35 protein-coding genes (1 of these 35 running past the window's edge) are annotated in these 57,671 nt (G+C 47.7%); 23 read left to right on the top strand and 12 right to left on the bottom strand.

Features of this window, described 5'->3' with window-relative positions; genetic code table 11:
- The 3 genes from AAGC78_RS12010 to mltF form a co-directional block, all read right to left on the bottom strand.
- Window positions 1–1,425, bottom strand: the 5' portion of a protein-coding gene (locus AAGC78_RS12010) for a DUF349 domain-containing protein (protein ID WP_435784320.1). It extends 1,155 nt beyond the left edge of the window; the window shows 1,425 of its 2,580 coding nt (coding positions 1–1,425); it begins with the start codon at window positions 1,423–1,425; its stop codon lies off the left edge, out of view.
- 35 nt (window positions 1,426–1,460) lie between these two features.
- On the bottom strand, window positions 1,461–4,514 hold the full coding sequence (gene ydiJ / locus AAGC78_RS12005) for a D-2-hydroxyglutarate dehydrogenase YdiJ (RefSeq protein WP_435784319.1): 3,054 nt from the start codon (window positions 4,512–4,514) through the stop codon (window positions 1,461–1,463).
- A gap of 205 nt (window positions 4,515–4,719) precedes the next feature.
- Window positions 4,720–6,237: a membrane-bound lytic murein transglycosylase MltF gene (gene mltF / locus AAGC78_RS12000; protein WP_435784318.1), complete on the bottom strand. Its 1,518-nt coding sequence runs from the start codon at window positions 6,235–6,237 to the stop codon at window positions 4,720–4,722.
- A 633-nt stretch (window positions 6,238–6,870) separates the two neighbouring features.
- Between mltF and purL the strand changes: the two genes are divergently transcribed.
- Window positions 6,871–10,737 carry a phosphoribosylformylglycinamidine synthase gene (gene purL / locus AAGC78_RS11995; protein WP_435784317.1) on the top strand — a complete coding sequence of 1,289 codons (3,867 nt, stop codon included), beginning with the start codon at window positions 6,871–6,873 and terminating at the stop codon, window positions 10,735–10,737.
- A 213-nt stretch (window positions 10,738–10,950) separates the two neighbouring features.
- Window positions 10,951–11,793 carry a class I SAM-dependent methyltransferase gene (locus AAGC78_RS11990; RefSeq protein ID WP_435784316.1) on the top strand — a complete coding sequence of 281 codons (843 nt, stop codon included), beginning with the start codon at window positions 10,951–10,953 and terminating at the stop codon, window positions 11,791–11,793.
- Window positions 11,794–11,888: 95 nt separating this feature from the next.
- Here AAGC78_RS11990 and AAGC78_RS11985 read toward each other — a convergent pair whose 3' ends face one another.
- A complete protein-coding gene (locus tag AAGC78_RS11985) occupies window positions 11,889–13,475 on the bottom strand; it encodes a winged helix-turn-helix domain-containing tetratricopeptide repeat protein (RefSeq protein WP_435784315.1) in 1,587 nt (528 codons plus the stop codon).
- Window positions 13,476–13,771: 296 nt separating this feature from the next.
- On the opposite strand from AAGC78_RS11985, the gene AAGC78_RS11980 reads away from it, so the two are divergent.
- Window positions 13,772–14,464 (top strand): DUF3313 family protein, encoded by a 693-nt coding sequence (locus AAGC78_RS11980; RefSeq protein WP_435784314.1) that lies wholly within the window; start codon window positions 13,772–13,774, stop codon window positions 14,462–14,464.
- A gap of 99 nt (window positions 14,465–14,563) precedes the next feature.
- On the opposite strand, the gene trxB is transcribed toward AAGC78_RS11980, so the two are convergent.
- The 4 genes from trxB to AAGC78_RS11960 form a co-directional block, all read right to left on the bottom strand.
- On the bottom strand, window positions 14,564–15,514 hold the full coding sequence (trxB, locus tag AAGC78_RS11975; RefSeq protein WP_435784313.1) for a thioredoxin-disulfide reductase: 951 nt from the start codon (window positions 15,512–15,514) through the stop codon (window positions 14,564–14,566).
- Window positions 15,515–15,687: 173 nt separating this feature from the next.
- The gene (locus tag AAGC78_RS11970; protein ID WP_435784312.1) at window positions 15,688–17,442 is read right to left on the bottom strand and encodes a putative bifunctional diguanylate cyclase/phosphodiesterase; all 1,755 of its coding nucleotides are present in this window, start codon (window positions 17,440–17,442) and stop codon (window positions 15,688–15,690) included.
- Between the two features lie 41 nt (window positions 17,443–17,483).
- Complete coding sequence (locus AAGC78_RS11965) at window positions 17,484–17,939, bottom strand: response regulator (RefSeq protein ID WP_435784311.1); 456 nt, start codon at window positions 17,937–17,939, stop codon at window positions 17,484–17,486.
- A complete protein-coding gene (locus AAGC78_RS11960) occupies window positions 17,932–19,998 on the bottom strand; it encodes a sensor histidine kinase (protein WP_435784310.1) in 2,067 nt (688 codons plus the stop codon). The genes AAGC78_RS11965 and AAGC78_RS11960 overlap by 8 nt, the downstream gene beginning before the upstream one ends.
- Window positions 19,999–20,279: 281 nt before the next feature.
- On the opposite strand from AAGC78_RS11960, the gene AAGC78_RS11955 reads away from it, so the two are divergent.
- The 12 genes from AAGC78_RS11955 to cysG all read left to right on the top strand — a co-directional run bounded on the left by AAGC78_RS11955 (window position 20,280) and on the right by cysG (window position 44,866).
- Window positions 20,280–20,477, top strand: coding sequence for a DUF1289 domain-containing protein (locus tag AAGC78_RS11955; protein ID WP_435784309.1), 198 nt, complete (start codon window positions 20,280–20,282; stop codon window positions 20,475–20,477).
- Between the two features lie 272 nt (window positions 20,478–20,749).
- Window positions 20,750–22,549: an efflux RND transporter periplasmic adaptor subunit gene (locus AAGC78_RS11950; RefSeq protein ID WP_435784308.1), complete on the top strand. Its 1,800-nt coding sequence runs from the start codon at window positions 20,750–20,752 to the stop codon at window positions 22,547–22,549.
- A gap of 7 nt (window positions 22,550–22,556) precedes the next feature.
- Window positions 22,557–24,713 carry an efflux RND transporter periplasmic adaptor subunit gene (locus tag AAGC78_RS11945; RefSeq protein ID WP_435784307.1) on the top strand — a complete coding sequence of 719 codons (2,157 nt, stop codon included), beginning with the start codon at window positions 22,557–22,559 and terminating at the stop codon, window positions 24,711–24,713.
- 72 nt (window positions 24,714–24,785) lie between these two features.
- Window positions 24,786–25,634 (top strand): efflux RND transporter periplasmic adaptor subunit, encoded by an 849-nt coding sequence (locus AAGC78_RS11940; protein ID WP_435784306.1) that lies wholly within the window; start codon window positions 24,786–24,788, stop codon window positions 25,632–25,634.
- Between the two features lie 394 nt (window positions 25,635–26,028).
- Window positions 26,029–35,421: a putative Ig domain-containing protein gene (locus AAGC78_RS11935; protein WP_435784305.1), complete on the top strand. Its 9,393-nt coding sequence runs from the start codon at window positions 26,029–26,031 to the stop codon at window positions 35,419–35,421.
- A gap of 58 nt (window positions 35,422–35,479) precedes the next feature.
- Window positions 35,480–36,988: a diguanylate cyclase gene (locus AAGC78_RS11930; protein ID WP_435784304.1), complete on the top strand. Its 1,509-nt coding sequence runs from the start codon at window positions 35,480–35,482 to the stop codon at window positions 36,986–36,988.
- 171 nt (window positions 36,989–37,159) lie between these two features.
- On the top strand, window positions 37,160–39,523 hold the full coding sequence (locus AAGC78_RS11925) for a DNA translocase FtsK (RefSeq protein ID WP_435784303.1): 2,364 nt from the start codon (window positions 37,160–37,162) through the stop codon (window positions 39,521–39,523).
- A gap of 131 nt (window positions 39,524–39,654) precedes the next feature.
- Window positions 39,655–40,284 carry an outer membrane lipoprotein chaperone LolA gene (gene lolA, locus AAGC78_RS11920; protein WP_435784302.1) on the top strand — a complete coding sequence of 210 codons (630 nt, stop codon included), beginning with the start codon at window positions 39,655–39,657 and terminating at the stop codon, window positions 40,282–40,284.
- Window positions 40,285–40,294: 10 nt separating this feature from the next.
- Complete coding sequence (locus tag AAGC78_RS11915) at window positions 40,295–41,647, top strand: replication-associated recombination protein A (protein WP_435784301.1); 1,353 nt, start codon at window positions 40,295–40,297, stop codon at window positions 41,645–41,647.
- 1 nt (window position 41,648) lies between these two features.
- Window positions 41,649–42,023: a fluoride efflux transporter CrcB gene (gene crcB, locus AAGC78_RS11910; RefSeq protein WP_435784300.1), complete on the top strand. Its 375-nt coding sequence runs from the start codon at window positions 41,649–41,651 to the stop codon at window positions 42,021–42,023.
- A gap of 35 nt (window positions 42,024–42,058) precedes the next feature.
- Complete coding sequence (serS, locus tag AAGC78_RS11905) at window positions 42,059–43,345, top strand: serine--tRNA ligase (RefSeq protein ID WP_435784299.1); 1,287 nt, start codon at window positions 42,059–42,061, stop codon at window positions 43,343–43,345.
- 132 nt (window positions 43,346–43,477) lie between these two features.
- The gene (gene cysG / locus AAGC78_RS11900) at window positions 43,478–44,866 is read left to right on the top strand and encodes a siroheme synthase CysG (protein ID WP_435784298.1); all 1,389 of its coding nucleotides are present in this window, start codon (window positions 43,478–43,480) and stop codon (window positions 44,864–44,866) included.
- Window positions 44,867–44,909: 43 nt separating this feature from the next.
- Here cysG and AAGC78_RS11895 read toward each other — a convergent pair whose 3' ends face one another.
- Window positions 44,910–45,959: a TerC family protein gene (locus AAGC78_RS11895; protein WP_435784297.1), complete on the bottom strand. Its 1,050-nt coding sequence runs from the start codon at window positions 45,957–45,959 to the stop codon at window positions 44,910–44,912.
- 385 nt (window positions 45,960–46,344) lie between these two features.
- On the opposite strand from AAGC78_RS11895, the gene AAGC78_RS11890 reads away from it, so the two are divergent.
- Window positions 46,345–46,614 (top strand): hypothetical protein, encoded by a 270-nt coding sequence (locus AAGC78_RS11890; protein ID WP_435784296.1) that lies wholly within the window; start codon window positions 46,345–46,347, stop codon window positions 46,612–46,614.
- Here AAGC78_RS11890 and AAGC78_RS11885 read toward each other — a convergent pair.
- A complete protein-coding gene (locus AAGC78_RS11885) occupies window positions 46,607–48,814 on the bottom strand; it encodes an FdhF/YdeP family oxidoreductase (protein WP_435784295.1) in 2,208 nt (735 codons plus the stop codon). The two genes, AAGC78_RS11890 and AAGC78_RS11885, sit on opposite strands and share 8 nt — an antisense overlap.
- 126 nt (window positions 48,815–48,940) lie before the next feature.
- Here AAGC78_RS11885 and creB point away from each other — a divergent pair, with 126 nt between their 5' ends.
- From creB to AAGC78_RS11860, 5 genes are all read left to right on the top strand, one after another.
- Complete coding sequence (gene creB, locus AAGC78_RS11880; RefSeq protein WP_435784294.1) at window positions 48,941–49,636, top strand: two-component system response regulator CreB; 696 nt, start codon at window positions 48,941–48,943, stop codon at window positions 49,634–49,636.
- A gap of 2 nt (window positions 49,637–49,638) precedes the next feature.
- Window positions 49,639–51,093 carry a two-component system sensor histidine kinase CreC gene (creC, locus tag AAGC78_RS11875; RefSeq protein ID WP_435784293.1) on the top strand — a complete coding sequence of 485 codons (1,455 nt, stop codon included), beginning with the start codon at window positions 49,639–49,641 and terminating at the stop codon, window positions 51,091–51,093.
- Between the two features lie 156 nt (window positions 51,094–51,249).
- Window positions 51,250–51,861, top strand: coding sequence for a hypothetical protein (locus AAGC78_RS11870; protein WP_435784292.1), 612 nt, complete (start codon window positions 51,250–51,252; stop codon window positions 51,859–51,861).
- A 140-nt stretch (window positions 51,862–52,001) separates the two neighbouring features.
- Window positions 52,002–53,363 carry a cell envelope integrity protein CreD gene (gene creD, locus AAGC78_RS11865; RefSeq protein ID WP_435784291.1) on the top strand — a complete coding sequence of 454 codons (1,362 nt, stop codon included), beginning with the start codon at window positions 52,002–52,004 and terminating at the stop codon, window positions 53,361–53,363.
- 100 nt (window positions 53,364–53,463) lie between these two features.
- Window positions 53,464–53,763: a VanZ family protein gene (locus AAGC78_RS11860; RefSeq protein WP_435784290.1), complete on the top strand. Its 300-nt coding sequence runs from the start codon at window positions 53,464–53,466 to the stop codon at window positions 53,761–53,763.
- Between the two features lie 307 nt (window positions 53,764–54,070).
- Here AAGC78_RS11860 and mgrA read toward each other — a convergent pair whose 3' ends face one another.
- Window positions 54,071–55,084, bottom strand: coding sequence for an L-glyceraldehyde 3-phosphate reductase (mgrA, locus tag AAGC78_RS11855; RefSeq protein ID WP_435784289.1), 1,014 nt, complete (start codon window positions 55,082–55,084; stop codon window positions 54,071–54,073).
- 113 nt (window positions 55,085–55,197) lie between these two features.
- Window positions 55,198–55,602 carry an MAPEG family protein gene (locus tag AAGC78_RS11850; RefSeq protein WP_435784288.1) on the bottom strand — a complete coding sequence of 135 codons (405 nt, stop codon included), beginning with the start codon at window positions 55,600–55,602 and terminating at the stop codon, window positions 55,198–55,200.
- A gap of 198 nt (window positions 55,603–55,800) precedes the next feature.
- Here AAGC78_RS11850 and fabV point away from each other — a divergent pair, with 198 nt between their 5' ends.
- Together fabV and AAGC78_RS11840 are read left to right on the top strand one after the other, a co-directional pair.
- Entirely contained in the window at window positions 55,801–56,976 is a 1,176-nt protein-coding gene (gene fabV / locus AAGC78_RS11845; protein ID WP_435784287.1) for an enoyl-ACP reductase FabV, read from the top strand.
- 66 nt (window positions 56,977–57,042) lie between these two features.
- Window positions 57,043–57,573: a 5' nucleotidase, NT5C type gene (locus tag AAGC78_RS11840; protein ID WP_435784286.1), complete on the top strand. Its 531-nt coding sequence runs from the start codon at window positions 57,043–57,045 to the stop codon at window positions 57,571–57,573.
- The last annotated feature ends 98 nt before the right edge of the window (window positions 57,574–57,671 follow it).

Here is a 57,671-nt window from a genome sequence, read left to right as displayed (position 1 = left end):
CGCTTGCGCCTCAAAAAATTCTTTGCAAGGGGCATAAGCGACAGCCGATGCACGCTGGAACTCTTGCCAAAGCTCGTCGTCTTGTTGCTGTACGCCTTTGCTTACTTCTTTCCAACTATCTTGTAGCTCGTGGATTTTGGTGGCGAGAGCATCTGGTGCGATGTTGCTCGTTGCGAGCGCTTGCATTTGCGTAATCAATGCTTCTTTTTTTGGTGTTACTGCAAATTCATGCCAGTCGCCGAGCTTGACCAGCTGAGCTTCAAAATCATCAATTTTGGTTTGTACGCCTTTAGGGATATCCAGCGAGAGTGCGGCGAGCTGCTCGCGTTTTTCTTGCAGCTCTTTTTGGATGGCGCGTGCTTTGCGCACGAAGCCTTGTTCTGCCGCCCACAAACCTTTGCGTGCAAGCTCACTGAAATCGCGCAGGGCATTTTTTGTGGCTTGTTCTGCTTGATGGCGCTGCGCCCAAAGCTGATCCAATTTTTCTTTAGCTTCACTCAAGGTTTCAGGTAGCTCATCGCCGAATTCTTTTGCCGAACGGATAAGTTGTTGTAACTTCTGCTGTGCATTTTTAACCAGATCCGAGTCTTCTACTTGTTCCAGTTTTTCTGCCAGTTCTTTTGCTGTGCCTGATGTTTTTACTTGATCAATAAGGTTCAGCGTTTGTTGCTTGCGATGTTCAAATTCTTTAGTGAGTTTATCGAGCGGCAAATGACGGTTGGCCGCAAGACGAACAGCGTTACTCAGCTCTTGGATTTTTAACTCGTAGTTTGCATTGACCAGATCATCAACATGCGCCGCGCGATAAACATCCCCGGCGATTTGTTTGAGGTTGTTGTAGGCATCCTGTGCTAATTGCAATGCTTGCTGGTCTAGTGAGTTTTTCTCTTCTTCATCGGCAATGGCTTGCGCGCGCGCATTAATTTTTGCTTCACAAGCGGCCACTGCATTTTTGAAGCGCTCTTGGCTTGCTGCCGAAGTTTGAGCCAGTGCTACCCATTCTGTTTGCAATGCGCTTAGTTTGGCTTTGAACAATGCGTCGGCTTCAAGGTAAAGGTGACGCTCGGCTTTTTCGCAGAGGCGTTGTGCGTTGGCTTCAAGCTCGGCGATTTTTATGTCTTCAGCTTTAAATAAATCCAGCTTTGTTTTTACAATCTTGAATACATTCTTATCTTTAGCTTTCGCCAATTTTGCAAGTTGTTCCAGAATTTCACGACTATGGATTTTTTCGGCAGCAGCTTGACGCAATTGGCTGGTTGCACCATCGCTTGCCAGCTTCAGCAATTCAGCTTCATCGTTGGTTTGTTCAACAACGTCGAGGCTGATAACCGGTTTAGGTGCTTTTGGCTCAGCAACGGGAATTGGGGCTGGCTTAATAGGTTCAACCTTGGGTTTTGCACCAAATAGTTTGCGTAATATTTTCATAGTCGTGGCTCGTCAGTCAGTGAGTAAGTGAAGTTTTACAGTGCTTGTTGTAACAAAATTTGTACTGGATGCGGCAGCTTAATGTTGTCGATCCGTTTGGTCTGGCTACGGCAGGAATAACCGGTGGCGGTCAGCTTGCCGTTATTGGCCGGGTTGTTAACGACTTGCGACCAGGAGAGTGAGTAGATTTTTTTGGATGTTTCTACATTGTCGCTCTCGTGGCCGTAGGTTCCCGCCATACCGCAGCAACCTGTCTCGATGACTTTTAATTGCTGGCCGAGCTTAGCGAAAATAGTTTGCCAGTCTTTGACTGAACTCACAGCGTTGGTTTTTTCTGTGCAATGAGCCAGCAAAGAAAATTCCGCCGCTTTGAAATCGCGCACTTTTGTAGCCAATCGCTCGCTGTGCTGTGCAAGCCATTCTTGAATCAACTGTACTTTCGGTGCGTTCTCGCCGAGGACTTTTTTGTATTCGGCACGATAGGCAAGCGTCATTGCCGGTTCAACACCCATTAACGGGATGCCGGATGAAGCAAGTCCATTGAGTTGGGTTGCATTGGTATCAGCCGCTTTGGCAAATGCTTTTAAAAAGCCGTGCACCTGCAAAGGTTTACCGTTGGGGCGAAATGGCGCAAGCAGTGGGACGAAGCCGAGCTTTTGTAACAACTTGAGTGTGTCAATAACCACCGGCGTTTCAAAATAGCTGGTGAATGCATCCTGTACCAAAATAACCGCGTTGGCTTTTTGTTCGGGCGTGAGTTGCGCGATATTTTCCAAAGTCGCGTAATTGACACCAAGTTTTTCAGCAGCTTTGTGCAAGCTGATGCCGGTAAGCAATGGGCTATCGACCATGCCGATAAAGCGCGCCATAAACGTTTGCATAAACTTTGGCTTCATCATCAGGTTGTAAAGCCAAGGCACTTTTGCCAGGGTAGGAATCATAAATTCCAGACCGCCGATAAAATAATCTTTGAGTGGACGCAAATAACGACTGTAGTAAAGTTCCAGGAATTTTGCGCGGAATTCAGGCACATCTACTTTGATTGGGCATTGACCTACGCACGACTTGCACGCGAGGCAGCCGACCATGGATTCATGTACTTCGTGCGAAAAATCATACTCTCCTTTGCGCTTGCCAAGGGTGTTAATAATGCGTGTAGGTAAATTAAAGACGAAGCTCGCACGCTTTAATTTCTTGCTTTCTTCAACCGCATTTACGCCGCGCTCGCTCATTTGTTTGAGCCATTCACGCATTAGCGACGCACGGCCTTTTGGCGAATGCTTGCGCTCGCGTGTACCTTTCCAGCTGGGGCACATGGCATCGTTTGGATTCCAGTTGTAGCACAGGCCATTACCATTGCAATGAACGCCTTCGCTGTAACCTTGCCAAACTTGCACGGGAATTTTTCGATCTTGCTGGCCGCGTGTTGGCACTTCATCGATTTTTAATAATGCGATGTCCGCTGCTGGCGTAGCAATTTTGCCCGGGTTTAATTGGTTGCGTGGATCGAACGCCGCTTTAATCCGTTGGATTTGCGGATATAGCTCACCAAAAAAGGCGAGGGCGTATTCCGAGCGCACACCTTTGCCGTGTTCACCCCACAGAAGACCATTATATTTTTGCGTGAGTGCGACAACTCTATCGGTAATGATGCGCACCATTTTTTCTTGCACGGGATCTTTCATATCCAGCGCCGGGCGAACGTGCAGTACGCCTGCATCGACGTGACCAAACATACCGTAGGTCAGTTTGTATTCGTCGAGCACTGCGCGGAATTCAAAAATAAAATCCGCGAGATTTTCTGGTGGCACGGCTGTGTCTTCCACAAATGGAACCGGGCGAATTTCACCTTCCACATTGCCGAGTAAACCTACCGCTTTTTTGCGCATGCCCCAGATTTTATTTACTGAGTCATTACCCCAGGCGATGGAGTAGCTAATGCGGCCGGTATTGATATCTTGCGCGGCGGCATCTAACAAGTCGGTCAGCTTTTTTACATCGGCTTTTAATTCGTCTTCATTATTTGCCGTGTACTCAACCAGGTTGATACCCTGGATTTTCTCGCCGCTGGCCGGTGCCGGAAAAAACTCTGCCACGCTGTGCCATACGATATCGTTCATTGCCAGATTCAATACTTTTGAATCGACGGTTTCGATAGAAGTGGGCTCGGCTTTCATCAACTGCGTTGCATCGCGCAGGGCGACGTTAAAGTCGCGGTAGTTGACGTTAATCAGCGCACTGTATTTTGGGATGGGTAATAAATTAATTTTGGCCTCGGTGATAAAGCCGAGCGTGCCTTCACTGCCACACAAAATATTGTTGAGATTGAAACGGCCTTGTTCATCGCGGATGTGCGCCAAATCGTAGCCGGTGAGGCAGCGATTTAACTTGGGAAACTTTTCCGCGATCAAGGCGTGATGTTCGCGCTGGATAGCATCGATGATGCGATGCACTTCGCCGACGCGGTCATCGCGCTTCCACAAATTTTCCAATTCTGATTCTTCAATCGCCGCTGAGGTCCATTCGGTGCCGTCGAGCAGGATGGTTTTCAATTCCAGCACGTGGTCGCGGGTTTTACCGTAACGGCAAGAACCTTGGCCTGAAGCATCGGTATTGATCATGCCGCCGATAGTTGCGCGGTTGCTGGTAGACAACTCGGGCGCAAAAAATAATCCGTGCGGTTTGATTGCCGCGTTAAGCTGATCCTTCACTACACCGCATTGCACGCGCACCCAACGCTCTTCGACGTTGATTTCCAAAATCTGGTTCATGTATTTGGAGGTGTCTACCACCAAGCCGTCAGTCAGTGACTGGCCATTGGTGCCGGTACCGCCACCGCGGGGGCTGAGTACGATGCTTTGGAATTTTGGTTGTTGGCTGAGCTGGGCAATTTTGACGAGATCAGCCGTATCGCGCGGGTAGAGCACGCCTTGTGGCAGAACCTGGTAGATAGAGTTGTCTGTCGCCAATACCGTGCGGTTGGCGTAATCCGGGTTCAGGTCGCCGCTAAAGCCATTCTCGCGCAGGGCGTTGATAAAGTTCAGGTACTGGGCTTGGACGGGGGACGTTTGGTCAATGCGTGGAATCATGGATGTATCACAAATCAGCAGCTATTCATGGGGCGGCATTCTACTCCCTTGGCGGGCTAAAGTCCCCGCTTTGACACGGGGTGAATGATAAGTCTGGAGATGTAGCGAGATCACTTGTGACAGCTGCTTTTACGATTGGCAGTGCTGGAAATGAAAACTGCCGCAAGTGCGGCAGTTTCAGTGGGAATGTTGTTACGCTTTGGGTCTAGAGCACAGATATCCGGCTAAGAGCATCTTGTGCGGCATTCCCTGTTCCAGTTTTGGTATCGCTCGTTTGGCGGATATTTGCCGAAAGACGATTGCCGCTGTTGGTGGTGGCTAAACGGAATTCCTGTTGCTGCTGGTGCCAAGCAATGATCTTGTGGTAATTGCGTACGTTATCGACGAATCCAACTGGCTCCCAACCGCGCATATAACCGTGTTTGGCTTGGCTGTAATACTGTTGTTTCGCCAACAATGGCATGTACTTGCGCACATCTTCCCACTTGCTTGGGTTGCCGCCCATACGTTCGGTAAGGACGCGCGCATCTTCAACATGACCCAAGCCTTGGTTGTAGGCGGCCAGTGCCATATTCAGGCGATCTTCGCCTTGAATACGCTTGGGTAAACGTTCCAAGACAATACTCAGGTACTTGGCGCCACCGTAGATACTTTCGCGCGGGTCTTCACGATCCACAACACCCATGGCTTTGGCGGTGTTTTTGGTCAGCATCATCAAGCCACGAACGCCGGTATGGGAACGCGCATCAGCTTGCCAGTGCGACTCTTGATAACCGATTGCCGCGAGCAAGTGCCAGTCCAGATTAAACTCGGCCGCAGCGCTTTTCATGTAATCGATCCACTGTGGCAGGCGCTGCTCCAGCTGGTAGGTGAATGCCATAGCTTCACCTGTTGTTACTTCTTCTATATGGCGATCAAAAAACTCTTCGGTCACTTTTGCGAGAGTGCCATCAGCTTTAATACTGCCCAGATATTTTTGTGCTGCATCAAACAGGCTGCTATCGCGTGAGCTTGGAAATGCCCAGGCAAGTGGTTGCGGATCGCTAACATCAAACGCTAACTGCGCCTTGGGATAGGAGTAGCGGTTAAGGTCATAAGCAGTGGAGTCGATAACGGCGTAATCTGCTTCGCCTTTATTGATCATTTCCAACAGGTCGATCATTTCTGCATTGATCACCGCACGCCACTGTAAGTCAGGGAATTGTGCCTGCAATGCTTTAAAACGCTCGGAATGCGATGCACTGGCAACAACTAACACCTCTTTATTCTGCAAATCTTTAACACTGGTCGGTTGCTTCAAACGGCTGTTGAAAATCAGCTGCTGGGTGATTTGCATAAAGGGGGTTGAGAAGGTGACTTGATTAGCGCGATTCTCTAACGCTGTCAGACCGGCCGCCGCCAAATGAAAATCCTGGCGGGCAACGCCGTCCAGCATTTGGTCGATATCAGCCTGGTCTTCGATCACCAATTTTACGCCGAGTGAATCCGCAAAGCCTTTTACAAGGCTATATTCAAAACCTGTGAAGCCATTAGAGCCTTCATAATAGGTAGTCGGGCCATTGCTCGATAAAACGTGCAATTCACCTGTCTGTAACACTTTCTCCAACTGGGTTGGAGTGGTACTACGAACCAGCAGGGCACTGCTGGTAATTAGCAACGAACCTATTACAAGGCTCGTCAGGATGGACTTAATCACTAACACTGGCGGTTTGCGAATTTCCATAAGGGGGTTACTCCGGTTGCTGAACTGCAACGCCCGAAAGGGTGTTCTTTTCGTGTGTGCGCATTCATGCCGAATCCAATCCATTAATGACCCGTGCAAATACAACGACATGGTATAGCCCCTTTTTTTGTGTGCCTAGCTTGTTTTTTGAGCACGCATGGGCTAGCGCTTTGGTGATTTATTGACCATTTTCGCCGCAATCCCCCATGGCGCAAGGGATTCGGCGGTTTTCAGGCGATTATAAAAAACCGATAAACGGTCAAAAAAATGCTAAAAAATGTGACATTGGCCGCCATTTGCGTCCCAAATCAGGGCGGATTGCGTGAAAAAAGCGTAAGTTTTTGTAAAAAAACTGTGTAAATTTCATCCGTTTTTGAGACTTTTTTGTTATAAGCTACTGATTTGATTAGTTATGTGTTGGATAGGGCACATAGGGATTTGGCGCTCTGGTAGATAAATGAGGGAGGAAATTTTTGGTTTTCCTACTAGCGTCAAACTCCCTTATGGAAACCCTTTCTCTATATAAAGAAGTGCGCGCGGACGAGAGTGTGAAAAAACTCTCAGCTGATAGGGCAAATCCAGTACAATGGCGGCCTTTTTTCATATCCCCCCGATGCTGAGGCTCTTCCCACTATGCTGATTCTGCGTGGCGCTCCCGCTCTTTCCAGTTTCCGTACGCAAAAACTTCTGTCTACCCTGCAACAGCGCATTCCCGCTGTGAGCGGTGTTAGCTCCGAGTTTGTGCATTTCGCTAATGTTGCTGCTCCGTTAAGTAGCGACCAGCAGCAAGTGCTACAACAACTGCTGACTTACGGCCCTAAAGCCGATAAGGAAGCGAGCCATGAGGGAGAGCTTTTTCTGGTGGTGCCGCGTTTGGGGACTATTTCTCCCTGGGCATCCAAAGCGACTGATATCGCAAAAAACACCGGTCTGGAAAATGTAAAACGCCTTGAGCGCGGTGTTGCCTATTACATTACCGGCGCTTCTGCAGCAGATCGCGCAGCCATTGCTGCGCTACTCCATGACCGCATGGTAGAAACCGTTTTTGATAGTCTGGAAGCGGCGGAACAATTGTTCATCCAGCAGCAACCAGCGCAACAAACCTCAGTGGATATTCTTGGCGGCGGTCGCGCTGCTTTGGCTGATGCCAATAAATCCCTCGGTTTGGCATTAGCAGAAGACGAAATTGATTATCTGGTAGAAAGTTTTACCGCGTTGGGCCGCAATCCTATCGACGTAGAGTTGATGATGTTTGCCCAAGCCAACTCTGAACACTGCCGTCACAAAATCTTCAATGCCTCATGGACTATCGATGGCGAAGAGCAGCAACGCAGTCTGTTCAAAATGATCAAAAACACCAACGAAGTTGGTGGTGAAGATGTACTTTCAGCCTACGCTGATAACGCTGCAGTAATGGTTGGCCACAAAGCAGGGCGCTTTTACCCGAATCCGGAAACCAAAGCTTACGAATACACCCAACAGCCAATTCATATATTGATGAAGGTTGAAACCCATAACCACCCAACGGCAATCTCTCCCTTCTCGGGTGCAGGTACTGGCGCTGGTGGTGAGATCCGTGACGAAGGCGCCGTAGGTCGTGGCTCAAAACCTAAAGTCGGGTTGAATGGTTTTACTGTGTCCAACTTGCAAATCCCCGGCTTTGAACAGCCTTGGGAAGAGAATTACGGCAAACCAAACCGCATCGTTAATGCGCTGGATATCATGATCGAAGGCCCCATCGGTGGTGCCGCGTTTAACAACGAATTCGGTCGTCCAAATATCTGCGGTTATTTCCGTACCTTCGAGGAAAACTTCGACGGCGAGCGTCGCGGTTACCACAAGCCAATTATGTTGGCGGGCGGCTACGGCAATATCAAAACTGAACACATTGATAAACCGCCGTTTGGTGCGGGCACCAAGCTCGTAGTGCTGGGTGGCCCGGCGATGTTGATTGGCCTCGGTGGCGGTGCTGCTTCTTCTATGGCTTCCGGCTCTTCGTCAGAAGATCTGGATTTTGCTTCTGTACAACGTCAAAACCCGGAAATGGAACGTCGCTGTCAGGAAGTGATCGACGCTTGCTGGCAACTGGGCGATAAAAACCCTATCGCCTTTATTCACGATGTAGGCGCGGGCGGTCTTTCCAACGCTTTTCCTGAGTTGGTGAAAGATGGTGGCACCGGCGGCAAATTTGAATTGCGCAATGTGCCGAACGATGAACCGAGCATGAGCCCATTGGCGATTTGGTGTAACGAATCGCAGGAGCGTTATGTACTGGCAATCGCACCGGCAGATTTGCCACGCTTTGAAGCGATTTGCCAACGTGAGCGCGCAGCTTACGCGGTAGTCGGTGAAGCGACTGACGAAAAACATTTGCTCGTTAACGACAAACACTTCGATGCAAAACCGGTTGATTTGCCGATGTCAGTATTGTTTGGCAAACCGCCAAAAATGCATCGCGTTGCTGAAAAGCACAATGCAAAAACATCTGAGTTCAGCACCGCGGGTATTGAATTAAAAGACGCGGCTGAACGTGTTCTTAAACACCCGGCTGTAGCAAGCAAAAACTTCCTGATCACCATCGGTGACCGTTCGGTAACCGGTATGGTTGCGCGCGACCAAATGGTTGGCCCATGGCAGGTTCCTGTTGCCGATGTTGCAGTAACTACTATTAGTTACGACTCCTACGCAGGCGAAGCCATGAGTATGGGCGAGCGTACGCCGGTTGCATTGTTAGATGCTCCTGCGTCTGGTCGTATGGCGATTGCCGAAGCGATTACCAATATCGCGGCAACCCGTATCGCAAAACTGTCCGATGTAAAACTGTCAGCTAACTGGATGTGTGCTGCTGGCCACAAAGGTGAAGAAGAAAAACTATATCGCACAGTACAAGCGGTTGGTATGGAATTGTGTCCAGCGCTAGGAATTACTATTCCAGTTGGAAAAGATTCCATGTCCATGCGCACCGCGTGGAAAGATGGCGATGAAAACAAAGCGGTAACTGCACCGCTGTCATTGGTGATTTCTGCGTTCTCTCCAGTGGTAGATGTTCGTCAAACTCTGACTCCACAACTTCGCACAGACAAAGGTGATACCGATTTAATTCTGGTTGATCTCGGTAATGGAAAAAACCGTCTCGGTGGTTCGATCCTCGCGCAGGTTTACAACCAACTCGGTCAAACACCTGCTGATCTTGATTCTGCTGATCAACTCAAAGGTTTCTTTAACGCAGTGCAAGCGAGCCTTGCCGCCAATGAATTACTTGCTTATCACGACCGTTCAGACGGCGGCCTGTTCGCAACTGTTACAGAAATGGCCTTCGCTGGTCACACAGGTGTCAGCATCAATCTGGATGGCTTGGGTGAAGATTCTCTTGCCGCATTGTTTAACGAAGAAGCGGGCGCAGTGGTACAAGTAACACGCGCGCAATCGGCTGCAGTGCAAAAACGTTTTGCGGATGCTGGTTTAAAAATTAATGTGATCGGCAGCTTGAACGCGAATGATTCATTGAGCATCAGTGCAAATGGCAAAACATTGTTCGATCAACCGCGCGCGCAATTGCAAGCCCTGTGGAGCGAAACCAGTTATCGCATTCAATCACTGCGCGATAACCCTGCCTGTGCAGAGCAAGAATTTGCTGCTATCACTAAACCGAATCCTGGTTTGAGTGTGAAGCTGAGCTACGACCAAAATGAAAATGTTGCGGCTCCGTTTATCAACACTGGCGTTCGTCCTTCGATTGCAGTATTGCGTGAGCAAGGCGTTAACGGTCACGTGGAAATGGCAGCGGCATTTGATCGCGCTGGTTTCAAAGCCGTTGACGTACACATGAGCGATTTGCTCTCCGGTCGTGTATCCCTTGAGCAATTCAAAGGCCTGGTCGCCTGCGGTGGTTTCTCTTACGGCGACGTATTGGGTGCAGGCGAAGGTTGGTCAAAAACCATTTTGTTCAACAACAAAGTGCGTGATGAGTTCGAGCGTTTCTTCCATCGCAACGATACGTTCAGTCTCGGTGTGTGTAACGGTTGCCAGATGATGTCCAATCTGAAAAACCTGATTCCCGGCGCCGATCACTGGCCGCGTTTTGTTCGTAATCTTTCCGAACAATTTGAAGCGCGTTTCAGTTTGGTTCAAGTGCAAGAGTCTTCATCTGTATTGTTCAAAGGTATGGCTGGCTCGCATATGCCAGTAGCGGTTGCGCACGGTGAAGGTTATGCAGAATTTGCCAATGCCGATGCATTGAAAGTGTGTAACGAGAGCGGCACAGTTGCGCTGCGTTTTATCGACAACAACCTCAGTGCAACTGAAACCTATCCTGCTAACCCGAACGGTTCGCCGTTAGGTATCACCAGCGTGAGCAGCAAAGATGGCCGCACAACTATCATGATGCCGCACCCTGAGCGTGTATTCCGCGCGGTAAGCAATTCATGGAAACCGGACGATTGGAAAGACGACGGTGCCTGGTTGCGTATCTTCCGCAATGCGCGTGTGTTTGTGAGTTAATCAAGACTACAAATAAACACAAATAAAAGGAGGCTTCGGCCTCCTTTTTATTTGTGTTACGTTTTTTATTTGTAAACAAGATATTTCTCTCTCCAAAAAATCCTCAGCTAATCCCCACCTGTTCCTCAAGTTCAGTTGCGCTCGCCACAGTAATCTAGACAGCACAGGTTCTGATATGGATCTGTTAAACCTCGAACTCAAAGGAGATACAGTATGAACACGGATTTATCCTCTCAAGTATTAGGCGCCTCGGATTTTGATGCGATCAAGAAAAAGCAGCAAGCCATGTGGGCATCTGGCAACTACGGTAAAGTCGGTAGCGCTTTACAAATTACTGGCGAAAGCTTGTGCGAAGCCATGGATTTAAGCAGCGGCGAATCGGTGCTTGATGTTGCAGCAGGTAATGGCAATGTAACGTTGGCTGCGGCGCGGCGCTATTGCCGAGTGACTTCAACAGATTATGTGCAAGAGTTGTTGGATCAAGGCAGGGCTCGTGCGGAGGCAGATGGTTTGCTCGTTGATTATCAACAGGCGGATGCGGAAAAACTGCCTTTTGCAAATACCTATTTTGATAATGTGGTGTCCACCTTTGGTGTGATGTTCGCACCTAATCAAGCGCAAGCGGCGGTAGAAATGTTGCGGGTTTGTCGTCCGGGCGGAAAAATCGGCCTCGCCAATTGGACACCGGATGGATTTATCGGCCGCTTGTTTAAAATTGTGGGTCGCTATGTTGCTCCTCCTGCGGGAGTGCAATCGCCAGCGGCTTGGGGAACCCAGGACTTTTTGCAAAAACATTTTGGGCATTCCGCTGACGATATAGCAGTCACAACCAAGTCGTTTGTGTTTCGTTATTTATCTAGCGAACATTGGTTGGATATTTTCCGCAACTATTATGGTCCGGTGCACAAAGCGTTTAATGCGCTATCCACTGAACAGCAACACGCATTGGCTCAGGATATTACCCAATTGATTAGCGAATTTAATCTGGCGAAAGACGGTAGTGTGAAAGTACCATCAACTTATCTGGAAGTTGTGATTGCCAAGAAGCGTTCGTAGGGATGTGCGATAGATCCAGAAATATTTAACAGTTGAGTATTTTTTTGGTGGAAAACGCAATAGGTCATGGTGATCTATTGCGCTCCCCAAAAAAATTATAGTTGTGCCCGCTGCAAACCGTCTTTTAAAGAAGATTGTAGTGCGTCATCTACAAATGGAAATGCACTAAAAAAATGTACTGAGCTTGCATCCGGTTTGCGTGCTTTTACGCGAGTGCACCAGTATTGGGTTTTTTTCACATCTCCCGATAGCGCATGGATAGCGGCGGCAATCATAAAAATCAGAAAATGTGCGCCCGGTGTGGAGGCTGCTTTTTCTGCCCAATAAACGGCATTGGGTAAATCTCCCAAACGCAAATAGCTAAACGATTTGATTGCATAGTTGCCATACAGCAACGGATCTAACGGACTTAAATTTAATGACCGTTCAGTGTTTTCCAATGCTAATTGTATTTGGCCTTGCATCACTTCACAGAACGCGCGCGAATAATGCCCTTGTGCAAAATTGGGGCTGAGTGCGACGGATCTTTCCAGCCAACCCAATCCCACTTCAGCTTCGCCACTCAACCAAAAAGATCTTCCCATGTTGTAATTGGTAAATGGATCGAGTGAATCCAATTCCACGCTCTGTTCTGCCAACCGACGTGCATCTGCGATTGCTTTATTTATGTCATGATCGTAGCGTAAAAATGCATCCTGAAAGCGGGTAAAGGACAATCCAGCATAAGCACGCGCGAAACGCCCGTCTTGATTAATTGCTTGGGAAAAATAATGTGCCGCCTGTGAATTATCGTCAGCGGTAAAACGAAACATGTAGCGCAATCCCAGATGATAATTGGCCCAGGCATCCAAATTTTCTGAGGAGCTCAGTGCTGCCTGACTGGCTTCATTCAGTGGGATGTACATCTCCAAAGATGAGACCACACTCGCAAGAATCGTTTGGCGGATTTGATGCAGCTCATCCGGTTTAACCTCGAATCGCTCTGCCCAAATCACATCTGAAGTATCGCAATCACTGAGTTCAACGCTAATAACACGCATGTGCCCAAGTGCTTCAATGGAGCCGCTTAATGCGTAACGCAAATTGAGCTGTTGGCCGATACTTTTCAAGTCGGGTGCGGGCATGCGAAATTGAAACGCTGTACCGCGGGCAATTACCCTGAGCCAACGTAAGCGAGACAATGCCTGAATTAAATCGTGCGCCATAGCTTCGGCTATAACGGAATCCTGCTGGGCAGCAAGAAAGTTCTGAAAAGGTAAGACAATAATGGAAGGCTTGCCTTGGAAAATGGTTTGCGTTTGAGTTGGTAAAATTTTCCCGGTGTCCAGTTTTGGCTTGGGGGTGATGCTGGAGGAAATTGTTTCTTTTTGATCAGTGGTAATAACATCGGCTACAAAACGAAAGCCTCTTCCGCGCAGGGTTTTGATAAAGCGTTGTTGTTCGCCATCATCTTGCAGCGCTTTCCTGAGCGATTTGATGCAGGTAGTGAGTGCTGAATCCGAGGTAAAGCGTCCATCCCAAACAGCATTAATAATCTCATCTTTGGATACTACGCGTTCGCGCTTTGAAATCAAAAACACCAATAAAGAATATGCCCGAGGTTCAAGCGCAACCTCTTTATCGCCGCGTTTGAGCTCGGCGATATCGGTATCCAGCTTGAATTGATCGAAGGAAATTTTCATTGCACCATCCTAGCTAGCGGCCTGATAGTGGTCAACTCACGGCTTGGTGGCAACAGACTTACCTACAAAATATTACAAACCCGGCCACAAGCTTTACAGCTGGCAGTTTGTTTTTGTGCTTCAATAACTTACATTCCTTTGGCGACTTTGTTATGGTCAGCTCACGGTTTTGTCCGGCTGGTAACCAGTGAACCACGGATTACGAATGACGTCATATGTAAGCTTGTGTGCATCTTTGCATGCGACCCCCGCGGAGGAATCCGCACACTGTTTTATCTATATAGGTAGGTAATGCCATGAAAGCGATATTGAAACACAGCGCGTCCAGATTCGTAGTGCTTGCACTCGCGGTCAGTTTGGTTGCCGGTTGCTCGATGACAAAAAAACATGAAAAAGAAGCGCAGGTTAAAGCGGATAAAGCTGGCTTGACCGCCGTGCCCAAAACGCGTTTTGACGGTACTTTTATTGCGTCGGGCGCGCAGTTTTCGCAGTACAAAAAGTTGATTGTTGAACAGCTGGATTTGAGCGATGTGAAAATCCGTCAACAATCATCTAGTAAAGTGACTTTTGATACCCCTTGGGAATTAAATGATGCAGATCGTCGCTACTATCAAGAGCGTTACACCGAAGCCTTGATGAATAATTTGATCGCTGACGGCACCTATGCAACAGCAATGCAACCCGGTGCAGATACCTTGACCGTTGCGGCAAAAGTATTGGAAATTGCTCCGCTGGCGAGTAAAGACGATATGAAAGGGCGCCCCGGCAGCATGAAAGTGTACAGCGAGGGCATGGGCACCATGACTCTGGAAATCACGCTATATGATTCCGTATCCGGAAAGCCGCAGGCGATTATCACTGACCAGCGCGACCTTGGCCGGATTTGGGAAGAGAATAATCGTGTGACCAATAACATTCAGGTGCGTCAGGCATTTAACCAATGGCTGGCTAATCTGCGTAAAGAGTTGGATAAGGCGTCTGGCCGTTAAGCGCCAGTTGTTGATTTAATTTCAGCTCAAATAAAAAGAGGAAGCCAATAATGGCTTCCTCTTTTTTTGTGCAGGATTTTTGCTAAAAGATACTGAAGATTATTTCAAATCATCAAGATATTTTTCAGCATCCAGCGCCGCCATACAACCTGAACCTGATGAGGTAATCGCCTGACGGTAAATGTGGTCAGCCACATCACCCGCAGCAAATACACCTTCAATACTGGTTTGGGTTGCATTGCCTTCCAAGCCGCTTTTCACTTTGATGTAGCCATCTTTCATGGTCAGTTGGCCTTCAAAAATATCGGTGTTTGGCTTGTGGCCAATCGCGATAAAGACACCGGCAACATCAATTTCCTGGGTTGCACCATCTTGCGTGCTTTTCAAACGCAGGCCATTTACGCCTGAATCGTTACCCAATACTTCTTCCAGCTGGTGGTTCCAGATAACTTTGATATTGCCGTTAGCGACTTTTGCCATCAGTTTGTCTTGCAAAATCTTTTCTGATTTCAACTTGTCGCGACGGTGAATCAAGGTCACTTCGCTGGCGATATTGGACAAATACAATGCTTCTTCAACAGCAGTATTACCGCCGCCAACTACCGCCACTTTTTGATCGCGATAGAAGAAACCATCACAAGTCGCACAAGCGCTTACACCTTTGCCCATAAACGCTTCTTCCGATGGCAAGCCCAAGTATTGGGCAGATGCGCCGGTAGAGATAATCAGGGCATCACAAGTATAAGTGTTAGAGCCGATCAGCTTGAATGGGCGCTCGGTCAGCACAGTTTCGTGGATATGATCGAAAATAATCTGGGTATCGAAACGCTCGGCGTGTTCCTGCATTTGTACCATCAAATCCGGGCCTTGCAGGTCGTGTACGCCGCCTGGCCAGTTTTCAACTTCAGTCGTGGTGGTCAATTGACCGCCTTGTTGCATACCGGTAATCACTACAGGTTTAAGGTTCGCGCGCGCAGCGTAGATGGCTGCGGTGTAACCAGCAGGGCCGGAACCGAGGATAATCAGGCGATGATGTTGTACGTCACTCATAGGAGATCCTTGAATTTGATGCAAAAAGGGTTAAAGCAAAATGGGTGTCACTCAATGTGAGGGCATGATAGGCGAATCACAATAGCCGTGCAAAATTGTCTGGTTCAATTCGCAGCATTGGGTTTGGCTATGTGTCTGTTTATTGAGCGATATTGATCGCAATCGGGATGGATTTAGCTGGCTTTCCCCAAGGTGGAGAGGCGATTAGCCCAGTCGTTGGCGTTGTGGGTTCTTATTAGTTGCTCAAAGGTTGCGGGTGATAAAGGTTTGGAGAATAGATATCCCTGTAATAAATCGGCGCCGTAATCGCGGCAGACGCGCGCCTGCTCGCGTGTTTCCACGCCTTCAACCACTACGGTGAGATCCAGGCTTTTGGCAAACACGATCATCGCGCGCAGAATGCGACAGTCAGCGGCATTATCGGGAATACCCTGTACAAACTTGCGGTCAATTTTCAGGGTGCGGGCGGGTAATTCTTTTAAGTAGGCCATGGATGAATAGCCGGTGCCAAAATCATCGACCGCAATCTCTACGCCGTAATCCTGGATTTTTTTCAGGCTTTTGGCAGTGCGTTCAAGATTTTCGATCAATACGGATTCGGTAATTTCCAAGCTGACGCAACGACCGGGCACACCTGTGCTGTTCAGGTCATCGATAATGCCTTGATATAAATCCTCGTCGGTCAATAATTGCGCGCAGACATTGAATTTCATATTGAAATTGTCATCAACCAAACCTTGTGCGCGCCAATTCGCTAACTGACGACAGGCGTTGAACCGGCTCTTGGAATCTATTTCGCTGATCAAACCAATTTCCTCCGCCAGTGTAATAAATTCACTGGGCGGCAATATCCCTCGCTCGGGGTGATCCCAACGGATTAAGCCTTCGGCACCACAAATTTCAAACGTGTGTGCATCCACAATCGGTTGGTAAAACAACACAAAATGATCGGTTGGAATCAGTGCGCGCAATTCTTTTTCGAGACGAACGCGTTCCTGTAATTGCGCTTGCATGGTTGAAGAGAAAAATTGGAAATTGTTGCGGCCATCTTGCTTCGCGCGATACATCGCCATATCTGCTGCTTTAAGCAAATCAACAGCAGTTTCACCCGCTTCCGGATAGGTGGCTATACCAATGCTGCTGGAAATACTATTTTCAAAACTGCCAACAAGAATAGGGCGGCGCAGATCATCCAAAACGCGTTGGGCAAGTTGGTTGATGGCTTCCAGTGAGTCAAAATTGTGGGCGAGGATTGCAAATTCATCGCCACCCAAACGGCAAACAATATCACCTGCGCGCACTACGTTTACTAAACGTATAGCAACTTCTTTTAATACCTGATCGCCAATGGTGTGACCGAGGCCGTCATTGATAAATTTGAAGTTGTCGAGATCAAGAAATAAGAGCGCGAGTTGTTCATTGTGGCGGCGTGCACGCAGAATTGCGGCGCGCAAGCTTTCATCAAAATAGTAACGATTAGCAAGGCCAGTGAGGGAATCGTTTTCCGCTAGTGCTCGCAAGCGTTGATGGCTTTCAAATAATTGCCGCTCCAATACATGGCGTGCGCGTGCATGGGTAATTGCGCGGGTTAAATGTTTGTGGGCGATTTCAGATTTAAATAAAACATCTTGCGCACCGGCTTCGATAAATTCGCGTTCGAGATCGTCATCGGCACTGGCGCCAGTCAGAATAATAACTGCAGCATGATGGTGCGGGTGTTTGGCGAGCAATTGCAGGACTTCCATTCCATCGATATCGGGTAAACGATAATCCAGCAACACCGCATCAAAGTCGTCGCTATCGAACTGCGCCAAGCCTTCATTGGCAGAACTGGCCTGCGCAATGGTGATGTCCCATTCCGTTTTTTTGAAAGTACGGATAATGGCTTGCCGATCAAGCTCGTTATCATCGATGAGCAAAAGCTTCATGCAAATTACCTCTCCACCTCTGTGTACATATTCCGGCTGTTTTATTTCTCTTTAGCGGGCAATTCAATGACTCGCCAGTAGTGGTCAAGCAGGCTGACCACTTGCATAAAATCGCTATCCATCCGTTGTTTGAGTAAGTAGCCCGCCACATGTTCGCGATAGGCGGCAATAATGTCTTCGTCTGATTTGGATGTGGTTAGTACAAATACTACTGCATAAGTGAGTTCCGGATCAGCACGTAAAGCTTCCAAAAACTCCAGTCCATTCATGCGCGGCATATTGATATCTAACAAAATAATATAGGGGCTGGGTACTTCGCCATTACGCAATATTTCGAGCGCTTCCAATCCGTCCTTAGCGCGATAAAGCGGGTTTAACAATTTTAATTTGTGCAGCGCGCGCCTTAGGGCTGTTGCATCTATATCGTCATCATCCACGATTAATAAACTGACCGTTTTAAATTCATCGCTGCTACTGGGATGGATTTTATCAACCATGTTGTTGTTTCCTTTCGATAGTTTTTGGCCAGGTAAACGTAAAGCGGCAGCCGCGTCCCGCCGAGTAAACACTAATAGAACCGCCGTAGGTCTCTACAATTTTTTTGATCAACGCCAATCCCATGCCACTGCCTTCCAATTCATCGCGCGGTTTTAACGTTTGGAACATACCAAATACGCGCTCCTGGAATTTTTCTGGAATACCGGGGCCGTCATCAATTACACTGATTGAATAGAAAGTGGCTGAAGATGCTGCCTCAACACGAATAACTCCTTCATCCTTATCATGGTGTTTGAGTGCATTGGAAAATAAATTGCGTAAGATCTGTTCGAAGGGTGTGCTTAAACTATCGAAGATGGGCAGGTTATCTCCCAGTTCAAGTTTTAAACCGGGTTTGGTGTTTTGGATTTCAAACAACTCTGTTGCCATGTGTTTGAGGTCAATTGTTGTGGTGGCGCCATCAATTTTTCCGGCGCGATAAAATACCAGCATATCGTCGAGCAATTTTTCCATCCTGTGGATGCGATTGCGCAACATCTTGGTGTGTTTATCGACCTCGGTAAATTCTTTCTCTTCCAGATCTTCTTCGATCCAACTTGAAAGCTGTGCAATTCCACGCAGCGGCGATTTCAAATCGTGAGATGCAACATAAGCAAAGGTTTCCAGCTCCTTGTTCGTCTGTGCCAAACGATGATTGGATTTCTCCAGCTCTTGTTGATGCTGCGCCAGTAATTCGTTGGATTTATTGCGTTCGTCAATATTGAGCGAAAATATCTTCAAGGTTTTGGCCATATCGCCAATTTCATGGGGATGATCGAAAAACGGGATTTCAGTCTGGGTATTACCGGCTGATATAGATAGCATCGCCTTGCGGATTTCCTGCAGTTGCCAGCTCAAACTGCGCGTAATCAGTGCCGCTACCAAAATGCCGATCAGTAAAAAACCACCAATAACAACCAGCATTAAATTGGCAGAGTGATCGCGAGTGGTAATCGCCTGTTCATTCAGCAGGCGCATTTGCTCTTGTGCCTCGACAATCATGTGATCGCACAATTTTTCAAGGGTTACTGTGGTGTTCTGTACTTGATTGAGGGCGATGCTCCTGAATCCTTCTATATCACCGGATTCCAATTGTTGATGAATCGCGCGGATAACAATTTTCCAATCACTGAAAACCGTTTTAAATTGAGCTATGTCGGCTTTGCCCAAGCGTTCGCGCTCGATAATCCGCAACTCGGCGGCAATTCTTGATTCAATATCATCGACTTCGACAGGGATATTTTTTTCGTGCATCAAGCTTGGGTTAATTGCTACATCCTTGATAATGCGGTTCAGGTTGGCAATATCATTTTTCACCCGCAGTGAAGCGTTACTTGCCTGCAAGGGCCCGTGATACAGCTTTTGCGAGATGCTGGCGACATTGTTGATTTGCAGCAAGCCGATTGAGCCGACTCCCACAAATAACAAACTCATAAAAATAAAGCCGGTTACCAATCGATTAAAAAAGTTCAAGCGGTTGAATGCAGAAATGGCTGCTTGATAACGCAGGATAAAAATACCGGACGAGAAGGCAATCAAGCTTATTGCTGTTTGCGGAGACATTTTTACTCCCATCCAAATAAAGCTGGGGAATAAACCAAACTCCTGGCTGATCACCGTCGACACCGCAGTAAAGAAGATCAGCAAACTTAACAGGGTGGCAACTATACTTTTCACCCCTTTGGGGTGTATGGCAAAAAATAATGTAAGAGATGCTAACAAAAATGCTGCGCTACTCACTGGTGACATTGGCTGTGTGTGCACTGGTGGCTCGCTGAGCAAGACAACAAACCAGGTGGTGGTGTTAAGCGGAATGCCGATAATGATATCCAGTATGGTTAGCGCACCCAGTGCGAATAAAATAAAGCTGCAAACAAATAACATTGCGCGATGGTTGCGCAAAATGGCGTATAAACCCAAGCCGCAGGTAATAATGCCTATGGCTGTGTTGTAGGTCATGAGTGTGATGAAGGGGTAAATAGCGGACAGGGTATGAGGTGCGTGCCACGTAATGAGCACACAAATTCCCAAGGCGAGTAAAAAGCCTGAGATTAGTTTTGGCGGTAAAGGATAGCCATAATTAAAATGTTCAGTTTTGTGCATGTCTCGTTCAATCCATAACCCCTGAGAATGATCCTCCAGCCAATTTTCATTCGGCTTTGTATACAAGGAGGATGGCAGCAACAAACTGAGTGTAGATGAGCAATTGATAAAAACTTTTAAATTGCTAATCCTGAAATAAAATATTTAGTTATCTATCTTATTTATAATGATGGGTAATAAAAATCGAAGGAAAAACTATGGCTTTACCCGTTGAATCGCCCTGCGTGCGCAACTGTTGTTTGAATGAAGCTGATGTCTGTGTTGGATGCTTTCGTACATTACACGATATTACACGCTGGAGTGTGGTGAGTGATGCGACAAAGCTGGAGATCCTACACAGCGCCGCTGAGCGGCGCGAGCAGGCACAAAAAAGCAGAAGCCTCCACCAAAAATGATTGCTGGCAGGTTAATGGGTATTCGTTTATCCTGCCCGCGCGCTGATCGATCAGCTGCTATAACCCATAATAAATAGAAGTGATTTTTTTACATCCTACTGCTATTAGATCTAGACTTGCTGTGACACCCGTATTCCGTTAATGACTCGCTGTGCATCCGTTGATGAGAACTGATGTCGTTAACCCGGAATTACAACGATAACAATGATGTTCACTGGATTGGGCTTCGTTTATCTCCCAATGACTTGGACCACAGATACTAGTAAACGCCCATGCAGTCTTACAAAGCGTCGCTCAAACTCTGGCTCAGCATGCAATGCCAAATGCTTGGTAATGTAAATGCAGCCATGCTCGCGCAAACCTCTGCGGAGGCGCCGACTATTTTGGCTAAGTGGCCGAATGCTGGTGCCAATAACAAAGCCCTGCGGGAAACCCTCAAGCTAGTTGCCGATAAAGGTCGGTTGCACCTCGCACCTGATGAGGATGGTCATTTTATTGTCGGCCAGCCATTGGTGATTGAGGGTGAGATGTGGGGCGTGTTGGCATTGCGGCTGGAGCTGGCTGATAAAAAAGAACTGCCAGCGCTACTTAAGAATCTCAAGCTTGGCCAATATTGGCTGCAGTTTTTGCTGCAACAAGCGGATGCACAGGGCGAGCCTGCTGTAGCGCCGCCTCCGGCGTTGGAAAAAAGTGTCCATCACGCTGCTTTGCTTCAATTCAGTGCAAGCCTCCTGAAAGAAAAATCCACGCAAGAGACGGCTATTAGCCTGGTGAATTTGCTTGCCGGTTTTTTGCAGGCAACTCGCGTAAGCCTGGGGTTACGCACAGCCAAAGGCATCGATTTGGAAGCGATTTCCTTCTCCGCCAATTTCGATAAACGCACCCAAGCCATGCAGGCCATTAGCGAGGCGATGCTCGAATCAGCAGAGCAGGGCACTGCAATTGATTTTTCCCCTTCTGCTAGCGCGAGTGAATTACCAAATACCGAAACTCCTTTGCCGGGATTAATCACCCGCGCCCATCAGCAATTGCAGCAGCAACAGCATTTGCAGTCGGTACACAGTTTGTTGGTTCGCAATGGCGAAGTGATTGTGGGTGTACTTACCATTGAGCTGGATAAACAAACGAACTTATCGGACGATCAGCGCAGCTTTTTGCAGCAGGCTATGCATTTTGCCGGAGCGATTCTGGCCTTGCGCCAACAAGTTACCGCCAGTGTTTGGCAGGGTTTAAAGCGGCGCACTGCCCAGCGTATGGAGCGCTGGTTTGGCGAGGGGATCTGGCGCGGTAAAATTATCGCAACGCTGCTGTTAGTGTTTATTGTGGCGCTGTTCGTGCCAATCGAATATCGCATTGGCGCCGATGCAACTTTGCAGACAACAGAAAAACATTTGGTCGTTTCGCCCCATGATGGTTACCTTGGAAAAATTATTGCCCGCCCGGGTGACAGCGTAAAAAAAGGCGCACCACTGGCGCAATTAAATGACGAAGACTTGCGGCTAGAGCGCCGTAAGCTGGCGAGCCAGGTACAGCAATATCGTCAGGCATACGATACCGCGCTGGCGAATTCCAATCGTGTTGATGCAGCGATTGCCAATGCGCAAATGGATCAAGCGAGTATCCAGCTGCGTTTGATCGACCAGCAATTGGAGCGCACGCAATTAAATGCGCCTATGGACGGCATTATTGTTTCTGATGATATTTCACAAACCCAGGGCGCACCGGTAAAACAGGGGGATGTGTTATTTGAAATCGCTGCCGCACAAGGTTTTTTAGTGCAGGTGTTTGTCGATGAGCGTGACATAGCGAATGTGCATGTCGGTCAGGATGGGCAGGTAAAATTTTCCAGTTTGCCCGGCGAAGTTTTTGCCGTGCGCGTTAAAAAAATTACGCCGATTAGTGAGGTGCGCGATGGACGCAATTACTTTCGTGTCGATGCCGAGCTAACACGTGAACTGGATGTGTTGCGCCCGGGCATGACCGGAACCGGAAAATTAACGGTCGGACGCCGCGCCTTGGGTTGGATAATGTTCCATGATCTGTGGCACTGGCTGCGCTTGAGCCTGTGGTGATCTGGCGATGACTGAACCGCAAGCCAGCCCCGTTTGGCAACGTCTCGAATCGCTGCGGCCTTCATTGCCGCGTCATATTCACATCCAGCGGCGCGATTATAGCGGCGAGCGCTGGTATATCCTGCAAGATAAAAGTAACGGACGCTTTCATCGCCTCACGCCATCTGCGTGGCGTTTAATCAGCGCAATGAATGGACACAATTCATTGGCGCAGATATTGGTCGCTGCATCTAACGTTGAGTTTTACGAATCTGCCGATGAAATTCCCACCCGCGATGATTTAATTCATTTGCTGCAATATTTGCACGTCGCCGATTTATTAGTCTGCGATTTGCCACCGAACACTCAGGAATTATTTGCGCGGCGCGAGCAAAAAAAGCAGCAGCGTTGGTTGCGATTGTTGATGAATCCGCTCACCTGGAATATTCCGCTGGGTAATCCGGATCGCCTGCTCGATAAACTTATGCCTGTTGCGCGCTTGTTGGCAACGCGCAGCATGGGTGTGATTTGGTTATTGGTTATCGGCTACGCGGTATTACAGGCTGGCAATCATTGGACTGAACTTACGCGCGGGCATTTGGACCGTGTGCTTTCACCGTCCAATTTGTTTTTGCTGTGGCTGACCTATCCCTGTTTTAAAGTGTTGCATGAATTAGGACATGGACTATTCACCAAAGTCTGGGGTGGACAAGTCAATGATTGCGGTGTTGTGTTTGTGGTTGGCACACCTTTGCCTTATGTCGATGCGAGCGCTGCAACAGGTTTTCAATCCAAACGCCAGAGGCTGATGGTTGGTGCAGCGGGCATGGCGGTGGAATTATTTTTAGCGGCGATAGCACTTTTGTTGTGGTTGCAATTACCCAACGGTTTTCTGCGCGATTTTCTCTACAACATTATTATCATCGGCGGCGTTTCAACCCTGTTTTTTAATGGCAATCCGTTGATGCGTTTTGATGGATATCATCTGCTGACCGATGCGTTTGATCTGCCCAATCTTGCTACGCGTGCGAATCAGCAATTCAGTTATTTATTGCGTCGTTACGCTTATGGCGTGAGTGGAATTTTTTCACCAGCAGTGAATGAGCGCGAAGCGGTACTCTTGGCGGGTTACAGTGTCGCCGCATTTGTATATCGCGTCTTTATGCTGTTTTTTATCATTATGTTGGTGGCCAATTATTTCCCGACGGTTGGGTTAATTATTGGTTGTTGGCTGATCTTTTTCCAATTGTTGTGGCCGGGTATTAAAGCGCTGAATTATTTAATCAGCGATAAACAATTGGCCGCTTCGCGCAAGCGTGCGCTAACGGTAACTGGCGCGAGCGCACTGCTGGGAATGTTATTTTTGATTGCTGTCCCTATGCCTATGTCGACCTCCGCAGAGGCGGTGCTCTGGCTGCCGGATGAAGCGCGAGTAAAAGTGGAATCTAGCGGTGAAGTTGCACAATTATTGGTTGCTGACGGCGATCAGGTTGAGCAGGGGCAAGAATTATTGCGTTTGCATAATCCGGTATTGATTGCGAATCTCGCTGCACAGCAGGCGCATCTGCGTGAGTACGATGCGCGTTACCAACAGGCGTGGGTTGATGACCGCGCGCAGGCGCAATTGTTGGAACAGGATATCAATGGCATCAAAGCAGAAATTGAATTGCTGCAAGCGCGCGTGGTGAATCTGGTGGTGCGCAGTCCTTCCAGTGGCATTTTCCGTATCACTCGCCAATATTATTTGCCCGGTAGCTTTTTAAAGCAGGGCGATGAGCTGGCACTGATCGAAAAACCCGATGCTGTCCGTGTTCGCGCGGCCCTTTTACAGGAAGAAGTGGGATTGGTTCGACAGGCGACCAATGCCGTAAGCATCAAGTTTGCCAGCGATCCATCACATACGATTGAAGGCAAAGTGTTGCAGGATATTCCCGTCGCCACCCAGGAATTGCCCAGTCAGGTATTGGGCGCCCAAGGTGGTGGCCGCTTGGCCGTAGATGCCAGTCAACCGACTGGTACGAGGGTGAAAGAGCGGGTGTTTTTGCTGGATTTATCCCTGCAGGATTTCGTGCAATCCGGCCGTTACGGCGAGCGCGCTTACGTGAAATTCCGGTACCCAGCTGAACCGCTGGCGGCACAGTGGTATCGCGCATTTCAACAACTTTTTATTCGTCATTTTTCGTAACGCGCTTTTTGCACTATAGTAATAAGCGATTTGTATTTTTATAGCGCTTTATATTTTTAAACCGGACGTATCATGCATAAACTTTCTCGATTTTCACTGTTGATGGCGCTTTTTGGCAGTGAGGCAATTGCGCAAACCCAGGAGCCAGCGCAGCTGAATTGCCGCATCGAACCCTCTGTGATGGTTGAGATGAGTAGTGCAGTTGAAGGCGTGATCAGCGAAGTATTGGTCGAGAAAAATGATCAGGTGAAAAAAGGCGATGTGGTTGCGCGGCTGGATGCAGGTTTGGAAGCTGCCACCGCCGAGCTGCGTCGCGTGCAAGCGGAACTCAATAGCGATGTGCAGGCGCAGCAGTTGGCACTGGAGTTCAGCAATCGTGCCCTGACCCGGGTAAAAGATTTGTACGAGAAAAAAGCCGCTTCTTTTTCTGAGCTGGATAAGCTCAAAACCGAGCATGCTATTGCCCAGCAGCAGTTGCAGCAGGCTATGGATCGCAAGCGTCAGGCCGAGCTGGAGCACAAGCGCGCGCTGGCCGATTTACAGCGCCGCACCTTGGTTAGCCCGATTGATGGTGTGGTCGTTGAGCGTATGAAAGAGCCGGGTGAGCACATTGATTTTGAGCCTGTGCTCAAGCTGGCGCAGTTGGACCCTCTACGGGTTGAGGTCTATGCTCCGGCGAGCCTGTACGGCAAAGTAAAAGCAGGTATGAAGGCCAGTATTGTTCCTGAACTGGGTGTTGCGGACAAAAGCTACGCGGCTGAAGTCGTCTTGGTTGATCAGGTAATTGATGGCCCCAGCAACACTTTTGGCATACGCCTTTCATTTCCCAATCCGGGAAACCGGCTACCCAGCGGATTGAAATGTCGGGTGATTTTTGATGGTGTTACCCTCAATTTGCTGGATACACGTAATCTGCCGTAGGCACTTGTTTTAAAACCAAAGATACTTGTTTTAAAACCAAAGGCGCTTGTTTTAAAACCAAAACAAAGCAGGTTGTCGCAGCGATAGACTATTTTTTTATGAGCCATGACATTGTAGAAAAATGTGCCAGAATAACGACTTAATGCACTTTTTGAACAAGTTGTGTCCGTTTTATAACGCTCCACACACTAATAATTGATAAACACGATTTTACGGATTTGGTGATGTCCTCCTAATCACCCATGTTGTGATGTTGGTTTATGCAGAGTTAAGTACCGCCACGGTTGGGCGGGTGCGCATAAATCCCAAGGATGCAGTGATCTTTACCAGTCCTTAAACCTATTTGTGTGCGCTTCGACAGCGCATCGCAAAGCAACTGAATTATTCGAATTACATGTCAAGGTCACCGCGTCACCGCCGTCCATTAATCGAAGCCCTTGAGCCAAGATTATTATTCTCTGCCACAGCGGATATCGCTGTGTTCGATGACGGCAATTCCGATGTTGCGCATCTCGCCCAAGCTGCTCAAGAAGTAGATTTGGTCAGCATTTATATGGCTGATGAACCATCAATGATGGACAGCCAATCGTTTGATGCCGACGCGCAGGCCGATATCCCGTTTAACGAAACAGCTGCTGTTAAGTCTGTCGTTTTTGTTGATACATCAGTCGCTGGTTACGATGCGCTGGTTGAAGACATTCGCGATCGCTTTGATGAAAACGCCGTTGCCATCATCTATCTCGATTCCGCAAAAAATGGCGTAGAGCAGATCACCACCGCTCTGGGTCAATATGCTGGTTTGGATTCAATCCATATTATTTCCCACGGTTCTGCCGGTGCAGTGGAGCTGGGGAATGCAATCCTCACCGATAACAGTCTTGTGCAATACGAAGATGATTTGGTTGCATGGGGCAGGGCGCTGGGCGCGGATGCCGACATTTTATTTTATGGTTGTGATGTTGCAATCAATCCTGCCGGGCAAGCGCTGATCGAAAAAATTGCGCGTTTGACTGATGCCGATGTCGCGGCGAGTAGTGATGTCACCGGTCATGATTCGCTTGGTGGGGATTGGGATCTTGAGTATCAGGTCGGTGATATTGAATCCGGCGTGTTGATCAGTGCGGAAGCGCAGCAATCATTTGTCGGTGTAATGGCGACAACTCACTTTATTAATATTCAGGGTGGATCGAGCAGCCAACCATTTTCCGGCGCATCCAATATCGGGCAGACGTTCCAATACGATAGTTCTGGCCCGACTTACACGATTAACCAAATTAGTGTCCAACTTAAAAAAGATCCGACGGCTGCAAACCAAACTATTACGCTTGAGTTGCGCGAAGGTGGCTACAACGGAACCTGGTTAGCGAATGCGTCGATAAACGTGAGCGCAATCGGCACAGATTTCGAGTGGAAAACATTTAGTTTGGGCAATATTGCTCTGAACGATAATCAGACTTATTGCATTCGCTTGATTAGTACCAGCGCAGACGGAAAAGTATCAGCTGCTTACAGCGCTTCCAATATATGGAACAACGCCGAATTAATTGTTAACGGCGTTGCAAACAGTTCGGCTGATATGTCGCTGTTGGTTTCTTATTTCGATGGCACAAATTCAGTGCCAACGGTTGCGAATCCTATTCCCAATCAATCAACGAACGAAGAAGCCTGGTACAGCTATACGTTTCCTGCCAATACATTTGCCGACGCCGATTTTCCAACCACACTGACCTACACCGCCACTTTATCGGATGGCAGCCCGTTGCCTCCTTGGCTTGGTTTTAACGCTACTACCCGCACGTTTAGCGGCATGCCTGACGATGGTGATGTGGGCACACTTTCTATTCGCGTCACGGCGAGTGATGGTGCAGGTGGAAGTGTGAATGACACGTTTGATTTGGTTATCAATAACGTTAACGATCTTCCATTCGTCAACATTCCAATTCCCAATCAAAATGCAACCGAGGATTCTGTATTTAGTTATACATTTCCCGCTAACACATTTGGCGATGGGGATGTCGGTGTTGTATTTACTTACACAGCGGAGTTGGCGAGTGGCGGCAGTTTGCCATCCTGGTTACATTTTGATTCTGCAACGCGCACTTTTAGCGGCACACCATTAAATGGTGATGTGGGAACTATCTCGGTAAAAGTGATTGCGAACGATGGTGGTGGCGCAACGGTTTCGGATAATTTCGATATTGTTATCGCTAATACCAATGATGCCCCCACTGTTGCCAACCAAATTCCAAATCAGACAGCGACAGAAAATGTGCTGTTTAATTACACATTTCCTATCAATACATTTAACGATCAGGATGTAGGTAATACACTCACCTACACGGCGCAAATCCCTGGCGGCACTCCTTTACCCGCATGGTTAACGTTTGACAGCGCCACCCGTACATTGAGCGGAACACCTTCTAATGGTGACGTCGGCAATATTACGATTGAAATTATTGCCAGTGATGGAACCGCAACTGTTTCCGATTTTTTTGATATTGATGTACAAAATGTCGGCTCATCAAATGTTATTTATGAAACTTCGGGGCCGTCTACCGATACACAAGTTATTGCTTCCGGTGTACCGTTTTTTCAAAGCTTTTCTCATAACAGTATTGGCTCGACTTACACCATCGATTCTATTGTGTTGCAATTGGTTAAAGATCCATCTGCAGCATTGCAAACTATCACAGTCACTTTGTTATCAGGTGCCTACAATGGCACGGTGGTTGGTTCTGCAACCGTTTCCTCTGCAACTATAGGAACTACTTTAGCCTGGAAGGCATTTGATTTTACCAACGTAGTATTAACCGATAACCAGCTTTACTTTATCCGGATTGAATCCAGTAGCGTTGATGGCCAGGTAAAAGCCGCAATCCATAACACTGATGTGTATGCGAATGGCTCATACCATTCCAGTTTTGGTTCAGCTGATATTACGCGCGATGTTGCCTTTCAAATCGCCAGCGGCGCGAACGTTGATCCAGTGGTAGTTACACCAATATCCAACCAAACAGCAACAGAAGATTCAGCCTACACATTCCAATTTAATTCGAACACATTTAATGATGCTGATGTAGGCGATGTGCTCACCTACACTGCAACTATGGCTGATGGTAGTGCATTACCTTCATGGTTGAGTTTTAACGCGGCGACAAGAACATTTTCCGGCACACCAACCAATGCTGACGTTGGTACTATTTCGATAAAAGTAACCGCTGACGATGGCAATGGCGGTACACCGGCAAGCGATACGTTTGATTTGACGGTACTCAATACCAATGATGCCCCAACGGTTGCTAATCCAATTCCAAATCAAAATGCAACTGAAGATTCTGCATTTAATTTTACCTTTGCATCGAATACTTTTACCGATCAGGATGTTGGTAACACTCTGACTTATACCGCGCAACTTGCTGGCGGTGGAGCTTTGCCATCATGGATCAGCTTTGATCCTGCTACTCGCACCTTCAGTGGAACGCCGCTGAATGCACATGTGGGAACCTTATCAATTGATGTTATTGCCAACGATGGCAACGGCGGAACAGTTACCGATACATTTAATATTGTTATCGCCAACACTAATGATGCACCAATAGTTGCCAATACAATTCCCAACCAGAATGCAACTGAAGACTCGATATTTATTTTTCAATTTGCAGGGAATACATTTTCTGATCCAGATGTTGGTGACATTCTCACATATTCTGCGCAATTAAATGGCGGTGGTGCTCTACCCAGTTGGTTGCTTTTTAATCCCGGTAATCGTACTTTTTCCGGCTTACCTGCAAATGAAGATGTTGATAGTTTTGCCGTTGATGTTATTGCGAGCGATGGTAATGGCGGCATAGTTATCGAGACATTTACCATTACCGTTACCAATGTAAATGATGCACCTGAAGTCAGCATTCCCTTAACGGATTACTATACCGATGAACAAGTGACGGTAAATCTGCATGGTACTGGAATTGCGATTACTGACATAGACAGTAATTCAGTCACGCTCACGATAAGCGCGTCATGGTTAGGCAGTGAACTTAACGCAAATGTCGGCACTACAGGTGTGGTTATTTTTTCGGGAAATGATTCACCCGTTTTAGTGCTTACCGGAACACTGGCACAGATTAATGATTTTCTCGCAGGAAACAACGGCGGCACGCTGACATATGAATTGCCTGTTGATAACCCTCCTGCGACTGTTAACCTCACGTTCACCGCGAGTGATGGTGCCTTAACAGGTAGCGATACCACTACGGTAAATATTACCGCTGTCAATGATGCACCCGTGAACGCTGTTCCCGGTGCGCAGATAACTACTGAAGATACTGCGTTGGTATTCAGCGCGGGCAATTCTAACCAAATTCAAATAAGTGATGTGGATGCGGGTTCTGGCAATTTGGAAGTAACCCTGTCGGTTACTAACGGCACACTGACACTCGCAGGTATTACCGGATTAAGTTTTACTACTGGTGATGGCACTGCAGATTCAACGCTGGTATTTACCGGCACCCTGGCAAATATCAATACTGCGCTGGCAACCTTAACTTTTAATCCGACACTAAATTACAACGGCGCTGCAGTTTTATCGATCACCACTAGCGATCTAGGTAATACCGGCAGCGGCGGTACACTCACCGATACTGATACCGTTAATATCACGGTGAATGCCAGCAATGATGCACCCAATGTGGCGAACCCAATTTCCAATCAAAACGCCACTGAAGATTCTGCATTTAATTTCCAGTTTGCAAACAATACCTTTGCCGATGTCGATGGTGATGCCCTTACTTATTCAGTGCAGCTAAATGGCGGAGGCCCGCTACCATCCTGGTTAACATTTAATGCGGCTACGCGTACGTTTAGCGGTACACCTGCAAATGCTGATGTTGGAACCATCTCGATAGATGTGATTGCTGATGATGGTAATGGCGGTACTATTACCGATACATTCAATATTGTTATTGCCAATACTAACGATGCACCGACAATCGCGAATCCAATTCCGGATGCTAACGCAACGCAAGGTGCTGCATTTAATTTTCAATTCGCTGCAAACACCTTTAACGATATAGATGTTGGCGATACACTTACTTACTCTGTTCAATTAGCTGGTGGTGGTGCCTTGCCGTCCTGGTTAACATTTAATGCGGCCACACGTACATTTAGTGGCACACCTGCAAATGCTGATGTGGGCACTCTCTCGATAGATGTAATTGCCAGCGATGGCAATGGTGGTACAGTTACCGATACCTTTGATATTGTTATTGCCAATACCAATGACGCACCAACAGTAGCCAACCCGATCCCAAATCAAAACGCCACTGAAGACTCCGCATTTAATTTCCAATTTGCAAACAATACATTTTCTGATGTTGATGGCGATCCACTTACTTATTCAGTACAGCTAAATGGCGGAGGCTCGCTACCATCCTGGTTAACATTTAATGCGGCTACGCGTACATTTAGTGGTACACCTGCAAATGCTGATGTGGGCACTCTCTCGATAGATGTGATTGCGGATGATGGCAACGGTGGCACCGTCACCGATACCTTCAATATTGTTATTGCCAATACTAATGATGCACCGACAGTTGCAAATCCGCTTCCTGATCGCGTTGCAAATGAAAATACACTGTTCAATTTCCAATTTGCAGCGAATACGTTTAACGATGTAGATGCTGGGGATACGCTTTCATACTCCGCCCAGTTAGCCGGTGGTGGTTCGCTGCCATCATGGTTAACGTTTAATGCGGCTACCCGCACATTCAGCGGTGTTCCTTCTGCAACTGATACGGGCACCGTGAATATTGATGTGATTGCCAGTGATGGCAACGGCGGTTTGGTTACTGATACCTTTACTATTACCGTTGCTGGCGCACCCGATACCGAATATATCGATACTGGCAACGGAGGTAATTTCAATCCGGTTTCCTCTGCGAATCAGGTTGGACAAAGTTTTTCTTTTGACAGCGTCGGCGCAACCTATACCGTTAATGAAATTAGCCTCTCGCTCGCTCGTTATGATGCGGCAGCACTGCAAACCATTACCGTTGAACTGCGGGATAGTTGGAACGGCGCAGTTATCGCGAGCGCTTCAATCTCATCAGCACTAATCAGCCGTGATGGATTTAATTGGCATTCGTTTAGCTTTGGCGATGTGGTGCTCAATGATCAGCAAACCTATGTTATCCAAATCAGCAGTACGGGCACTGATGATTTGGTGTTGGTGTCGCGCTTTAGCAGCAATGTGTTTGCAGATGGATCGTTGATTGAAAACGGAGTTCCTCATGCATCAGGTTGGGATCTTTCATTTAAGGTATCCAAAGATGACGGTGCTAACTCAGCGCCCGTTGCTGATAACCCAATTTCCAATAAAACGATTGATGCAGAGCTACCGTTTAATTTTGTTATGCCTGCAAACACCTTCTCTGATCCAGATGTTAATGACACGCTGATGTATCGTGCGCAATTAGCGGGCGGTGGTAGTTTAGGTTGGCTCGCATTTAACGAAGCCACCAGAACATTTTCCGGTACACCGCACTGGCATCAAGCGGGCACTATAACGGTTGAATTAATTGCAACTGATAATCACGGCGCCTCCACCTCGACATTTTTTGATATTGAAGTTGTCAACACCAATACAGCGCCCACAGTTGCAAATCCGATTCCGGATGTTGTGACGAATGAAGATGCTGCATTTAATTTTCAATTTGCGGCGAATACGTTTGGTGATGTCGACGGCAACAGTTTTACCTACAGTGCTGAACTTGCGGTGCTTGGTGGTTTGCCTCCCTGGCTCAGTTTTGATTCGGCAACGCGCACTTTTTCCGGAACACCAGCCAATGGTGATGTAGGAACCTGGACGGTTGAAGTGACTGCGAATGATGGCTTCGGCGGTTCGGCCATTGACACTTTTGTCATTACCGTTGCAAATACCAATGATGCACCGACTATTCTCAATCCGCTTCCTGATCGCGCCGCGACCCAGGGCAGTGCATTTAATTTCCAATTTGTTGCCAATACCTTTATCGATCAGGATGTGGGTGATGTATTCACTTACACGGCGCAACTGAATGGCGGTGGCACGCTACCAACCTGGTTGAGTTTTGATTCAGCTACGCGCACTTTCAGCGGTACGCCGGGCAATAGCGATGTTGGTACTATCACGATTGAAGTTATTGCGGATGACGGCAATGGCGGAACAGTGAGTGATACCTTTGATCTTGTGGTGAACAATATCAATGATGCTCCTACAGTGGCGAATCCGATTACCGACCAAAATGCCACCGAAGATAGCGCATTCAATTTCCAATTTGCAGCAAACACGTTTGATGATGTCGACATCGGCAGTTCACTCACCTACAGCGCGCAATTAAATGGCGGCGCTGCATTACCGACATGGTTAATTTTCGATCCTGCTACACGCACATTTAGTGGAACACCAGTTAACGCCGATGTGGGCACGATTAATATCGATGTAATTGCCAACGATGGTTTAGGTGGAACGGTAACGGATACCTTCGCTATTGTTATTGCTAATACCAACGATGCCCCGACGCTTGCTAATCCTATTCCTGATCAGAGTGCGACTGAAAGCCTCGCGTTTAATTTTGCCTTTGCTGCTAATACCTTTAATGATGAAGATGTGGGTGATGTTTTTATTTATAGCGCGCAGTTAGCTGGTGGTGGCGCTTTGCCAACATGGCTAACGTTTGATGCTGCAACACGTACTTTCAGTGGTACACCTGCTACTGCTAATTTGGGTAGCATTTCTATTGAAGTAATTGCCAGTGACGGCAATGGCGGTAGTATCACTGATACGTTCACCTTGGTAGTGAATGCATTACCAGTGAATGCTCCACCGGTCTTGCAAAATGCAATAGCTGATCAAGTTGCGAATGAAGATTCATCTTTCACGTACAGTTTTCCCGCGAATACATTTACCGACGCAGAGGGTGATGCACTGAGTTATTCAGCACGCATGGCAGATGGTAGTGCTATGCCATCCTGGTTAAGTTTTGATGCGGCTAGCAGAACGTTTAGCGGCACGCCTGCAAATGATGATGTGGGTAGTCTCAATATTATTGTGACGGCTAGTGACGGTAACGGTGGCAGTGTTAGCGATACATTTATTATCACGGTTAACAATACTAATGATGCGCCGGTATTGGTAATTCCTCCTGCTAACCAAACAGCAGAGGAAGATGTTCCATTCACGGTTACCTTTCCTGCAAATATGTTTACCGATGTTGATGCAGGTACACAGTTAAGCTACACAGCTCAGTTGGCAAATGGCGATCCTTTACCTGCTTGGCTTGTTTTTGATGCCGCAACCTTAACCTTCAGTGGTACTCCGTCTGATGGTGATGACGGTACTTTATCAATTCAATTGATTGCCAGTGATGGAATCGCAACTGCAACGGCGCAATTTCAATTGGCAGTAGCGGCTGTTAACGATGCACCTGTAACCTCAGGTTTTGCGCCGATTATTAATGTCGAAGATGCAATGGGTGATGTTGTCGATTTGTTTTCAGTATTTACCGATGACTCTGATGCAGCAAACCAATTGCAATATTCTGTGGTGAGTAACACCAACCCTGGCTTGGTGAGTGGGGCAGTCATTGATCCAGTGACTGGAAAATTACAACTCAGTTACGGTGCTAATCAATTCGGTAATGCAGAACTGATTATTCGCGCGCAAGATTCCGAAGGCGCGCTGGTTGAAACTGTCCTGAAAATTACCATCACTCCGGTGAACGATACTCCTACCTCAATCGGCATTGCCGATGTGAAAGTGCAGGTCGGAGCGGCGGCTCAACAAACCAATTTGCACTCGGTGTTTTCCGATATCGAAGATGGAACAGCACTGCGTTATTCAGTGGTGGGCAATACCAATCCTGCGGTGGCAACTAACATCCTGATTGATCCTGTAACTGGTGTAATGACCTTGGCGTTTGCATCCATCTCAGGTGGTGAATCCGTCGTGACATTGCGTGCAGTTGATGCAGAAGGCGCCTGGGTAGAAACACAATTTAAAGTGATGGTTACTGCGCGCGATACCGGTATTAATCCGGAAGAACCGGGGAAACCCCCACCGGTAGTCCCGCCAGTTACACCTCCTGTTGTACCTCCTACAGTACCTCCGGTTGAAATTCCCGGTGGTGAAAATCCGACAACACCGCCCGTTGGTGGTGGGTCATTAATACCACCTGTGCAGCCCGGTGAGGCGCTTGATCCTGGTTTGCCGGGAACAGGTAATCCCGTTGCACCTGATGCCAATGACGTTGATGATCCGCGCAAAGAATTTGGTTTTGTGGATGACAAATCAAGCCGCGATTATGAGCGCGCGAAAGAGTTGCTTAATAGTGGCAATGTTCCGCTATCCACGCTCAACGCATCGCCTGCGCTGATGAGTTTAATTACACCCGATGCCGGATTCGCCCCGTGGGAAGCCGAGGATTTTGATAGCGAAGTGCGTCGCATCCGTGCGCAAATGGATGAGGCGATGGAAGAGGAATCTAACCGCAAAGCGGTGGTGGCGGGCATCACTTTATCGGTGACTACCGGGTTATTGGTTTGGTCTTTGCGCGCGAGCAGTCTATTGTTAACCATGATGTCGATGTTGCCGCTCTGGCGTGGACTTGATCCGCTGCCAATTCTTGATGAGGTCAACAAAAAGAAAAAAGAGTTGGAGCAGCAGCGTAAAGATCGTGAGAGTGAAGACAAGAGCGCTAAAGAAGTGGGTTATTTGTTTGATCATGCCCAAGGTAAAGATTCAAAGTCGTAATCGGTTCTGATTACTTTGTTCTGACTATGTTTAGAGACACAAGGAACTAACGCAAATAATGTTTGGTTTTACTCCTGCAGTCCGGTTGAGTTTGGGGTTGGTGATCTTAACCGTCTCCATTTTAATTCTCGCGCAAGCGCTGGGGCTAACCCCCGGTGCTGAGCGACAACAATTGGATGTGCGTAAACGCTTGACTGAAACGCTTGCATCGCAAGTTGGCGTTGCGATTATGCGTGGCGATGAAATTCTGTTGCAGTATTTGCTGGAGTCATCGGTAGAGCGCAATCCGGAAATTGAATCAGCGGCGGTTAGGCGCAACGATGGCATGATAGTGGCGCAAACCAAATTGCATGCACAATATTGGGAGGGCGCAAAAAAAGACGAATCGACTCCGACCCACATTCGTTTTCCAATCATGCTCAATGGCGCAAAACGCGCGGAATTTGAAATCAGTTTTGAACCACTCCTGAACGACAAACATCCCGTCTTTGGTATTCCCTCATTTGCCTTGCTAGTGATTTTTATGTCGCTCAGCGGGTTTGTTGGCTTTTGGTATTACATTAAACGCGCGCTAAAACATTTGGACCCGAGTGCAGTGGTTCCAGCGCGGGTGCGCAACGCGCTCAATATTTTGGCGGAAGGCGTGTTGATTCTGGATAGGCGCGAGCAAATTGTGTTGGCGAATACCGCGTTGATGGAACATTTGCAGCGCACTGAGCAATCGCTAGTCGGAAAAAAAGCCAGCAACCTCGGCTGGTTTCTCGACCCAAAACAAGAAGCGCAAAATTATCCCTGGTTAGTCGCAATTGGTTCCGGCGTAAAACAGACGGGCGTGCGGATATTGTTACCGGCAGATAGCGAACGCGATAAAATTTTTCTGGTAAACGCTGTACCAATCCTTGATGCAAAAGGATCAAGCCAAGGCACCATCGCTGTGTTTGAAGATATCACCGAACTCGAAACTAAAAGCCGCTTGTTGGAAGAGATGATTGAACAATTGGCCGCAACCCAAGTGGCGATTGAAAACAAAAATAAAGAACTGACTTATTTGGCTACACGCGATCCGCTGACCAACTGTTACAACCGTCGCGCACTCTATGAGCATCTTGATGGGAAGTTTGATGGCGCGCGTGCGTCAGATGCTGAGTTCAGCTGCATTATGGCCGATATCGATTTCTTCAAAAAAGTAAACGATACCTACGGCCACGCGACAGGCGATGAAGTGATCAAGATGGCAGCCAATAGCTTGCGCGAAGTGGTGCGCGATATGGATATGGTGGCGCGTTTTGGTGGTGAAGAGTTTTGCGTGATCCTACCGGGCGCACCGCTGGAGCAGGCGCAATTGATTGCTGAGCGCTGCCGCGAAAAAATCGAATCCTGCAATACCAATGGTGTGAAAGTGACCGGTAGTTTCGGTGTTACCTCCATCCGCATGGGCGCGAATAGTGCGAGCCAACTTGTGCAGCAGGCAGACGAAGCGCTTTATTACTCCAAACAACACGGCCGCAATCAAGTGACTTGCTGGGCGCCGGGAATGGAAAGCCTTATCGCCGAGACGCAACATTGAGCCTTTATCCGTAGCGTGCTGTGCGTAATTCGACCATAAAACCCGCCTGTTGGCGGGTTTTTTACATCATTTTCTCTTTGAGTGATCTTGCCGGTGGTAAATCTGCCGCCAGTAATTACAATAGCCCTCGTTTATTGTTTACCGCTTTCATATATCAATCGGGAAATTCCATTGAAATCAGTGACACCACAACGTCGTGCACCCGCTTCGGAGCAAACCTCCAATCTGCTGGTGCGACTGTTAAAAGAAGGCGCACTTATTGGATTGGGTGCCGTCTGCCTGTATTTGTTGATCGCTATGGTCAGTTACGATCCGAATGATCCCGGTTGGTCCAAGACCGGTGAAAATGCCATTGCCCAAAATGCGGGCGGCCCCTTCGGTGCATGGATTGCCGACGTATTCTTCTCGCTGGTGGGGTATCTCGCCTATTTGTTCCCGATCATGATTGCCTATCGCGCATGGTTGGTACTGAAAGATCGCACACGCCAAGGTGGAATCGACTGGCTATTTTTTGGTCTGCGCGCCGTTGGATTGATATTGGTGATGGTCGCAGGTGCAGGTATTGCCGCCATGCATTACAGCGACGGATCATCGGCATTGCCTTACTCCAATGGTGGATTGCTCGGTGCGGCGGTGTCTGATGGTATTTTCGGCGCATTTAACTACACCGGCGGAACCCTGCTGTTGCTGGCGATGTTTTTGGTCGGTATGACCATTTTTACCGATCTCTCTTGGCTGAAACTGGCCGAGGATATCGGCCGTTGGACCTTGATTGGTATTAATCGCGGCTTGGAAAAATGGCAGGTCTACAAGCGCGAGCGCGCTGAAAAGCAGATCGCCGTGAAGGCGCAAGAGCATCGCCGCGAAGTGGTGGTGCAGCATGCAAAAGTAGAAGCCAAGCGGCAGGCGCCGGTGATTATCGAAGAGCCGATCAAGAAGAAACCTGCGCCCAGCCCGCGCATCGAGAAAGAAAAACAGCCATCGCTGTTCGAATCATTGGAGCCAGCGGTTGGGCAGTTGCCGCCCTTGAGTTTACTTGACCCGGCGGATAAACGCAGCGACAAGGGTTATTCCAAAGAATCGCTGGAAGCTATGTCGCGCATGTTGGAGCTGAAGTTGAAAGACTTCGGTATCGATATTGAAGTGGTGTCGGTCCAGCCCGGTCCGGTAGTTACCCGTTTTGAAATCCAGCCCGCGCCCGGTATTAAAGCCAGCCGTATTTCCGGCCTCGCAAAAGATCTGGCACGTTCACTCGCGGTAGTGTCGGTGCGGGTGGTGGAAGTTATTCCCGGTAAATCGGTGATGGGGATTGAGATCCCCAATGCGCATCGCGAGATGGTGCGCATGTCCGAAGTTATCGCCTCAGAAGTCTTCGACAACGCCAAATCACCGCTCACGATGGCGCTGGGGCACGATATTTCCGGCCAGCCGATTGTGTCTGATCTGGCCAAAATGCCGCACTTGCTGGTGGCGGGTACGACCGGTTCAGGTAAGTCGGTGGGCGTTAACGTAATGCTGCTGAGCTTGCTCTACAAATCCACGCCCAAAGAAGTGCGCCTGATTTTGGTCGACCCGAAAATGTTGGAACTCTCGGTTTACGAGGGCATTCCCCATTTGCTGACCCCGGTAATCACCGATATGAAAGACGCTTCCAACGGTCTGCGTTGGTGTGTGGGTGAGATGGAGCGCCGCTACAAACTCATGTCCGCAATGGGCGTGCGTAACCTCGCCGGTTTTAACCGCAAGATTGATGATGCGATCAAAGCCGGTGAACCGATTAAAGATCCGCTGTTCAAACCGGAAGACAATTTTGAGCCGGGTGCGGAAGTAGCTACTGCGCCTGATTTGACTGAACTGCCGTTTATTGTGGTGGTGATCGACGAATTTGCCGACATGATGATGATTGTCGACAAGAAGAAAGTAGAGCAGTTGATCGCCCGTATTGCACAAAAAGCCCGTGCTGCGGGTATCCATTTGATTCTCGCAACCCAGCGTCCGTCGGTGGACATCATTACCGGCTTGATCAAAGCCAACGTGCCGACGCGCATTGCCTTCCAGGTTTCATCTAAAATTGACTCGCGTACGATTCTGGATCAGGGCGGGGCAGAGCAGTTGCTTGGTCACGGGGATATGTTGTATCTGCCTTCGGGTACCAGCGTGCCCATCCGCGTGCATGGCGCCTTTGTGGATGATCACGAGGTTCACAAAGTCGTTGCCGACTGGAAAAAACGCGGATCGCCGCAATATATCGATGGCATCACCGATGATGAAAACAACTCCATTCCCGTACCCGGTTTACCCAGTGAAGGCGGTGAGGACGGCGATGGTGAGAAAGATGCGCTTTATGATGAAGCTGTGGAGTTTGTAATCGAATCGCGCAAAGCGTCTATCTCATCGGTACAGCGCAAACTGCGTATTGGTTACAACCGCGCGGCGCGGTTGATCGAAACAATGGAAGCTGCAGGTGTTGTCTCCTCCGCTGGGCACAACGGCAACCGCGAAGTGTTAGTGGGTGGTGGACGCGATTTTAATTAGCGTTTCTTTGCTGGATTTATCGCGCGCGATTTATCCAGCGTTCATCCTCACCCGCTAGGATTTGCATTCGACCGATAGCTTTTGACTGAGCGCATCGGCGCCAGCATCCCTCAATTGATTGTGGAATATATATGAAGCTTTTTTCCCGAATTTTTACCGGTTTGTTATTGGCATTCTCTGTTGCCGCTCATGCAGCTGACGATCAAGCCGCAGCGCAATTGCGCAAACAACTTGATGCGATGAATACCTTGCAAGGTGACTTTGTCCAGACCACTTACGATAAACAAGGTGCTGAACAGGAGTCGAGCAAAGGCAATTTTATGCTGATGCGTCCAGGTAAATTTTATTGGAAAACCAATGAGCCGATGCAGCAATTGTTGGTATCCAACAACAAAACCATTTGGCTTTACGATCCTGATCTTGAGACCGTTAATGAGCGCGCGTTTACCGATGATCTGCGCGAGACGCCTGCGTTGTTATTGAGTGCGGATATCGAACAGTTGCGCAAAAGTTTTACCGTTACCCGCGATCAAAAAGAAACCAGTGCAGAAAAATACACGCTCACGCCCAAAGTGACGGAAGGTATGTTCCAGCATTTAACGCTGGTATTTAAAGCGGGCCAGCTAAGTGAATTTGCGATTCAGGACAGTCTTGGTCAATTGACTCGCTGTGTGTTAACCAATGTGCAGCGCAACAAAACCCTGCCGGAAGAAAAGTTTTTCTTTATTCCGCCTGAGGGTGTTGAAATCCTGAAAGACTAAGTCGGTCTCCATGGATCTCTTCGGCTCAGCAACTCCAGCCTACCAACCGCTCGCGGCGCGCATGCGCCCGCGCAATCTTGACGATTATATCGGTCAGGAACATTTGCTCAGTCCCGGAAAACCCCTGCGCGAAGCAATTAGCCGCGGCCAATTGCATTCGATGATTTTGTGGGGCCCACCGGGTGTCGGAAAAACCTCGCTCGCAAAATTATTTGCCGAGCAAGCAGATGCTCGTTTTGAATCCTTATCTGCGGTTTTGTCCGGCGTAAAAGAAATCCGCGCTGCCGTTGCCACTGCGCAGCAAGAGCGAATTGCCAGTCGTCGCAAAACCATTTTATTCGTCGATGAAGTACATCGCTTCAACAAATCACAACAGGATGCATTCCTGCCTTACGTGGAAGATGGCACTTTTATTTTTATCGGCGCAACTACCGAAAACCCATCCTTCGAATTAAACAATGCATTGCTGTCGCGCTGCCGCGTTTACGTATTGCGCGGTTTGCAACCCGAGCAACTTAAAGACGTATTGCAACAGGCGCTGGATGATAAGGCGCGCGGTTTGGGCGAGCAGGATATTCGCATTGATGACGATACCTTGATGACACTCGCGCAAGCGGCTGATGGCGATGCGCGTAAAGCGCTTAACTTGCTGGAAATCTCCGCTGATCTGGCCGATGACGAAGGTGATCACAAAGTCATCAACGAACAGGTGATTGCCGAGGTATTAGCATCCGATGTTCGCCGCTTTGATAAAGGCGGCGATATTTTCTACGAGCAAATTTCTGCCCTGCACAAATCCGTACGCGGCTCTTCGCCGGATGGCGCACTTTACTGGCTGGCCAGAATGCTCGACGGTGGATGTGATCCGCTGTATATCGCCCGTCGCGTTGTGCGTATGGCGAGCGAAGATATAGGCAATGCAGATCCGCGTGCACTGCCGCTGTGTTTATCAGCCTGGGATGTGCAGGAGCGATTGGGGAACCCGGAAGGGCAGTTGGCGATTGCCCAAGCGGTGGTGTATCTCGCCTGCGCACCCAAAAGTAATGCTGTGTATAATGCGTTCAATCAGGTGATGGCCGACGTCCGTAGCCAACCGGCTTACGATGTTCCCATGCATCTGCGCAATGCCCCGACCAAATTGATGAAAAGCATGGATTACGGTACAGAATACCGTTACGCCCATGACGAACCCGGTGCTTATGCGGCAGGTGAAAACTACCTCCCGGAGGATATTGCTAATGCGCAATACTACGAGCCGGTAGAGCGTGGTCTGGAATTAAAGATTCAGGAAAAGCTGGCGCACCTGCGCGAGTTGGACAAACAAAGTAAAAAGAAACGCTACAAAAAATCCTCCGGAAAATAACATGCAGTGGTTAGCAATCGCTTTAGGTGGTGCGCTCGGCTCGGTACTCAGGTTTGCCGCAGTGAGTTACTTCACGCCATTGATTAATCATCGTTTTCCGTTTGGTACTTTTATCGTCAATTTAAGCGGTTCGTTTTTGATTGGCGTTGCCTATGTGCTGTTGGTAGAAAAAACTACCTTGCCAGCTGAATGGCGGTTATTTTTTATTACTGGAATTTTGGGCGGGTACACCACCTTCTCGGCATTTTCCTTGGAAATTTTGCAGTTGTGGCAAGAAGGGCATGTGGTTAACGCATTCTTCTATGCAAGCAGCTCGGTTGTTTTGGGCTTGTTAATGGCATTCATTGGTATGGCGTTAACGCAAAAGCTTTTTTAACTTATCATTTACTTAACTTAAAACGAAAATTCATCATGTTAGATTCAAAATTACTTCGCACCGCTACCGAAGAAGTAGCAAAAGGTTTGGCAAAACGTGGCTATGAATTAGATGTTGCTAAAATTCAGGCATTGGAAGAAACCCGCAAAGCTATTCAGGTAAAAACTGAAAATTTGCAATCCGAGCGCAACTCTATTTCCAAAGGTATCGGCAAAGCCAAACAAGCTGGCGAAGATGTTGCTCCCATGATGCAAGCGGTCGAAAACATCAAGCAGGAATTGGTGGGCGCAGAAGCGGAACTCGCTAAAGTACAAGCGGAGTGGGATGCATTTGTAAATGCTATTCCTAACGTTCCTGCTGATGAAGTGCCTAATGGCAAAAGTGAAGAGGATAACGTTGAAGTGCGTACCTGGGGTACACCACGCAGCTTTGAGTTCCCAGTGGTTGATCACGTAGATCTTGGTGCGAGCCTCGAGGGTTTGGATTTTGAAACCGGCACCAAAATTACCGGAACTCGCTTTGCGGTACTGCGAGGTGGTGTTGCTCGCCTGCATCGTGCGCTCGCCCAGTTCATGTTGGATACCCACATTAACCAACATGGTTATGAAGAAGTTAACGTTCCATTTATTGTTAACCGCGATTCATTGTTTGGCACAGGTCAATTGCCCAAGTTTGAAGAAGATTTATTCAAGCTGACTGATGAGCGCGATTTCTATTTAATTCCTACCGCTGAAGTGCCGGTAACCAATATTTATCGCGATGCAATCGTTGATGAATCCCAGTTGCCGATCAAACTGGTTTGTCACTCACCTTGCTTCCGTTCAGAAGCGGGCAGCTATGGCCGTGATACCCGCGGCATGATTCGCCAACACCAATTTGAAAAAGTGGAGCTGGTTAAATTTGTGCGTCCGGAAGAATCCGATGCGGCATTAGAAGCTTTGGTGGTTCATGCAGAAACTATTTTGCAAAAACTTGGCTTACCACACCGCACGGTTATTCTCTGTGGTGGTGATATCGGATTCTCATCTGCTAAAACCTACGACATCGAAGTCTGGGTTCCATCGCAAAATAAATACCGCGAAATTTCGTCATGCAGTAGCTTCCGCGATTTCCAGGCGCGTCGCATGTTGGCGCGTTTCCGCAACAAAGAAACTGGCAAACCAGAATTGTTGCACACCCTGAATGGCTCAGGTCTGGCAATTGGCCGCACCTTGTTGGCGGTAATGGAAAATTATCAGCAAGAAGATGGCAGCGTCATTATTCCGGAAGTGCTGCGCCCTTACATGGGTGGAGTGGAAGTGTTAACGCCTGCTAAAAAGTAGGGCGTTTGCCTAAGCTAACAGCGTTAAACACGAGTGATAAGGTGGGTGGAGCTATGCGATACCCGCCTTTTTTATTGCAGCAGAATTAATCTGCTAATCTTTCTGTAAGTTACTTGTTTCGAAGATGTTGCTATGGATTATTTCCCCGTCTTTCTTGATTTAAAAAATCGCCGCTGCCTGCTGGTCGGCGGCGGTGATGTTGCAACCCGTAAAGGCCGGTTGCTAGCAAAAGCTGGCGCTATTTTGCGTGTGGTTGCGCCAGATGTTTCCAGTGAATTGCGTGAGTTAGTCAACACCACTGGCGGTGAGTTGTTACTGCGCGAATATCAAAAGGATGATTTGCAAAATTGTGTGTTGGCAATTGCTGCAACGGATATTGAATCACTTAACGAAACCATTTCTGCTGATGCACAAGCGCTCCACTTGCCTGTTAATGTGGTAGATAGTCCTGCGTTGTGCACTTATATCACTCCCGCCATTATTGACCGCTCACCGCTGGTAATTGCGGTTTCCAGTGGTGGTGAAGCGCCGGTGCTTGCACGTTTGGTGCGTGCAAAATTGGAAACCTTAATTCCGGCAAGTTATGGTCGGCTGGCACAAATTGCCAGCCAGTGGCGCGACCGAATTAAAGCTCGTTTTGCTGATGGTGATAGTCGCCGTAAATTTTGGGAAAAAATTCTGCAAGGTCCTGCAGCAGAATTAATGATGAATGGCCAGGAAGAGGCTGCCAATCAATTGATCAGCGATGAACTGGATGCAGATCAAGCGCAATTAGTTCAAGGTGAGGTCTACCTTGTTGGCGGCGGCCCCGGTGATCCTGAATTATTAACCTTGCGCGCACTGCGATTGATGCAGCAAGCGGACGTTGTACTTTACGATCGTTTGGTATCTGACGGCGTGATGGAGTTAGTGCGTCGCGATGCTGAACGTATCTATGTAGGAAAACGTCGCGCCGAGCATGCGATGCAGCAAGAAAATATCAACCAATTGTTGGTCGATTTAGCGAGGCAGGGCAAGCGTGTTCTGCGATTAAAAGGCGGCGATCCATTTATTTTTGGTCGCGGCGGGGAAGAGATTGAATTGCTCGCACAAAATAATATTCCCTTTCAAGTTGTACCAGGAATTACTGCAGCATCCGGTTGCGCTGCTTATGCGGGCATTCCACTCACGCATCGTGATTACGCGCAGTCAGTCCGTTTTGTGACTGGCCATTTAAAGTCGGACGATACCAATTTATCTTGGCCCGAATTAGCCAATCCCACCCAGACACTCGTGTTTTATATGGGCTTGGTCGGATTAAAAGATATCTGTGAATCGCTCATTGCCCACGGCCGCTCACCACAGACTCCGGTGGCGTTAATTGAAAAGGGCACTACGCAAGAGCAGCGGGTGTTAGTCTCTGATTTGAGTGCTATCGCTGATGTGGTTGCAACAAAAGATGTACATGCACCGACGTTATTTATCGTGGGTGAAGTGGTGAAATTGCACGAAAGTTTGAAGTGGTTTAATCCTGCCATTTAGCAAAATCACCTCCCGCGTGATTGAGCGGGAGGTGATTTTTTTGTTATGAATTCGCTGGTTTGGTTTTGATCAGTGATATCAATACCGAGCCACCAATCAATACCGCAACTGTTGTCAGTGAAATTCCAATCGGGATTTTATAAATATCAATCAAGATCATTTTGATACCGATAAAGATTAGCACCAACGCCAATCCATATTTGATATAAGCAAATCGGTCAGCCATATCCGCTAACAGGAAGTACATGGCGCGCAGACCGAGAATGGCAAATATATTGGATGTAAGCACAATAAATGGATCTGAGGTAATCGCAAAAATTGCCGGAATTGAATCTACTGCAAAGATAACATCTGATATTTCCACCATGATCAATGCCAGAAATAACGGAGTCATTAATTTCACACCGTTTTCAACTACAAAGAACTTTTCCCCGCGCAAATCATTGGTCATTGCAAAGCGTTTTTTCATCCAGATGAGTAGTGGATTATTTTCCATATGGACTTCTTTATCCGCCATCCACCACATTTTGATACCGGTGAATAACAGGAATGCGCCGAATACATAAAGCAACCAATGGAAGTGAGTGATTAACCAAACGCCGGCAAAAATCATTATCGTGCGTAAAATAATTGCGCCCAGTACACCGTAGGTGAGTACCCGTTTTTGTAATTCCAGTGGGATCGCAAAGAAATTAAACAGCATCAGCCATACGAACACGTTGTCGACGGCGAGTGATTTTTCAATCAAGTAACCGGTCAGGTATTCCATGGTTTTCGTGTTAGCGAATTCCCTTGTGTAGTAAGCATCCAGATACCACCAGAGACCTGCGCCAAAACTTAATGCCAGCGTGACCCACACCAGCGACCAGCTTGCAGCTTCTTTTAGCGATACACGATGTTGCTTGCCTCCGCCGACAAAAATCAGATCGATGGCTAACACCACTAACACAATGCTGAAGAAAATCACCCACATCCACCAGGTGCCAATCGAGGTAACAGCGGCTGTTTGTGCGGCGGTTGCAAGGGAGTTTTCTGCTGCTTGCAGTGCTTCGGGCACGGCGGCAGAAAGGGAGGATAATAAGGGGGTAAACATGAATAGCTCCGTCATTAATGGGTGAAATAACACAATGACGAGCAAAAAAAGAGTAATAGAAGCCTTTGTCATTGCGACAAAGGTCTCGTTCACAAGGTACTTACCATCAAGGTACTGCCTTGCCCGCGCGACCGGAGCTAAACACTCGTATTGACGACCTGCGCGGCGGGAACTACTCCCCTTCGTGTTGGCAGTATAAGAGCTGGAAATCCTTGGTCAAGGTATTTGAGCGATATTTACTATGGGCATGGGCGAAAAAGCAGGTATTTCATTGTCCAAATTGTGATCAGTTTGCCAATTTTCCGGTGTCGTATGAATTAGGCTTAAAGTAAATCGCTATAACGCCGATAAATTGACTATAGATTTGCGAACTCAGGTGCAGCATATGGTTTATTTAGGTCCCATTATCCCTCGACCGCAACCGGTAAAGACTCCGGTGAGGCCGACTCGTATTACACCCGTGCAGGGCTACGCCAGCGATGCCCACGGCGCGGATGTAGATGCTGCGCAAGCTATGGAGGTTGCCCTTCCGAATGGGGTTGAGCGTCGTAAAGAAGATCGGCGTAATAAGTCCAGCGATCCTATGCTGGAAACCCGCGCTGGCCGCGACCGTCGCAAAGCCAAGCAGGCGCCACCGATCAATATTTCTATTTAGCCGCCTGTATGCTGACAGGCACTGATTTAAACGCGGGTGTTTTGCTGCGTGGATCGTGAGTGGTAGCGATTAGGACATTAGCTTCCGGGTAGTAAGCCATTGCGTTGCTTCGCGGCAGATCAAACGCAAATACCTTCACCGCTTTCATCTCACCTTGTGGTGACTGGATGTTGGCTAAATCACCAGCCGCAATTCCCAGCTCCTGCATATCATCCTTATTCATCAATACCGACCAGCGTGTATCTGTGCCGCGGTAGGAATCGCTCTCTTCATAAATAATCGAATTAAATTGGCCTTCGCTGCGAATACTGGCGAGTAAAAAAGGATATTCGTTGGTCGTCACTGGTTGGGGAAGTGTGCTGCTATGAAAGCGAGCTTTACCGTTATCCGTTTTAAATTCGGGAGTATCAAACAGGCGATTTTTAATCGTAAATTCTTGTTTGGTATTGGCGATGTCTTTTAATTCGCTTAATCCGGGAATTGTCGCGGCGATTGCTGCGCGAATAGAATCGTGTTGTTTAAATTTTTGGAAATCCAATGCGCTTTTTGGCAGTAGTCGTTTCCCTAATTCACACAGAATCTCTACTTCCGGTTTTACATTGTGCAAACGATCAATGCCACCATCACTTAAGCGCACGTAATTGAACATGGACTCTTGCGTAGTGGGTTGCCATTCTTCATCGCGCGCAGTAACCGGCAGAATTAATGCTTCACTGGTTTCCATGCCGGTGAAATGCCCGGCATTTAGTGTGGTAGTCAGGTAGGCTTTAAAACCAATTTTATCGAGCGCTGCTTGTGCCCAGTTGCTATTGGGTGTGGCAGAAAATAAATTGCCGCCCATTACCAGCGCCGCATCGATTTTTCCTTCATGTGCTGCGTTTAAGCAGGCAATAGTATCCATACCTTTAGTGCGTGGTAGTTTTACATCCATGTGCTGCTCCAGCTGTTGCAACACATCTTCTGCGAGAATCGGTTTTACTCCAACGGTGCCTATGCCTTGCACATTACTGTGGCCGCGCAATGGCAGTAAACCGGCAGCGGGTTTGCCGAGCATACCGCGTAAAAGCGCTAGGTTAGCGATAGCCTCGACATTTTCTACTCCGTGCAAATGATGGGTAATTCCCATGCCCCACGCAAAAATTGCTTTTTCTGATCGTGCATAGGCATTTGCCAATGACGATATTTTTTCTTTATCAACACCGCATGCATCAACCAGCGTTTTCCATTCGGTGTTGTCGATATCCTGTTTGAAACCGAGGAAGTTCTCAGTGTGTTGCACGATGTAATCATCTGCAACTTGATTGGATTCCAGTAACGCTTTTGCAATACCTTTTAATAGCGCAAGATCGCTACCGATTTTTGGCTGCACATATTCCGATGCGATCCAGGTCCCGCCACTCAACATGGATTTGGCACTTTTAGGCACCGCAAATCTGACCAGCCCTGGTTCCTTTGCCGGATTGATAATAATTACCTGCCCGCCGCGCTCGCGACAATTTTTTAATTGATGCACAAAGCGTGGATGGTTGGATGAAGGATTCGCGCCTATTACAAAAATGCAATCGCAATTACCCACATCTTCCAAGGAAACAGTTGCTGTACCTGTACCTATTACATTACCCAAACCAACACCAGTAGCCTGATGGCAATAATAAGAACAGTTGTTGACATTGTTAGTGCCGTACAAGCGCGCTAACAATTGCAATATAAAGCCGGCTTCATTGGATGAGCGACCAGATGAATAAAAAAAGCTGCGCTCGGGATTTGTTGCAGCAAATGCGCGCGCCATTTTATCCAGCGCAAACTCCCAGGAAACGGGTGAGTATTTATTGCCATCAGCAGATTTAAATAATGGATTGTTCAGGCGTCCCAGATGTTCCAATTCATAAGCACTTAGCTGCTTGAAATCATCGAGTGTGTGATTGAATAAATCGGTTGGGATAGGTTCCTGAATATCGGTAGATTGCGCCTGGATACTTTTATTGCAAACTGAAGGAAACTCATCTTTCTCGTTGGTCATCCCACCGCGTTGGCCGCCCATTCCCAACCCGCAGGCTTTACAGGTATTTCTGCTATTAAGTGCTTTGGCAGAATTGAGCAAACCAATGCGTGCAACGGTTTTCAGGGTGTAGAGAACTTTTTTGGGGCCACCACCCACGATGGTGATGGGTTCTGCGGGCGCGGAATCTTTAACAGACATAAGCAAGTCAGCCGAAGTGAGAGCAATAACAAGAGGTTAGGGTGGATTCTATCGCATTGCAATACGTTAAATGGCCCGCTTTCTTGTAGAATCGGGCAACGCTAAACATAGGTACCGGATATTCTTATGCCCCATATTTTAATCCTGGAAGATGAACCCTCCATCGCCGAGAGCCTGATTTTTGTGCTGCAAGCCGAGAGCTTTGCTGTGCATTGGGAAAGCCTTGCGACCAAAGCGCTTGCCCATGCCCAAAGCCAGCCGGTGGATTTGATCATTATGGATGTTGGGCTGCCGGATATGACAGGTTTTGAAGCCTGCAAACAATTGCGCAAATTTTCCGAAGTGCCGGTGATGTTTTTAACCGCCCGTGGCGATGAGTTGGATCGTGTGGTGGGTTTGGAAATTGGTGCAGATGATTATGTGGTAAAGCCATTCAGTCCGCGCGAGGTAGCCGCGCGGGTAAAGGCGATCCTGAAGCGCACGCGGCCAATAGCTGCGTTACTTGAAAAACAACCAGCCCAAGAAAATCTGCGCGAATTTGTGATTGATGCAGAGCGAAAGACTATCCACTATCACCAGCAATTATTACAACTCACACGTTTTGAGTTTTGTTTGCTACAGACATTATTGGAGCAGCCTGAGCGCGTGTTCAGCCGTGACCAGTTATTAAATGCTGTGGGAGTATCGGCCGATGCTGGCTATGACCGCAGCATTGATGGACATATCAAAACCTTGCGGGCAAAACTGCGCGCGATCAATGCCAATGCCGACCCGATCAAAACCCAGCGCGGTTTTGGCTATTCCTACCAACCGGAAGCCTGATCATGTCGCTGAGTTTGCGCATCTTTATTATTTACATGCTGTTTGTAGCTCTCTGTAGCTATTTTGTCCTGCGCACCGTAATGGAAGAAATTCGCCCCGGCGTTCGTCAATCCACGGAAGAAACATTGGTTGATACTGCCAATTTGCTCGCTGAATTCCTGCGCGCGCCTATGTTGAATAATCAAATCAATAACGAATTTTATGCAGATATTTTTCGCGCTTATGGGCAGCGCACACCCAATGCCAGTATTTGGGGCGTGAATAAATTTGCGGTTAACCACCGCATTTATGTAACCGATAAAAATGGCATAGTCCTACTCGATTCAAAAAATATTGCAGTTGGGCAGGATTATTCGCGCTGGAATGATGTCTATCTGACGCTGCAAGGAAAATACGGGGCGCGCTCATCGCACGAAGTGGAGGGCGATGAAAGTTCCAGCATTATGTATGTAGCGGCACCGATCAGGAATGGTGACGATATTATCGGTGTAGTGTCGGTTGCCAAGCCCAATCATAGCGTGCAGCCGTTTATTGATCGCACCCAACGTCGTTTGGGGATTTTAGCTGCTGGATTAATTTTATTAGGCTTATTGAGCGGGGCAATTTTCTCCTGGTGGTTGAGCCGCGAGTTGCGCAAGTTGCGCGAATACGCAGTCAATGTCAGTCAGGGTGAGCGCGCTATTATTCCGGAAAGTAAAATCGCTAGCGGTGAGTTGCGGCAGCTGGCGCAAGCGTTGGAATCCATGCGCACGGAATTGGATGGCAAGGCTTATATTGAGCGTTATATTCAAACCCTTGCACACGAATTAAAAAGCCCGCTGGCAGGTATCCGTGCGGCCACCGAGTTGTTGCAATCGCCTCTGCTGCAAGCGCCGGAACATGATGGGCAGCGGCAACGGTTTATTAATAATATCGACAGCGAAAGCCTGCGTTTGCAGCAGCTGATTGAGCGATTGTTAAATTTGGCATTAGTCGAGCAGCAACAAACCCTGCATGATCCGAAACCCGTGGATATCAATGCGCTGTTGGATGAGCTGTTGGATAATCAAATGGCGCGCGTCATCCAGCAGGGAGTGCAGATTGACAAGCAATACGCGCGCGAAGCGGTGGTCAAGGGCGAGTTATTTTTGCTGCGTCAGGCCATCAATAATCTATTGGATAATGCGCTTGATTTCACATCTCAAGACGGTGTTATTGCTGTACATACGGATCAACAGCATAATCGCTTGCTAATAACGATTACCAATCAAGGCGAGCCTATTCCCGATTTTGCTTTTGCGCGTTTAACGGAGCGTTTTTTCTCGTTACCGCGTCCGGCTTCGGGCAAAAAAAGTACTGGATTAGGTTTGAATTTTGTACAAGAAGTAGTCGGTTTACATAACGGTAGTTTGGAGTTGCGCAATACGACCGATGGAGTGGCTGCAATACTGAGTTTTCAATGTGAGCCTTTCATATGAGTTGTCCAGTCGCCACGGATAAAGGTGATGAGACGGGCGAGTGTACAATTATTTACACCTGCACCGCCTGCAAAAAAATAAGCTCCGCGCCTGAAATTGAGCAACATAAGGGCGCGAATGAGAATGTTCCCTTATCTAAAAAGAGTGAAACCAAGAATGTCATTATTGAAGTTAGCTGTATCTGTCCTGTTGGTGTTTTCTCTCTCTGCCTGCAATGATGTTATCAACAAGCCGCTGAGTGGTATGGGGGCTCCAAATTCGCCTGACTCTATGGACGGTAACTGGATTAGCGAGGCTGATGGCTCGCGTCTGGATATCACTAAAACCAGCAAAGTGGATTGGTACGATTTTAAATATCAGGAAAAAGATAAGCTGACAATCGGCAAGTTTTCCGTTTCTTACTTTAAGCAGCGCCGCGTACTTAATATTGATTTGGCTAGTGTGCGGGTGAATGATCAGCCGGTAGTGCTTGAATCCAGCCAGGCATTTCTGATCGTTGGGGCTTTGGTCGATGACGATGAATTAACCATTATTCCTGCTGATATGGATAAGTTTGAGCAAAATTTTTCCAAATATTTTTATGCATCACCGATAAAAACCGAAGCCTTGTGCAAAAAAGATAACCAATTGTGCACATCCAATTTCTCTGGCGGTAATGTGCTGCTGTCCAAGCGTATGAAAAAGTTTAACGATGACTTCTTGAAAAAATACCGCGTGGTATTCCCCAGTAAAGGTCAGGTGGTGTTTAAACCGGCTAAAGCATCTTAATAGCCGATAGACTGCCATACAGGTGCCCGGTGTGCGGGCACCGTATTTCCACAAAACTCCACACAAGCCTCACATTCCCCACATAAAGACTCCACTTTTGCCGCGCATCATGTCTCCTATCAAAACCCAAGGAGAACACTATGAAGCGCCCCCTGTTGTATAAATTTTTTGCCATCGGCTTGTTGATGCTCTTGCTGTTAATACCAATAGGTATGATTGGCAGCTCGATTGATGAACGCCGCTCTTATAGCGAGCAAGTAGTACGCGATATCGCCAGCAGTTCCGCCCATAGCCAAACCCTTACCGGGCCGGTATTGGTTGTTCCCTACAGTAAAATTGAACGCACCTGGACGGTTGATGCGGAAAAGGGAAGGGTGGTTGAGGAGCGGACGGTAACGGGTAAGCTGCATTTTTTGCCCGACCTGTTTCGCGTAAACGGTGATGTCACCACTGAGCTGCGCAAACTGGGAATCTACGCTGCGCGTCTCTATCACGCCGATACCAATGTGGACGGACATTTTGTCGTACCGGTAAATTACGGGATCAAAAATAATTTTGCCGATTACACCTTCCAGAAGCCTTATGTCTCAGTGGGTATTAGTGATATTCGCGGGATTAAAAATTCTCTACAACTACAGTTGGAAAAAAAATCTTACGAGTTTGAACCCGGGTCAGAACTTAAAATTCTCGGCGATGGTGTTCATGCTGCGTTTCCGTTAGATGTGTTGCAGGTTGTTAACGATCAGCCACAAAAGTTGAGTTTCTCTTTCAAGTTATTGTTGGATGGCACTGAGCAGTTACATTTCTCGCCCATCGGAAAAGAAACACACGTAGAGCTGCGTTCTGATTGGCCGCATCCACGGTTTATTGGTAACTTTTTGCCGGTAGAGCGCAGTGTGGCAGAAAGCGGTTTTTCTGCGCGTTGGCAAACATCCTATTTTTCCACTAACTTTTCTGAATATTTTTACACTTGTGTGCGCACCTCCGTGTGTGACCAATTCCAGCAGCGCCAGTTTGGTGTGAGTTTGATTGATCCTGTTAATCAATATGTAAAAAGTGATCGCGCAATCAAGTATGCGCTGCTGTTTATCGCCTTAACCTTTGCCAGTTTCTTTTTGTTTGAAGTACTCAAACGACTGCAAGTGCATCCGGTGCAATATGGTTTGGTGGGCATGGCGTTAGCCTTTTTCTATCTGCTGTTGTTATCGCTTGCAGAACATATTGGGTTTGCGTTGGCTTATGCAATTTCATCGGTTGCCTGTGTGTTGTTAATTGGCTTTTACGTTTCCCATGTATTGCAAAGTATCGGGCGCGGAATTGGTTTTACCACTGGTTTAAGTTTCTTGTACGCCTTGCTGTATGGCTTGCTGAGTGCAGAAGACTACGCGTTATTGATGGGCTCTCTGTTGCTCTTCGTCTTGCTGGGCGTATTTATGATGCTAACCCGCAAAGTAGATTGGTATGCATTGGGCAATGGAAAATTAGATTTGGCTAAGGAGTAAGTTGATGCGCACCTTCAGTTATTGTCTTCAGCCTTTGTGCATCGCATTTCTAAGTTTTTTCGGATTTATCCTGTGGATTATTTATGCCGCGGACTCAGGGATGGATAATGTTTTCTTGCGCATTGGTGATCTGGTGCCCTACGGCGATAAGGTTGCTCACGTTTTATTGTACGGTTGCCTTGCGTTATTGTTAAACCTATTGCTTAAGCGAAAAGTACTGACAGTTAAGTCGTTAAACTTTCAGCTAGGCAGTGTGCTAGTACTGGGTTTTGCCGTGTTGGAGGAGTTGTCTCAAGGTTTTTTCGCTACACGAAATCTGGATATGTGGGATCTATTTGCAGATGTAATCGGTGTGTACCTTGCTGCCATATTAGTGACCTATAAGAGAGGAGCGCATTAGCGATGGGATCAATGTTTGCTTCTTTCCTGATATTACTTCTACCTGTTGTGGTTGCGGGGTTTATAGTTTGGTGGTTGTGGCGTAGCGGAATATTGGGTCGGTTTTTGTTGGTGGGGATTTTCATGTGTGGAGCGGTGGAAGCGCATTCTATTATTTATCCACAAAAGCAGTTAAAGGAAAATTATGCGCGAGTGATAGGCTGATGGTCTTAAAAACCAGTTAGCTTTAAATTGATTAGTTTAAAATAAAAAGGGTTGATTCATGAAAATGAATCAACCCTTTTTTTATTGCGAATTTAAGACAAATCTTATTTCAAGATTGCTTCAATTTTTGCCAGTTCATCAGCGCTGAATTCGAGGTTGTTCAATGCAGCAACTGAGTCATCGATTTGCGCAGGGCGGCTGGCACCGATCAAGCAGGTGGTGACGGCTTCGTTATTCAACGTCCAGGCAATTGCCATTTGCGCAAGTGATTGACCACGTGATTCGGCAATCTTATTCAGCGCTTGAACCTTCTGGATTTTTTCCGGGGTGATATCTTTATCGCCCAGATAAATTTGTTCAGCACGTGCAGCGCGTGAACCTTCCGGAATACCGTTCAGATATTTGTTGGTCAATACGCCTTGCGCAAGCGGTGAGAATACAATCGAACCAACACCTTCTTCTTTCAGTACATCGGTCAAACCATTTTCAATCCAACGGTCGAACATGTTGTAGCGCGGTTGATGGATCAGCAGCGGTGTACCTAACTCACGCAGGATACGCACGGCTTCTTTAGTCTGTGCTGGTTGGTAGTTAGAAATTCCCACATAAAGCGCGCGACCAGAACGAACAATAAAATCCAGCGCTTGCATGGTTTCTTCAATTGGCGTTTCCGGATCCATGCAGTGGTGATAAAAAATATCGAAATATTCAAGGCCGGTGCGTTTTAAACTTTGATCGCAACTGCTTACCAGATATTTACGTGAACCGCCAATGCCGTAAGGGCCTGGCCACATATCGTAACCAGCTTTGCTGGAGATAATTAATTCGTCGCGGTAAGGCAGAAAATCCTGCTTGAAAATATTGCCGAAAGTGGATTCCGCCGAACCAAAATTAGGGCCGTAGTTGTTGGCTAAATCGAAATGGGTAATGCCCAAGTCAAATGCGCGACGCAACATAGCGCGGGCGTTGGATTGGGAATCTACCGCCCCGAAGTTTTGCCACAAACCCAAGGACAAACGTGGCAAACGCAAACCACTTTTGCCGCAGCGTTGGAATTTCATGGTTTTGTAACGGTCGGGATGTGCAACGTAAAGCGGATTGGGTTCGTGGGTTATCATTTTTTGTCCTGAATACGGTGTTGGAGGCGAGCTAAATAAACGCCAGCATTTTACCTGAAAAGGCTGGCATGCAAATTATGGTGAATGTAAAGAAAGGTAGCTGTTATTCAGGCTCAGCGCGATGCGTAACTTGCGATCAACAACACCCAAAGTATCAGCACACAAATATTGCCCAGCACGTAAGCGTAGAGGCGAAAGATGACATTGTTGCTGGTGAGGTGGATCAGGCTGTGGATGACACGTGCTACAACGAATACCCATGCCACAAAAACCATGATTGGGGTTTGTATTCCGAGTGCTATAGCCGTTGCGCAGGCGATGTAAAATAGCATGGGAATTTCAAATAAATTTGAGTAGTTGTTCGCTGCTTGAGTGATTTTGTCGGGTATTACACCGGTATTCAGGCGGAATTGGCTTAACCGAACCTCACCGGCTTTGATCGCTTTGTAGCGCACCCGAAACAGGTTAATGGCTACCAACAAAGTGAGGATTACCATGACAAACATAGGATAGAGCATAGGTTATTCCTTAATCAGTTGTTATTTGACAGGTTTACTGTAGTTCACGAACTAGTCTAGCGGGTTGTGGGATTCCCTACTGTTAGCTACCGTCCAGTGGGACATTCGCCGATTCAGGCACTATAATAGCGGCCATTTCGAGGGCACCAGGAAGATGTCGCTGCCCAGACCTATTCATAAACCACACAAGGTAGATTCATGATTATCAAGCCAAAAGTTCGCGGTTTTATTTGTACCAACGCTCACCCGCAAGGTTGTGCAGCTAACGTCCAAGAACAAATCGCCTATACCAAAGCCAAAGGACCTGTGGCCGATGCCCCTAAAAAAGTTTTGGTGTTGGGCTGCTCTACCGGGTTTGGTTTGGCTTCACGTATCACCGCTGCATTTGGCGGCGGTGCTGATACCTTGGGTGTCTGCTTTGAGAAAGAGCCAAGCGAGACTAAAACAGGTACTGCTGGTTACTACAATACGTCTGCATTTCATGATGCAGCCAAAGCAGAAGGTTTGTATGCGCACACGATTAATGGCGATGCTTTTTCTGATGCATTGAAAGAGCAGGTGATCAGTGAGTTGAAAAACTCGATTGGTAAAGTGGATTTGGTAATTTACAGCCTGGCATCACCACGCCGTACCGATCCAAAAACCGGCGATGTTTACAACTCGGTATTGAAGCCAATCGGTAAAGAGTACACCTCTAAAAATTTGAATACCGATACCTTGAAAATTTCTGATGTCACCATCGAACCAGCATCTGATGAAGAGATTGCCAACACCGTTAAAGTAATGGGCGGTGAAGATTGGGAAATGTGGATCGATGCACTTAAAGGTGCTGATTTGCTCGCCGACAATTTCCAAACCGTGGCTTATACCTACCTTGGCGATAAATTGACTTGGCCAATCTACGGCAAAGCAACTATCGGTAAAGCGAAAGAAGATTTGGATCGTGCTGCTAAAACCTTGAGCAGCAAACACGGCGGTAATGCGCGCGTTGCAGTACTCAAAGCTGTTGTTACCCAAGCGAGTTCTGCCATTCCGGTAATGCCACTGTATTTGGCGATTTTGTTCAAAGTAATGAAAGAGCAGGGCACCCACGAAGGTTGTATCGAGCAGATCCAACGTTTATTTAAAGAGTGCTTGTACTCTTCAACGCCGCGTCTGGACGATGCAAATCGCTATCGCGTTGATGAATTGGAATTGCATCCGTCAGTGCAAACCAAAGTAGAAGCAATTTGGGATCAAGTAACTGAAGAAAACCTGTTCGAATTAACAGATTTCGCCGGCTACAAAGCCGAATTCTTACGCTTGTTTGGTTTCGGAATTGATAACGTCGATTACGATGCGGAAACTACACCGCTGGTGAAAACGAATTTCTAATTCGATAAAAAATCCCTCGCTTCGGCGGGGGATTTTTCTTTCTGTGGTCATATTATTGGAGCACTAATGCGCAAACGTATTGCGATTGATATGGACGAGACTATTTGCGATACCCTGTCTCGCCATCTGGGTTGGTACAACGCTGAATTCCAACAGCATCTCACTCAAGCGGATTTATACGCGGCTAAAATTTACGACAAGGTTCCAGCAGAACATCTCGCCCGCGTGCGTTCATACCCCGATATGCCCGGCTTTTTTGCCGATCTTTCCCCGTGGGAAAATGCGATTGATGTTATTCGTGAACTGCACGAACAATTTGAAATTGTGATCGCGACTGCAGCCATGGAGCATCCCGGATCTTTCACTGCTAAATATGAATGGCTGGTACAACATCTACCGTTTTTATCACCGATGAATTTTATTTTTTGCGGCAAGAAAAATGTCGTGCAGGCAGATTATTTGATTGACGATAGTTCACGTCATTTTGATGGTTTTGTGGGACAGGGTATTTTATATTCAGCGCCGCACAATATGGGTGAAAAAGCAGAGGTGCGGGTTAATGATTGGCAACAGGTGCGCGACTATTTTTTGCGCTAATCGCGCGCCTGTTAGTGGATAGATTTAATTATTCCAATCCATGAAAAAATCGTTCAGCGCGTGGTGAAAGATAATTTTCATAATCGAGCGACATCACC

The sequence above is a fragment of the Cellvibrio sp. genome (assembly GCF_039207905.1).
Classification (GTDB): Bacteria; Pseudomonadota; Gammaproteobacteria; order Pseudomonadales; family Cellvibrionaceae; genus Cellvibrio.
The sequence above is the reverse complement of the archived record's forward strand: the minus strand, read 5'-3'. Positions and strand labels throughout refer to the sequence as shown.

Bases quoted from the DNA above. Each gene is read 5' to 3' on its own strand.
- ydiJ (WP_435784319.1), bottom strand. From the start codon at position 4,514: ATGATTCCACGCATTGACCAAACGTCCCCCGTCCAAGCCCAGTACCTG.
- mltF (WP_435784318.1), bottom strand. From the start codon at position 6,237: ATGGAAATTCGCAAACCGCCAGTGTTAGTGATTAAGTCCATCCTGACG.
- purL (WP_435784317.1), top strand. From the start codon at position 6,871: ATGCTGATTCTGCGTGGCGCTCCCGCTCTTTCCAGTTTCCGTACGCAA.
- AAGC78_RS11990 (WP_435784316.1), top strand. From the start codon at position 10,951: ATGAACACGGATTTATCCTCTCAAGTATTAGGCGCCTCGGATTTTGAT.
- AAGC78_RS11985 (WP_435784315.1), bottom strand. From the start codon at position 13,475: ATGAAAATTTCCTTCGATCAATTCAAGCTGGATACCGATATCGCCGAG.
- AAGC78_RS11980 (WP_435784314.1), top strand. From the start codon at position 13,772: ATGAAAGCGATATTGAAACACAGCGCGTCCAGATTCGTAGTGCTTGCA.
- trxB (WP_435784313.1), bottom strand. From the start codon at position 15,514: ATGAGTGACGTACAACATCATCGCCTGATTATCCTCGGTTCCGGCCCT.
- AAGC78_RS11970 (WP_435784312.1), bottom strand. From the start codon at position 17,442: ATGAAGCTTTTGCTCATCGATGATAACGAGCTTGATCGGCAAGCCATT.
- AAGC78_RS11965 (WP_435784311.1), bottom strand. From the start codon at position 17,939: ATGGTTGATAAAATCCATCCCAGTAGCAGCGATGAATTTAAAACGGTC.
- AAGC78_RS11955 (WP_435784309.1), top strand. From the start codon at position 20,280: ATGGCTTTACCCGTTGAATCGCCCTGCGTGCGCAACTGTTGTTTGAAT.
- AAGC78_RS11950 (WP_435784308.1), top strand. From the start codon at position 20,750: ATGCAGTCTTACAAAGCGTCGCTCAAACTCTGGCTCAGCATGCAATGC.
- AAGC78_RS11945 (WP_435784307.1), top strand. From the start codon at position 22,557: ATGACTGAACCGCAAGCCAGCCCCGTTTGGCAACGTCTCGAATCGCTG.
- AAGC78_RS11940 (WP_435784306.1), top strand. From the start codon at position 24,786: ATGCATAAACTTTCTCGATTTTCACTGTTGATGGCGCTTTTTGGCAGT.
- AAGC78_RS11935 (WP_435784305.1), top strand. From the start codon at position 26,029: ATGTCAAGGTCACCGCGTCACCGCCGTCCATTAATCGAAGCCCTTGAG.
- AAGC78_RS11930 (WP_435784304.1), top strand. From the start codon at position 35,480: ATGTTTGGTTTTACTCCTGCAGTCCGGTTGAGTTTGGGGTTGGTGATC.
- lolA (WP_435784302.1), top strand. From the start codon at position 39,655: ATGAAGCTTTTTTCCCGAATTTTTACCGGTTTGTTATTGGCATTCTCT.
- AAGC78_RS11915 (WP_435784301.1), top strand. From the start codon at position 40,295: ATGGATCTCTTCGGCTCAGCAACTCCAGCCTACCAACCGCTCGCGGCG.
- crcB (WP_435784300.1), top strand. From the start codon at position 41,649: ATGCAGTGGTTAGCAATCGCTTTAGGTGGTGCGCTCGGCTCGGTACTC.
- serS (WP_435784299.1), top strand. From the start codon at position 42,059: ATGTTAGATTCAAAATTACTTCGCACCGCTACCGAAGAAGTAGCAAAA.
- cysG (WP_435784298.1), top strand. From the start codon at position 43,478: ATGGATTATTTCCCCGTCTTTCTTGATTTAAAAAATCGCCGCTGCCTG.
- AAGC78_RS11895 (WP_435784297.1), bottom strand. From the start codon at position 45,959: ATGTTTACCCCCTTATTATCCTCCCTTTCTGCCGCCGTGCCCGAAGCA.
- AAGC78_RS11890 (WP_435784296.1), top strand. From the start codon at position 46,345: ATGGTTTATTTAGGTCCCATTATCCCTCGACCGCAACCGGTAAAGACT.
- AAGC78_RS11885 (WP_435784295.1), bottom strand. From the start codon at position 48,814: ATGTCTGTTAAAGATTCCGCGCCCGCAGAACCCATCACCATCGTGGGT.
- creB (WP_435784294.1), top strand. From the start codon at position 48,941: ATGCCCCATATTTTAATCCTGGAAGATGAACCCTCCATCGCCGAGAGC.
- creC (WP_435784293.1), top strand. From the start codon at position 49,639: ATGTCGCTGAGTTTGCGCATCTTTATTATTTACATGCTGTTTGTAGCT.
- AAGC78_RS11870 (WP_435784292.1), top strand. From the start codon at position 51,250: ATGTCATTATTGAAGTTAGCTGTATCTGTCCTGTTGGTGTTTTCTCTC.
- creD (WP_435784291.1), top strand. From the start codon at position 52,002: ATGAAGCGCCCCCTGTTGTATAAATTTTTTGCCATCGGCTTGTTGATG.
- AAGC78_RS11860 (WP_435784290.1), top strand. From the start codon at position 53,464: ATGGATAATGTTTTCTTGCGCATTGGTGATCTGGTGCCCTACGGCGAT.
- mgrA (WP_435784289.1), bottom strand. From the start codon at position 55,084: ATGATAACCCACGAACCCAATCCGCTTTACGTTGCACATCCCGACCGT.
- AAGC78_RS11850 (WP_435784288.1), bottom strand. From the start codon at position 55,602: ATGCTCTATCCTATGTTTGTCATGGTAATCCTCACTTTGTTGGTAGCC.
- fabV (WP_435784287.1), top strand. From the start codon at position 55,801: ATGATTATCAAGCCAAAAGTTCGCGGTTTTATTTGTACCAACGCTCAC.
- AAGC78_RS11840 (WP_435784286.1), top strand. From the start codon at position 57,043: ATGCGCAAACGTATTGCGATTGATATGGACGAGACTATTTGCGATACC.